The 55,944-nt window shown below is 72.9% G+C and carries 51 protein-coding genes and 1 pseudogene (2 of these 52 running past the window's edge); 28 read left to right on the forward strand and 24 right to left on the reverse strand.

What is annotated here, in order from left to right:
- Window positions 1–1,712, reverse strand: the 5' portion of a protein-coding gene (locus ACFWBN_RS23395) for a hypothetical protein (RefSeq protein WP_385178843.1). Its footprint begins 214 nt before the window's first position; only the first 1,712 of its 1,926 coding nucleotides appear in the window; it begins with the start codon at window positions 1,710–1,712; the stop codon falls past the left edge of the window.
- A 102-nt stretch (window positions 1,713–1,814) separates the two neighbouring features.
- Window positions 1,815–5,591 (reverse strand): S8 family serine peptidase, encoded by a 3,777-nt coding sequence (locus ACFWBN_RS23400; RefSeq protein ID WP_385178844.1) that lies wholly within the window; start codon window positions 5,589–5,591, stop codon window positions 1,815–1,817.
- Window positions 5,592–5,789: 198 nt separating this feature from the next.
- Here ACFWBN_RS23400 and ACFWBN_RS23405 point away from each other — a divergent pair, with 198 nt between their 5' ends.
- Window positions 5,790–6,767, forward strand: a complete 978-nt coding sequence (locus ACFWBN_RS23405; protein WP_385178892.1) for a helix-turn-helix domain-containing protein — start codon at window positions 5,790–5,792, stop codon at window positions 6,765–6,767.
- Between the two features lie 24 nt (window positions 6,768–6,791).
- Window positions 6,792–7,277, forward strand: coding sequence for a DUF456 domain-containing protein (locus ACFWBN_RS23410; protein WP_385178845.1), 486 nt, complete (start codon window positions 6,792–6,794; stop codon window positions 7,275–7,277).
- Between the two features lie 43 nt (window positions 7,278–7,320).
- On the opposite strand, the gene ACFWBN_RS23415 is transcribed toward ACFWBN_RS23410, so the two are convergent.
- The 5 genes from ACFWBN_RS23415 to ACFWBN_RS23435 all read right to left on the reverse strand — a co-directional run bounded on the left by ACFWBN_RS23415 (window position 7,321) and on the right by ACFWBN_RS23435 (window position 11,271).
- Complete coding sequence (locus ACFWBN_RS23415; protein WP_385178846.1) at window positions 7,321–7,983, reverse strand: methionine ABC transporter permease; 663 nt, start codon at window positions 7,981–7,983, stop codon at window positions 7,321–7,323.
- Window positions 7,980–9,041: a methionine ABC transporter ATP-binding protein gene (locus ACFWBN_RS23420; RefSeq protein WP_385178847.1), complete on the reverse strand. Its 1,062-nt coding sequence runs from the start codon at window positions 9,039–9,041 to the stop codon at window positions 7,980–7,982. Before ACFWBN_RS23420 ends, ACFWBN_RS23415 begins: the two co-directional genes overlap by 4 nt.
- Window positions 9,038–9,907 carry a MetQ/NlpA family ABC transporter substrate-binding protein gene (locus ACFWBN_RS23425; RefSeq protein WP_385178848.1) on the reverse strand — a complete coding sequence of 290 codons (870 nt, stop codon included), beginning with the start codon at window positions 9,905–9,907 and terminating at the stop codon, window positions 9,038–9,040. The genes ACFWBN_RS23420 and ACFWBN_RS23425 overlap by 4 nt, the downstream gene beginning before the upstream one ends.
- A 249-nt stretch (window positions 9,908–10,156) precedes the next feature.
- Window positions 10,157–10,627: a hypothetical protein gene (locus tag ACFWBN_RS23430; RefSeq protein WP_385178849.1), complete on the reverse strand. Its 471-nt coding sequence runs from the start codon at window positions 10,625–10,627 to the stop codon at window positions 10,157–10,159.
- A gap of 68 nt (window positions 10,628–10,695) precedes the next feature.
- Window positions 10,696–11,271, reverse strand: coding sequence for a TetR/AcrR family transcriptional regulator (locus tag ACFWBN_RS23435; protein ID WP_385178850.1), 576 nt, complete (start codon window positions 11,269–11,271; stop codon window positions 10,696–10,698).
- Window positions 11,272–11,401: 130 nt separating this feature from the next.
- Here ACFWBN_RS23435 and ACFWBN_RS23440 point away from each other — a divergent pair, with 130 nt between their 5' ends.
- The gene (locus ACFWBN_RS23440; protein WP_385178851.1) at window positions 11,402–11,851 is read left to right on the forward strand and encodes a nuclear transport factor 2 family protein; all 450 of its coding nucleotides are present in this window, start codon (window positions 11,402–11,404) and stop codon (window positions 11,849–11,851) included.
- A 236-nt stretch (window positions 11,852–12,087) separates the two neighbouring features.
- Here the strand turns inward: ACFWBN_RS23440 and rsgA are convergent, their stop codons facing one another.
- Window positions 12,088–13,197 carry a ribosome small subunit-dependent GTPase A gene (rsgA, locus tag ACFWBN_RS23445; protein WP_385178852.1) on the reverse strand — a complete coding sequence of 370 codons (1,110 nt, stop codon included), beginning with the start codon at window positions 13,195–13,197 and terminating at the stop codon, window positions 12,088–12,090.
- Window positions 13,198–13,548: 351 nt separating this feature from the next.
- Between rsgA and ACFWBN_RS23450 the strand changes: the two genes are divergently transcribed.
- Window positions 13,549–13,980 (forward strand): VOC family protein, encoded by a 432-nt coding sequence (locus ACFWBN_RS23450; RefSeq protein ID WP_385178853.1) that lies wholly within the window; start codon window positions 13,549–13,551, stop codon window positions 13,978–13,980.
- A gap of 89 nt (window positions 13,981–14,069) precedes the next feature.
- Complete coding sequence (locus ACFWBN_RS23455) at window positions 14,070–15,080, forward strand: hypothetical protein (protein ID WP_385178854.1); 1,011 nt, start codon at window positions 14,070–14,072, stop codon at window positions 15,078–15,080.
- 6 nt (window positions 15,081–15,086) lie between these two features.
- Here the strand turns inward: ACFWBN_RS23455 and ACFWBN_RS23460 are convergent, their stop codons facing one another.
- The 3 genes from ACFWBN_RS23460 to ACFWBN_RS23470 are packed head-to-tail and all read right to left on the reverse strand — an operon-like array spanning window position 15,087 to window position 17,841.
- A complete protein-coding gene (locus tag ACFWBN_RS23460; protein ID WP_385178855.1) occupies window positions 15,087–15,941 on the reverse strand; it encodes a hypothetical protein in 855 nt (284 codons plus the stop codon).
- Window positions 15,938–16,594 carry a response regulator gene (locus ACFWBN_RS23465; RefSeq protein ID WP_385178856.1) on the reverse strand — a complete coding sequence of 219 codons (657 nt, stop codon included), beginning with the start codon at window positions 16,592–16,594 and terminating at the stop codon, window positions 15,938–15,940. The genes ACFWBN_RS23460 and ACFWBN_RS23465 overlap by 4 nt, the downstream gene beginning before the upstream one ends.
- Window positions 16,582–17,841 carry a histidine kinase gene (locus tag ACFWBN_RS23470; RefSeq protein WP_385178857.1) on the reverse strand — a complete coding sequence of 420 codons (1,260 nt, stop codon included), beginning with the start codon at window positions 17,839–17,841 and terminating at the stop codon, window positions 16,582–16,584. The genes ACFWBN_RS23465 and ACFWBN_RS23470 overlap by 13 nt, the downstream gene beginning before the upstream one ends.
- Before the next feature lie 176 nt (window positions 17,842–18,017).
- Between ACFWBN_RS23470 and ACFWBN_RS23475 the strand changes: the two genes are divergently transcribed.
- Window positions 18,018–18,413, forward strand: a complete 396-nt coding sequence (locus ACFWBN_RS23475) for an LPXTG cell wall anchor domain-containing protein (RefSeq protein WP_385178858.1) — start codon at window positions 18,018–18,020, stop codon at window positions 18,411–18,413.
- A 21-nt stretch (window positions 18,414–18,434) separates the two neighbouring features.
- Here the strand turns inward: ACFWBN_RS23475 and ACFWBN_RS23480 are convergent, their stop codons facing one another.
- Window positions 18,435–19,682: a cytochrome P450 gene (locus tag ACFWBN_RS23480; protein ID WP_385178859.1), complete on the reverse strand. Its 1,248-nt coding sequence runs from the start codon at window positions 19,680–19,682 to the stop codon at window positions 18,435–18,437.
- Window positions 19,679–20,401, reverse strand: coding sequence for a TetR/AcrR family transcriptional regulator (locus ACFWBN_RS23485; protein WP_385178860.1), 723 nt, complete (start codon window positions 20,399–20,401; stop codon window positions 19,679–19,681). The genes ACFWBN_RS23480 and ACFWBN_RS23485 overlap by 4 nt, the downstream gene beginning before the upstream one ends.
- 180 nt (window positions 20,402–20,581) lie before the next feature.
- Here ACFWBN_RS23485 and ACFWBN_RS23490 point away from each other — a divergent pair, with 180 nt between their 5' ends.
- A complete protein-coding gene (locus tag ACFWBN_RS23490) occupies window positions 20,582–21,424 on the forward strand; it encodes a hypothetical protein (RefSeq protein ID WP_385178861.1) in 843 nt (280 codons plus the stop codon).
- A 33-nt stretch (window positions 21,425–21,457) separates the two neighbouring features.
- On the opposite strand, the gene ACFWBN_RS23495 is transcribed toward ACFWBN_RS23490, so the two are convergent.
- Window positions 21,458–22,582, reverse strand: coding sequence for a YihY/virulence factor BrkB family protein (locus tag ACFWBN_RS23495; RefSeq protein WP_385178862.1), 1,125 nt, complete (start codon window positions 22,580–22,582; stop codon window positions 21,458–21,460).
- Window positions 22,583–22,599: 17 nt separating this feature from the next.
- Here ACFWBN_RS23495 and ACFWBN_RS23500 point away from each other — a divergent pair, with 17 nt between their 5' ends.
- From ACFWBN_RS23500 to ACFWBN_RS23565, 14 genes are all read left to right on the forward strand, one after another.
- Window positions 22,600–24,243 (forward strand): acyl-CoA dehydrogenase family protein, encoded by a 1,644-nt coding sequence (locus tag ACFWBN_RS23500; RefSeq protein WP_385178863.1) that lies wholly within the window; start codon window positions 22,600–22,602, stop codon window positions 24,241–24,243.
- 375 nt (window positions 24,244–24,618) lie between these two features.
- Window positions 24,619–25,881 carry a GAF domain-containing protein gene (locus ACFWBN_RS23505; protein ID WP_385178893.1) on the forward strand — a complete coding sequence of 421 codons (1,263 nt, stop codon included), beginning with the start codon at window positions 24,619–24,621 and terminating at the stop codon, window positions 25,879–25,881.
- A gap of 5 nt (window positions 25,882–25,886) precedes the next feature.
- The gene (locus ACFWBN_RS23510; RefSeq protein ID WP_385178864.1) at window positions 25,887–26,450 is read left to right on the forward strand and encodes a GNAT family N-acetyltransferase; all 564 of its coding nucleotides are present in this window, start codon (window positions 25,887–25,889) and stop codon (window positions 26,448–26,450) included.
- A 156-nt stretch (window positions 26,451–26,606) separates the two neighbouring features.
- Window positions 26,607–26,690 carry a putative leader peptide gene (locus ACFWBN_RS23515; protein ID WP_312847410.1) on the forward strand — a complete coding sequence of 28 codons (84 nt, stop codon included), beginning with the start codon at window positions 26,607–26,609 and terminating at the stop codon, window positions 26,688–26,690.
- 215 nt (window positions 26,691–26,905) lie between these two features.
- Entirely contained in the window at window positions 26,906–28,612 is a 1,707-nt protein-coding gene (locus ACFWBN_RS23520) for a nitrite/sulfite reductase (RefSeq protein WP_385178865.1), read from the forward strand.
- Window positions 28,609–28,788 carry a hypothetical protein gene (locus ACFWBN_RS23525; RefSeq protein ID WP_053785636.1) on the forward strand — a complete coding sequence of 60 codons (180 nt, stop codon included), beginning with the start codon at window positions 28,609–28,611 and terminating at the stop codon, window positions 28,786–28,788. The genes ACFWBN_RS23520 and ACFWBN_RS23525 overlap by 4 nt, the downstream gene beginning before the upstream one ends.
- Complete coding sequence (locus tag ACFWBN_RS23530; RefSeq protein WP_385178866.1) at window positions 28,785–29,483, forward strand: phosphoadenylyl-sulfate reductase; 699 nt, start codon at window positions 28,785–28,787, stop codon at window positions 29,481–29,483. The genes ACFWBN_RS23525 and ACFWBN_RS23530 overlap by 4 nt, the downstream gene beginning before the upstream one ends.
- A gap of 35 nt (window positions 29,484–29,518) precedes the next feature.
- On the forward strand, window positions 29,519–30,064 hold the full coding sequence (gene cysC, locus ACFWBN_RS23535; protein ID WP_385178867.1) for an adenylyl-sulfate kinase: 546 nt from the start codon (window positions 29,519–29,521) through the stop codon (window positions 30,062–30,064).
- Window positions 30,061–30,999 carry a sulfate adenylyltransferase subunit CysD gene (gene cysD, locus ACFWBN_RS23540; RefSeq protein WP_385178868.1) on the forward strand — a complete coding sequence of 313 codons (939 nt, stop codon included), beginning with the start codon at window positions 30,061–30,063 and terminating at the stop codon, window positions 30,997–30,999. The genes cysC and cysD overlap by 4 nt, the downstream gene beginning before the upstream one ends.
- A 2-nt stretch (window positions 31,000–31,001) precedes the next feature.
- Complete coding sequence (locus ACFWBN_RS23545) at window positions 31,002–32,342, forward strand: sulfate adenylyltransferase subunit 1 (RefSeq protein WP_385178869.1); 1,341 nt, start codon at window positions 31,002–31,004, stop codon at window positions 32,340–32,342.
- 230 nt (window positions 32,343–32,572) lie between these two features.
- On the forward strand, window positions 32,573–33,691 hold the full coding sequence (locus ACFWBN_RS23550; protein ID WP_385178894.1) for an aliphatic sulfonate ABC transporter substrate-binding protein: 1,119 nt from the start codon (window positions 32,573–32,575) through the stop codon (window positions 33,689–33,691).
- A 34-nt stretch (window positions 33,692–33,725) separates the two neighbouring features.
- Window positions 33,726–34,523: an ABC transporter ATP-binding protein gene (locus ACFWBN_RS23555; protein WP_385178870.1), complete on the forward strand. Its 798-nt coding sequence runs from the start codon at window positions 33,726–33,728 to the stop codon at window positions 34,521–34,523.
- Window positions 34,510–35,412, forward strand: a complete 903-nt coding sequence (locus tag ACFWBN_RS23560) for an ABC transporter permease (RefSeq protein WP_385178871.1) — start codon at window positions 34,510–34,512, stop codon at window positions 35,410–35,412. The genes ACFWBN_RS23555 and ACFWBN_RS23560 overlap by 14 nt, the downstream gene beginning before the upstream one ends.
- Before the next feature lie 5 nt (window positions 35,413–35,417).
- Entirely contained in the window at window positions 35,418–36,179 is a 762-nt protein-coding gene (locus tag ACFWBN_RS23565) for a sirohydrochlorin chelatase (protein WP_385178872.1), read from the forward strand.
- A gap of 199 nt (window positions 36,180–36,378) precedes the next feature.
- On the opposite strand, the gene ACFWBN_RS23570 is transcribed toward ACFWBN_RS23565, so the two are convergent.
- Window positions 36,379–37,392 (reverse strand): ketopantoate reductase family protein, encoded by a 1,014-nt coding sequence (locus ACFWBN_RS23570; RefSeq protein WP_385178873.1) that lies wholly within the window; start codon window positions 37,390–37,392, stop codon window positions 36,379–36,381.
- Window positions 37,393–37,436: 44 nt separating this feature from the next.
- Between ACFWBN_RS23570 and ACFWBN_RS23575 the strand changes: the two genes are divergently transcribed.
- On the forward strand, window positions 37,437–38,279 hold the full coding sequence (locus tag ACFWBN_RS23575; protein ID WP_385178874.1) for an aldo/keto reductase: 843 nt from the start codon (window positions 37,437–37,439) through the stop codon (window positions 38,277–38,279).
- 225 nt (window positions 38,280–38,504) lie between these two features.
- Here ACFWBN_RS23575 and ACFWBN_RS23580 read toward each other — a convergent pair whose 3' ends face one another.
- The 5 genes and pseudogenes from ACFWBN_RS23580 to ACFWBN_RS23600 form a co-directional block, all read right to left on the reverse strand.
- Window positions 38,505–39,089 carry a DUF1697 domain-containing protein gene (locus ACFWBN_RS23580; protein ID WP_385178875.1) on the reverse strand — a complete coding sequence of 195 codons (585 nt, stop codon included), beginning with the start codon at window positions 39,087–39,089 and terminating at the stop codon, window positions 38,505–38,507.
- A gap of 20 nt (window positions 39,090–39,109) precedes the next feature.
- Window positions 39,110–40,347: pseudogene (gene mgt, locus ACFWBN_RS23585) on the reverse strand (macrolide-inactivating glycosyltransferase).
- Between the two features lie 21 nt (window positions 40,348–40,368).
- On the reverse strand, window positions 40,369–41,673 hold the full coding sequence (locus ACFWBN_RS23590; protein WP_385178876.1) for an ABC transporter substrate-binding protein: 1,305 nt from the start codon (window positions 41,671–41,673) through the stop codon (window positions 40,369–40,371).
- A complete protein-coding gene (locus tag ACFWBN_RS23595) occupies window positions 41,673–42,518 on the reverse strand; it encodes a carbohydrate ABC transporter permease (protein ID WP_385178877.1) in 846 nt (281 codons plus the stop codon). The genes ACFWBN_RS23590 and ACFWBN_RS23595 overlap by 1 nt, the downstream gene beginning before the upstream one ends.
- On the reverse strand, window positions 42,515–43,480 hold the full coding sequence (locus ACFWBN_RS23600; RefSeq protein ID WP_385178878.1) for a carbohydrate ABC transporter permease: 966 nt from the start codon (window positions 43,478–43,480) through the stop codon (window positions 42,515–42,517). Before ACFWBN_RS23600 ends, ACFWBN_RS23595 begins: the two co-directional genes overlap by 4 nt.
- 89 nt (window positions 43,481–43,569) lie before the next feature.
- Between ACFWBN_RS23600 and ACFWBN_RS23605 the strand changes: the two genes are divergently transcribed.
- A complete protein-coding gene (locus ACFWBN_RS23605; protein WP_385178879.1) occupies window positions 43,570–44,421 on the forward strand; it encodes a phosphotransferase enzyme family protein in 852 nt (283 codons plus the stop codon).
- Between the two features lie 12 nt (window positions 44,422–44,433).
- Here the strand turns inward: ACFWBN_RS23605 and ACFWBN_RS23610 are convergent, their stop codons facing one another.
- Complete coding sequence (locus tag ACFWBN_RS23610; protein ID WP_385178880.1) at window positions 44,434–45,339, reverse strand: LysR family transcriptional regulator; 906 nt, start codon at window positions 45,337–45,339, stop codon at window positions 44,434–44,436.
- Between the two features lie 88 nt (window positions 45,340–45,427).
- On the opposite strand from ACFWBN_RS23610, the gene ACFWBN_RS23615 reads away from it, so the two are divergent.
- Both ACFWBN_RS23615 and ACFWBN_RS23620 read left to right on the forward strand, forming a co-directional pair.
- Window positions 45,428–46,633 carry an MFS transporter gene (locus ACFWBN_RS23615; RefSeq protein WP_385178881.1) on the forward strand — a complete coding sequence of 402 codons (1,206 nt, stop codon included), beginning with the start codon at window positions 45,428–45,430 and terminating at the stop codon, window positions 46,631–46,633.
- Between the two features lie 168 nt (window positions 46,634–46,801).
- The gene (locus ACFWBN_RS23620; protein ID WP_385178882.1) at window positions 46,802–47,611 is read left to right on the forward strand and encodes a hypothetical protein; all 810 of its coding nucleotides are present in this window, start codon (window positions 46,802–46,804) and stop codon (window positions 47,609–47,611) included.
- 90 nt (window positions 47,612–47,701) lie between these two features.
- Here the strand turns inward: ACFWBN_RS23620 and ACFWBN_RS23625 are convergent, their stop codons facing one another.
- Together ACFWBN_RS23625 and ACFWBN_RS23630 are read right to left on the reverse strand one after the other, a co-directional pair.
- Complete coding sequence (locus ACFWBN_RS23625; protein ID WP_385178883.1) at window positions 47,702–48,421, reverse strand: 3'-5' exonuclease; 720 nt, start codon at window positions 48,419–48,421, stop codon at window positions 47,702–47,704.
- Between the two features lie 91 nt (window positions 48,422–48,512).
- Window positions 48,513–49,775, reverse strand: coding sequence for an SAV2148 family HEPN domain-containing protein (locus ACFWBN_RS23630; RefSeq protein WP_385178884.1), 1,263 nt, complete (start codon window positions 49,773–49,775; stop codon window positions 48,513–48,515).
- 283 nt (window positions 49,776–50,058) lie between these two features.
- Between ACFWBN_RS23630 and glgX the strand changes: the two genes are divergently transcribed.
- Complete coding sequence (glgX, locus tag ACFWBN_RS23635) at window positions 50,059–52,173, forward strand: glycogen debranching protein GlgX (RefSeq protein WP_385178885.1); 2,115 nt, start codon at window positions 50,059–50,061, stop codon at window positions 52,171–52,173.
- On the opposite strand, the gene ACFWBN_RS23640 is transcribed toward glgX, so the two are convergent.
- The gene (locus ACFWBN_RS23640) at window positions 52,158–53,510 is read right to left on the reverse strand and encodes an MFS transporter (protein ID WP_385178886.1); all 1,353 of its coding nucleotides are present in this window, start codon (window positions 53,508–53,510) and stop codon (window positions 52,158–52,160) included. The two genes, glgX and ACFWBN_RS23640, sit on opposite strands and share 16 nt — an antisense overlap.
- A gap of 82 nt (window positions 53,511–53,592) precedes the next feature.
- Between ACFWBN_RS23640 and treY the strand changes: the two genes are divergently transcribed.
- Both treY and ACFWBN_RS23650 read left to right on the forward strand, forming a co-directional pair.
- Complete coding sequence (gene treY / locus ACFWBN_RS23645; protein ID WP_385178887.1) at window positions 53,593–55,872, forward strand: malto-oligosyltrehalose synthase; 2,280 nt, start codon at window positions 53,593–53,595, stop codon at window positions 55,870–55,872.
- A gap of 27 nt (window positions 55,873–55,899) precedes the next feature.
- Window positions 55,900–55,944, forward strand: the 5' end (the start) of a protein-coding gene (locus tag ACFWBN_RS23650) for a class I SAM-dependent methyltransferase (protein ID WP_385178888.1). It continues 768 nt past the right edge of the window; 45 of the gene's 813 nt are visible here — the first part of the coding sequence; its start codon is at window positions 55,900–55,902; its stop codon lies off the right edge, out of view.

A 55,944-nucleotide genomic window follows, 5' to 3' on the forward strand; every position in this document is an offset into this window, starting at 1 on the left:
AACCGGAAGCCGGTTCCCTCCGGGGGGTCGGCGGGGTGGGGCGGGCCCGGCCGGCCCGCATACCCCGGCTGCCCCGGATGGCCTGCGTGCCCCGGGAGCCCCGGGTGCCCCGACTGCCCCGGTTGGCCTGGCTGCCCCGGTTGGCCTGGCTGCCCTGGGTCTCCCGGTCGGCCCGGCCGGCCTGCGGGCTCCAGGTCCTCCCAGTGCCCGCCGCGCAGCCGGAACAGGCCGCCCGCGCCCGCGCCGAAGCTGACCCGGGTCCGGCAGCTCGGGTCCACCGGCAGCAGCAGCCCGCGCAGTCCGGCGGTGTACGCCTCCTCGGCGAGGCCGAGCTCGGCGGCGCGGGCCCGCAGCCGCCCGTAGCCGCGGTCGGTGAGGCGCTGGAGGCCGGAGCGCAGGGCGTCGCGGCGCCCGGCGAGGATGTCGTCGGCCAGCCGCTCCTGGCTGCGCCCGACGGCCGCCGCGACGGTGTGGCAGAGCTCGGCGGCCGCCGCGGCGGCCCCGGGGGCGGCCCGGTCGCCGCCGGCGAGGGCCACCAGGACCAGGGCACCGTCGCCGCTGCCGAAGCGGGCGGTGAGCAGGAAGTCCCGGCGGGCCTCGCCGCGGAAGCGGGCGGAGTCCCCGCGCAGGGAGGCGGCGCGCAGGGTGTAGGTGCCGTAGCGGGCGCCCTCCAGGACGGTGTCGGGGGTGAGCGCGTCGAGGGCGGCCGGGTCGGCTGCGGGCAGCGCGCCGGGCTCGGGGGCGTAGGTGGGTGCCCGGTCGCCGAGGTGGCTCACCTCGGGCCGCCGCTCCGGCGCCGCCGGCTCCGGTACGGGGGCGGGGGCCGGCTGCGGCAGCTCCTCGGTCAGGTCCTCGTTGCGCGGCGCCTCCCACCGCCAGTCCGGCAGCCCGGCCGGCTCCGCCGGCGGCACGTCCACGTCCCCGAGCGCGTACCCGGTGACGCCCCCGGCGGCCCGCGGATCCCGCGGGAGCGGTGGTGGCGGTGGTGGCTGTAGTGGCAGCGGCACGGCGGAGATCCCCGGATCCGGAGCCGTCCGCGGCCCCGGCACCAGCCCCTGCGCCGGCCCGGGCGGAACGTCTCCCCACGGCGGAGCCGACGGCGGCGCCGGCACCGACTGCCCCGGCCCGCCCTGCCGGAACGGTCCCGGCGGCGGATCGGCGGGCGGGGCGGGCACCGGCGGGGCGGGCGGGGGCCCGGGCGGAGCAGGCGCCGGATGCCCGGCATCCGCCGCCGGCGGCCGGCCAGGGCCCGCATCCGGGGCGGGGGGCGGAACCGGCCCGGGCTCCGGCCGGCCCGCGCCCTCTGCGGGCGACTGCCCGGGCAGGCCGGAATCCCGCATCGGCGCCGGATCGGCGGGCCGGGCGGGAACCGGCGGGGCAGGGGGCGGCTGGGGTGGCTGGGGTGGCTCCGGACGGGCCGGGTCCGGCAGCGGAGGGCCGGCGGGCGGGCCGAAGTCCCGCGGCGGCAGGGGTTCCGCGCGGGGGGTCGGGAGGGCGGCCTGCGGCGGCTCCGGGGGCCGGGCCGGCCCGCGCGCAGGGGCGGCCGGTGGCACGGCGGGTTCCGGCGGCCCGGCGGCCGGGTCCGTGGTCAGGACCGACGCCGAGCGGAACCGGTTGTCCAGGGTGTCCCCCGGGTCGGGTTCCGGTCCCGCGTCCGGGTCCTCGTAGAGCTTCTGCCACCAGTCGTCCGCGCCCGCGCCCTGCTGACTCATGCCCTCATTCTGGGCCTGCCGCGCGGCCGGAAAACGTCGAATGCACGAAAAGGGTCCACCGGGCCGCCGCCCGGTGGACCCCTTCCGCTCTACCCGTACGGATCAGCGGACGTCGTACGCCCGCGCGACCGTCTGGGTGACCATGGCGCCGTTCGCGTCGGTCAGTTCGACCTTCAGCGACACCGGCTTGCCGGCGGCTCCGGCGTGGTCCACGACCGCGGTCCACTTGCCGCCGCGCTCGCCGACCTTCGCCTCCGTCCAGTTCTCACCGTCGTAGGAGTACGAGAGCTTCGCCGACTTCAGCGCGCCCGGCGCGTACCCCGCGTGCCCGGTGATGCCCAGTCCGATGCTCTGGCCGTTGGCCGCGGCGAGGGTCTTCCTGCCGTCCTCCGGGAGGGAGAGCGACGGGAAGAGGATCGGGAGGGCCTGGGAGTACTGCGACGCGTCCAGCTTCGAACGGAAGGTCCAGCTGGTCTGCACCGCCTGCGAGCGCTGCCAGACCCGCGCCGGGGCGCCGAACTTCTCGATCAGCTGGGTGAGTTCGTACGTCGACTCCTCGGCCGGGACCTCGAAGACCCCGGACGGGTACCAGCTGTCGCCGATCTGCTCGCCGTTGCGCTTGAGCACCAGGTTGCCGACGTCGCCGAAGCTGCCCGGCTGCGCGTAGTGCCCGCTGTCGCCCCACATCGCACTCGCGAAGCCGATCAGGTTGCCCTGCCGCTCGGCGGCCAGCACCGGCCGCCCCGCCGAGTCCCGCGGCGCGACCGGGCCGACGACCCCGTCGTACCACCTCTCGGTGCGCTGGGCGCCCTTGGTGTAGGTGCGGTGCTGGTCGACCATGAACTCGCCCCACGGGAAGCTGCTGGAGATCAGGTGGTCCCAGGCGGTGTCACCGGCCGAGTAGTACTCGGTGCGCGCGGCGGGCACCGCGACGGTCTCCAGGCTGCCGAAGAACACCGCGTGGCCCAGCGGCCGGTAGGCCCCGACGAGGTCGGGGTACTGGGCGGCCACGCCCATGGAGCCGTAGGTCGACTCGACGGTGCCGAGGTCGCGGTCGCGCACCCGGTAGGTGCGGTCCCCGTGGACCGAACCCTTCTCGATCTGCGCCAGGTTGTAGATGTACGGGCTCTTCGCGCTGCCCTTCCAGTTCAGCGTGACCTTGCCCGCGCCGAGCTTGGCCAGCAGTGCCTTCGCCTCGCCGGATTCGATGGTCAGGGCGGGGAGGGCGCCGCCGCCGTAACCGGTGAAGCCGACCCAGCGGCCGGGGGCGTCGCGGTAGGCGAGCACGGCCTTGGCGCCTGCCGCCTTCGCGTGGCCCGCGGTCTCGTTCAGGGATGCGTCGGCCGCCTTCACCAGCACGATGGCGTCCTTGGCGCCGGCCGCGGCCAGCTCCTCGGGGGTGCCGCCGCCCGCGTTGACGAGGGGTGCGCTGCCGGTCCCGTCGAGGTTGTCGCTGCCGGTGGAGGCGGTGATCGGGTGCAGCACCGGGCCGCCGGTGGCCTTCAGCTCGGAGATCAGCGGCGCGCCGGCGCGCCAGTAGCTGCCGAACTCGAACCCGCCCTCGTCGGCCTTGCCTTCGACCGAGGCGTAGAAGCCGCGGATGGTGCGGCCGCCCATGGCCGTGCCCGCGTGCAGCCAGGCGTCGTCCCAACTGCGGGCGAAGGAGAGGGTGGTGCTGCGGGCCTCGGTGGGCTTGTCCGCGGCGATGGAGAGCCGGGCCGCCTTGCGGGCGTCCAGCACGATCGTGGTGTCCTTCTTCAGCTCCACCTGGGGCCGGCCGAGGTAGGTGAGCGAGTCGATCAGCGTGGATCCCTCGCCCGCGTCGGGGGTGCCGACGAAGGCGGAGAGGAAGTAGGAGCCGGGGCGGACCCGGTAGACCTGGTCGACGGAGCCCTCGTTGAAGCGGCGCTCGCCGGTGGCGTCGTCGGTGCCGATCACGTCCAGGGAGGACGGTCCGGCGGCCGGCTTGCCCGCGCGGTCGACGAGCTTGACGCGCAGGGTCACCGTCTCGGGCTCTACGTAGAGCGAGAAGGGGGTGGAGACGCGCACGCCGTTCGCCGTGGCGACGACGCGGCCGGTGACGTCCCCGTACTGGGAGCGCTCCAGCTTCGCGGCCGGGTCGAGGGCGAGCGGCACCTTGACGGTGGCGCCGGCCGGGACGGTCACCGTGCGCTTGTCGAGGCGGGCGACCTGGCTGCGGACGGCGGAGCCGTCGTTGCCGGTGACCTTCTCGACGGCGAGGTTCAAGGTGACGGGCCTGGTACCGGTGTTGGTGTACGGGATCTCGACGCCGGTGCGGTCGCTGCGGTCCTGCGGCCAGTTGTACGCGCCGCCCTGTACGGCGGGGGCGCCGGTGACGGTGGTGTCGATGGCGGCCTTCACGTCGAGGCGGCCGCCGCCGGTCTCCCGTACGTCGCCGGGGACGCCGGTGTTGGCGGATCCGACAAGGGCGGCCTTGATCTGCTGCGAAGTCCAGTCGGGGTGGCGCTGCTTGACGATGGCGGCGGCGCCCGCGACGTGCGGGGTGGCCATCGAAGTGCCGGACATGGACTGGTAGGCGTACACCCCGCGGCCGCCCGCGGCGGCGGCGGAGATGCCGACGCCGGGAGCCGCGATCTCGGGCTTCAGGGTGTGCTGGAGTCCGGCGGGACCGCGGCTGGAGAAGGAGGCGGTGGTGTCGTCGCGGTCGACGGCGCCGACGGTGAGCACGCTCGCCGCGCAACCGGGCGAGGAGACGGTGTTGTTGCCGGGGCCGGAGTTGCCGGCGGCGATCACGAACAGCGGGCCCTGCTGGGAGAGCCGCTCGGCTGCCGCGGCGAGCGGGTCGTCGCAGGCCGTCTGGGAGGGGTCGCCCAGGCTCATGGAGACCACGTCGGCCTTGGACTCGACGGCCCATTCCATGCCGGCGATGATCCACGAGTCGAGGCCGTAGCCCGCGTCGTTGAGGACCTTGCCGCTGAGCAGCTCGGCGCCGGGGGCCACGCCCTTCTTGGCGCCGCCGCTCTCGGTTCCGGAGCCGCCGACGGTGGAGATGGTGTGGGTGCCGTGGCCCTGCCGGTCGGTGTCGGTGTCGGAGTCGGTGAAGTTCTTCGACTGGGCGACGCGGCCCTTGAGGTCGGGGTGTTCCAGGTCGGTGCCGGTGTCGAGGACGGCGACCTTGGTGCCCTTGCCGTCGTAGCCGGCGGCCCAGGCGGCGGGGGCGTTGACCTGCTTGGTTGAGCGCTCCAGGTTCGCCTGGACCTTGCCGTCCAGCCACAGCTTCTTCAGCCCGCCGGACGCGGAGCGGGCCCGGGCGTCCGCGCCGGAGACGTCGGCGGTGACATCGGCCCAGAAGGCGGCGGCCTGCTCCTTGTCGGCGGCGAGCGCGACGCCGCCGATGGAGCCGAGGACGAGGGAGCGGTCGGCGCCGCGGGGCGCGGGCGGGGCGCTGCGCGCCACGTTCACGGTGCCGTCGTAGACCGCGATCAGGGGGAGCTTCTTGGTGTGGGCGTCGTCGTAGCCCTGCCGGATGAGGCCGGTGACGTTGAAGAGTTCGTGGTCGGTCCTGCCCGCGGCGAGCGCCTTGATCGCGCTCTCGGGGTAGACGTACAGGTCCTTGCCGTTCTGGCGGGTCTGCACGATGGGCTGCGAGCCGTCCGGGCGCGGCATGGCGGTCGCCGCGGTGCGGCCGGCGGCGTCGGTGGAGACCAGGATCCGGTCTCCGGTGACCAGGGTCACGGTGACGGGCGCGGTGGGCTGCTTTCCGGCCGCCTCGCTCCCGACGACGGGTCTTGTGTCCGGCGCTCCGCCGCTCGGCTGTGCCGTGGACGGGCCCACGGCGGTGACGGCCAGGACGGCAGCGGTGGCCGTTCCCAGTGCCGTACGCGATATCGGGCGCATCGCTCTCCCCAGGTGAATTCCGGCCAACTACGGCATTGCACGGCAAAGCTGCCGCGTAAATGGCTTCTGGCCGGCGGATGTTGGTGCTGCGGTGGCTCGACCTTTACAGAGAGGCGGGGGGTGCGGCGATGATGTCCACGGCGGGTTTGCGCCGTGGCCGCTTCCCGCCAGGCGCTGTTGAAAGGGCGGGTGGACGCGTTGCTGGGTGCGATAGGCCTGGACGAGGGCCAGGAGTCGGCGTACCGGGCTCTGGTGGCGCTGGGGGCGGCGGAGGTGCCCGACCTCGCGCACCGGCTGGCGCTGGCGGTTCCGCAGACGGAGCGGGCGCTGCGGCACCTGGAGCGGCAGGGGCTGGCCGCGCAGTCCTCGGCCCGGCCGGGGCGCTGGGTGGCGGCGCCTCCGGGGGTCGCCCTGGGGGCCCTCCTCACCCAGCAGCGGCACGAGCTGGAGCAGGCGGAGCTGGCGGCGGCGCTGCTGGCCGAGGAGTACCGGGCGGAGGCCGCCGAGCCGGCCGTGCACGACCTGGTGGAGGTGGTGACGGGCGCGAGCGCGGTGGCGCACCGCTTCCACCAGCTCCAGCTGGGCGCGGTGGAGGAGGTGTGCGCGCTGGTCAGCGGCCGCCCGCAGGTGGTGCGGGGCATCGACAACGAGGCGGAGGAGCGGGCTGCCGTACGGGGCGTCGACTACCGGGTGGTGATCGAGCGGGAGGTGCTGACCGGGCCGAGCGGCATCCGCGAGGCGTCGACGGCGCTGGCCCGGGGGGAACGGGTCCGGGTGACGGGCGAGGTCCCCACGAAGTTGGTGATCGCGGACCGGACCCTCGCCATGGTCCCGCTGACGAAGCGCGGCGCGGAGCCGGCGGCGCTGGTGGTGCACGCGTCGGGGCTGCTGGAATCCCTGATGGGCCTGTTCGAGGCGGTGTGGCGGGAGTCGCTGCCGCTGCGGCTGGGCGCGACCGGCGCGCCGGAGGAGTCGGACGGCGGCCCGGACGCCACGGACCTGGAGATCCTGACGCTGCTGCTGGCGGGGATGACGGACGCGAGCGTGGCGAAGCACCTGGAGCTGGGGTTGCGGACGGTCCAGCGCCGGGTGAAGGGGCTGATGGAGCTGTCCGGGGTCACGACGCGGCTCCAGCTGGGCTGGCACGCGTACGAGCGGGGCTGGGTGGCCCGATAGGCCCTGGTCGGTCAGGCTGGGCAGATGGATCTGCCTCAGCTGCTCCTGGTGGGGCTGGTGCTGCTGCTCGGGGTGGTCGGGGTGCTGGTCCCGGGTGTGCCGGGCACCTGGCTGGTGTGGGCGGGGCTGATGTGGTGGGCGCTGCACGAGCGGTCGGCGGCGGCGTGGGCCCTGCTGGTCGCGGCGACGGCCCTGCTGCTGGTGGTGCAGGTGGTGAAGTGGCAGCTCCCGCCCCGGCGGCTGCGGGGGGTGGGGGTCACCCGCCGGATGGCGGTGTTCGCGGGTGCCGGGGCGGTGCTGGGCTTCGTACTGGTCCCGGTGCTGGGGGCGGTCCCGGGCTTCATGGGCGGCATCTACCTGTGCGAGCGGCTCCGCCTGGGGACGCACGGGGAGGCGTGGGCTTCGGTGCGGGCGGTGATGCGGGCGGTGGGGACGAGCGTGCTGGTGGAGCTGTTCGCGTGCCTGCTGGTGGTGGGGGCGTGGCTGGGGTCGGTGGTGGCGGGGGTCTGACGGCCGCCGGCGGGCGGGCCCCACCGGCGGCCGTCGGGGCCGGTCAGCGCCGGAGCACCTTGCGGGACACCAGGTTGCCCAGCAGTTGCGCCGACTGAACGAGCCCGATCAGCACGAGTACGGTCACCACCATCACCGAGGTGTCGAAGCGCAGGTAGCCGTAGGTCATCGCCAGGTTGCCGACGCCCCCGCCGCCGACCATCCCGGCGACCGCCGAGAAGTCGATCAGCGCGACGAGCATGAAGGTCAGGCCGAGGACGAGCGGCCCCAGGGCCTCGGGCACGAGGACGGTGAGCAGGATCCTCAGCGGGCTCGCCCCCATCGACCGGGCCGCCTCGATCACACCAGGTTCGACGGAGAGCAGGTTGGACTCGACGATCCGTGCGACCCCGAAGGTCGCGACGACGGTCATCGGGAAGATCGCCGCGTCCGTGCCGATCATCGTCCCGACCACGCCGCGGGTGACGGGCGCGAGCGCGACGATCGCGATGACGAACGGGACGGGCCTGACGATGTTGATGACGGCACCGAGGACCGCGTGGACGAGCCGGTTCGGCAGGACGCCGCCCTTGCGCGTCGCGTAGAGGGTGAGGCCGGCCGCCAGTCCGCTCACCGTGGACAGCGCCAGGGTGATGAGGACCATGTAGACCGTTTCGCCGGTCGCGTCGAGGACTTTGGGCCAGAAGGTGGTCCAGTCCGCCTTCACCGGACACCCGCTTCCGTGCGCGAGGGGCCGGCGGGCCTGGTCTGACCGGCCTGCCCGCTCGCTTCGGTCAGTCCGGTCAGTCCGGTGACGACGGCTTCCACCGCCGCGCTCTCGCCGCGCAGTTCGAGGGTCACGCTGCCCAGGGGGCGGCCGCGTACGTCGGCGACACCTCCGTTCACGAGGGTGAAGTCGACGCCGTGGCGGCGCAGGAGCCCGGACAGCCCGTCCAGGACCGGGCTGCCGTCGACGACCGGCACCGTGACCAGGCGTCCCGGGTGGCGGGTCCGCAGCCGCTCCAGCAGCTCGGCGTCCGGCTCGCTGTGCCGGGCGGCGCGCACGAAGGCGGCCGTGGTCGGGTGGCGCGGCCGCGCGAAGACCTCGTAGACCTCGCCGCTCTCGACGACCTTGCCGTCCTCCATGACCGCGACCCGGTCGCACAGCCCGCGTACGACCTCCATCTCGTGGGTGATGAGGAGGATCGTGACGCCCAGCTCCCGGTTGACCCGGCGCAGCAGGGTCAGTACCTCGGCGGTGGTCTGCGGGTCGAGGGCGGAGGTCGCCTCGTCGCAGAGGAGCACCTTGGGGCGGGTGGCGAGCGCGCGGGCGATGCCGACGCGCTGGCGCTGGCCGCCCGAGAGCTGTTCGGGGTAGCGCGTGCCGTGGTCGGCGAGGCCGACGAAGTCGAGCGTCTCCTCGGCGCGCGCCCTGGCCGCCCGGCGGTCCATCCCGGCGAGGCGCAGCGGATAGAGGACGTTGCCGAGGACGGTGCGCGAGCGGAAGAGGTTGAACTGCTGGAAGATCATGCCGATTTCGCGGCGGATGGGGCGCAGCCGGCGCTCGCCGAGGGCGGAGAGGTCGTGGCCGTCCAGGAGGACGCTGCCGGAGGTCGGCTCCTCCAGGCCGTTGACCAGGCGCAGCAGGGTGGACTTCCCGGCGCCGCTGTGGCCGACGACCCCGAAGACGGTGCCCGCCTCGACGGACAGGCTGACGCCGTCGACCGCGCGCGCTCCGCCGGGGAACTCCTTGCGGACGTCCCGCAGTTCCACGGCGGCCGTCATCGCTTCAGCTGCTTCTGGATGCGCGCGACCTCGGCCTGGAGGTCGGCGGCGGGCAGGTCGACGTAATGGGCGGTGCCCTTGCTGGTGCGGCGGACCTCGTCCTGTACGGCCTGCGAGGTGTAGAGCTTGACGATCTTCTGGTAGGTCGGGTCGTCCTTCTGGTCCGCGCGGGCGGCGATGACGTTGACGTACGGGAGGGACTGCGGGCTCGCGGGGTCGTCCTTGAAGAGCGCCTTCTCGGAGCCGACGCCCGCGAGCTCGGCGACGCCGCTGTTGATGATCGCGGCGTCCGCGTCCTGGAGGGTACGGGGGGTCTGCTGGGCGTTCACCGGGGTGAGCTTGACGTGCTTGGGGTTGGCGGTGATGTCGTCCGGGGTGGCGAAGAGACCGGCGTCCTTCCGGAGTTCGATGATTTTCGCCTGCTCCAGGACGCGCAGTCCGCGGCCCTGGTTGGAGGGGTCGTTGGGCAGCGTGATCTCGGCCGCGTCGGGCAGGTCGGCGAGCTGCTTGTGCTTGCTGGAGTAGAGGCCGAGGGGCACCACCGAGGTCGGGGCGATGGGGGCGATGTCGGTCTTGTTCTCGGTGTTCGACTGCGCGAGGAAGACGAGGTGTTGGAAGGCGTTGAGCTCGATGTCCCCGGCGCTGAGGGCCTTGTTGGGCAAGGAGTAGTCGTCGAAGACGACGGTCTCGACGGTGAGGCCCTCCTTCGCGGCCTCCTTGGCGAGGACGTCCCACTCCGAGGCGTCGCCGGAGACTCCCACCCGGATGCGGTTGCGGTCGGTGTCGCCGAGGCCGCAGCCGGAAGCGAGGAGGACGAGGACGGTGGCGGCGAACAGGGTACGTCGGCGCGTCGGTGCAGAAATCATTGTGTGATCCATATGCAGAGAAGAAGCCAAAGCGAAGGGATCCATGGATCGTAGATCGAATCCCGCACTTGCCCTTCACATCGAAAGAATCGTTAACGTCACTGCAATGATTCAAAGGTCGAGGAGGTCAGGACCCCCTCGCGCGTCCACGCCTGGGGCCTCGACGCCCAGGCCGCCACCGTCTCTCTCGCCGGACTCCACTTCGCCGCCAACTTCATCCGGTCAGCGGGATGACCCGAAAGAAGAATCCTAGGCCTCAGGGTCGGCAGAAGTGCGTTTGTAGTGGCATGGGTAGGGATATGGGTCCCCCCCGCCCGCATAGACAGTCCCGTCCATCTGCAGCTCTCCATTCTCCAAAAAGAATTGCAGAAACTGGACGTCGTTGTGATTGTTGAAATTAAGTACCAGATAGGGCGACAGGCCGGGATCTTTGTTGACCCCATGCCATTCCCCGTCGGATGAACGGCGTGTCACCTGCGAGTCCGGCCCGGGGCCGTCCCACTCGACCGGAAAGTCTTTGCTGGAAAAAGTGTAATCGTCGCGTAGCCGGACCACCGGCGATCCGCATTTCCGCTCGCCATCCCATCGGCCGACCAATTCGGAATGAGTGACGGCCTCTGGAGTGACGACGGGTTTGCCTGCCCCGCAAGAGGACGGGGCGAGTGCCGTCACGCTGACAGCCGCAAGGCTTGCGCTGATGCGAAATATGTCGGATTTCACGCTATCTACTTCCGGCCGTGTCCTGGGATGGCGCCCAGTATGCCGGTCGATGATCCGAAAGAAACGGCCTAGCGCTGCGGCCGCAGCCCGTCGAAGACCACCGCGAAAATCCGCTCCCGGGGCTCCGGGTCCGCTCCGAGCTGCTCCAGCGCCCTGCCGGTACCGGCCAGGAGGGCGATGAACTCCGGCAGACCCAGCTCCGGGCGGACCGCCCCGGCCCGCTGCGCCCCGGCCAGCAGTTCGGCCAGCCGGGCCTGGATCTCCCTGGTCGGCCCCTGCAGGGACGCATGCACGTCGACCCCGGCCGCGGCGAGGGCCTGCGCGAACTCGCTCTTCCCCTCGGACTGTTCCACCACCAGGCGGAAGCAGCCGAAGAAGGCTTCGGCGGGCCCGGCCTCGGCGGCCAGCCGCGCGGTCTGGGCCGCCATTTCCTCCAGCCTGCGCACCATCACCGCCTCCAGCAGCGCCTCCTTGGTCGGGAAGTGCCTGAAGAGCGTGCCGACTCCGACCCCGGCGGTCCGGGCGATCTCCTCGGTCGGCACGCCGACGCCGCGGGTGGTGAACACCTCCGTGGCGACATCCAGCAGCCTGGCCCGGTTGCGGGCGGCGTCGGCCCGCAGCGGGCGCTCCTGAGCGCCACCCATCCCACTCCCACCTTTCGCCGTCGACGGCAGACCCACCGCTCTGGACAACCGGACTACCCAGTCCGTATCGTGAAAACGGAGTCGCTAGTCCTATTCTATCCGGGGATCGGTTTCCCACTGGAGGTTGGTCATGCCTGAAACGCTGTCACCGCGCGAAGTCTTCCAGAGGCTGATCGACGGCATCGGCGCGGGACGCTTCACGGAGCTGGCCGAGCTCTACGCCGAGGACGCCGTGGTGGAGACCGTCTTCGAACCGGTCGGCCCGCGCCGGGTCGAGGGGCGGGCCGCACTCAGGGAGCGGTTCGCCCAGGTCTCGGCGAGTTCGCCCGTGGAACTGACCCCGGCGAACGTGGTCGTCCGGGAAACCGACGACCCCGAGGTGGTCGTCGCGGAGTTCGACTACCGGGTGCACCACCGGCTGACCGGACGGACCTTCGAGTCCGCCAACATCCAGGTACTGCGGGTCCGCGACGGCCTGATCGTCAACAGCCGGGACTACCACGACCACCTCGCCCTCATCGTGGCCGGCGACAACCTGCCCCAACTGGTGGCGGCACTCTCGCCCAATGCGCGTGCGTAGGACTGGCATTGCGCTGACGCGCACTTCCAGGCCTACGCCCGCCACATCCAGCCCCTCCGGCGCTTGAGGAGCGGGGTACGGGGCGGAGCCCCGAGATCCAGCCCCTCCGGCGTTTGAGGAGCGGGGGCTCGGGGGCAGCGCCCCCGCAACGGCGGCCGGCCCAGGACACAGGCCGAAGCCCCCGCGACGGGACCGCAGCCGCGGGGGCAGGGGGAAGCGGGGGACCCCGCTCGGGATCAGGCCCGGCCGCCCCGCTTGGCGGCGTAATTGGCCCGGCCCTCCGCCGACTTGAGGCGCCAGTCGCGGCGGATCTCCGACCGGACCCTGGCATCCGTCTTCGCCACGATCCGCTGGTTCTCCCGCAACAGCTTGCGGTAGCTCTCCAGCCTCCGCTCCGGCAGCTCACCGCCGGCCACGGCGCCCAGCACCGCGCACCCCGGCTCCGCCTCGTGCGCGCAGTCGTGGAAGCGGCACCGCTGCGCGTACTCCTCGATCTCCGAGAAGACCTGGCCGACGCCCGCCTCGGCGTCCCAGAGCCCCACCCCCCGCAGCCCGGGGGTGTCGATCAGCACGCCGCCGCCCGGCAGGGCGAGCAGGTTGCGGGTCGTCGTGGTGTGCCGGCCCTTGCCGTCGACCTCGCGGGCCTCCTGGACCTCCATCACATCGGCCCCGAGCAGCGCGTTGGCCAGCGTGGACTTTCCGGCGCCCGAGATGCCGAGCAGCACGCTCGTACCGCCCCCGAGGACGGCGGACAGGATGTCCGTGCCCTCCCCTGTGACGGCGGAGACGGTGAGGACCTGAACCCCCGGGGCGGTGGTCTCCACGTCCTGGACCAGGTGGCCCAGCGTCGCCGGGTCCGGGACCAGGTCCGTCTTGGTGAGTACGACCAGCGGCTGCGCCCCCGACTCCCACGCCAGGGCCAGGAAGCGCTCGATGCGCCCCAGGTCCAGCTCGACGGCGAGGGAGACGGCGATGATCGCGTGGTCGACGTTCGCGGCGAGGATCTGCCCCTCGGACCGCTGCGAGGAGGTGGAGCGTACGAAGGCGGTCCGGCGCGGCAGGTACGCCTTCACGTACCGCGGGTTGCCGGAGGCCTCCACGGCTGCCCAGTCGCCGGTGCAGATGACCCGGAGCGGGTCGTGCGGGGTGACGAAGGCGGTGTCGGCGCGGACGATGCCGTCCGCGGTCATGACGTCGCACTGGCCGCGGTCGACGCGTACGACCCGGCCGGGCACGAGGCCCTGCTCGGCGTACGGGGTGAACTCGGCCGCCCACGCGTCGTCCCAGCCGAAGGGGGTGAGGGCGTGCGAGAGCGAGGCCTGCGGGAAAGAAGAGGTGTAAGACAAGGGGAACCCTTCACAGGGTGGCCCCGGCAGCACGCGCGCTCGCTCGGCGGCGCGCGGAAAGGTGTGAGGTCAGCCGGAGACCACGGAAGTGACATTGATGGTCTTCTGAGTGCGGGCAGCGCCCTGCGCGACGACAGTCATCAACGAACTCACCTCCGGGTCATGCACGTGCCGATGTGCTCCGGCCGATCGGCGGGAACGGATCCACCGTAACAAGCTCCCTCGCGACGGGGCCAATTGTTTTTTCGGCGAGTCCCGGCCGGACGGGCGTTTCGACGTGCGCGGCGGGCCCTCCTGGGCGACGGTGGACCCTCCGCCCTTGGCGTTGTCGCGCTTCCGAGGAGACCTGCCGTGAACTGGACGCTCGAAGTCGTTCTGGTCCCTGTCACCGACTTGGACCGGTCGAAGGAGTTCTACGCCGACAAGGTCGGCTTCAGGGTCGACCTCGACGACGAGGTCGCCCCCGGCGTCCGCATCATCCAGCTGACCCCGCCCGGCTCGCGGTGTTCGATCGCGCTGGAGCACGGCCTGCCGCCGGCGCCCGGCGCGAAGGCGATGGCCCCGGGCACCCTGCAGGGCCTCCAGCTCTGCGTCACGGACATCGAGGCGGCCCGCGACGAGCTGGTCTCCCGGGGCGTGGACGCCTCCCCGATCCGCCACGTCGGCGCGGCGGGCTGGGAGGAGGGCAAGGGCGACACTTGGAACTCCTTCCTCTCCTTCGAGGACCCGGACGGCAACGGCTGGGTGCTCCAGGAGGCCCCGTCGGAACTGTCGGAACGCTGACGGGCTGACGGGCTGACGGGCCGGCGGGCTGGCGGGCGACTGGCTGACCTGCGTCTTCACCGGATCGGACCGTGCTGCAGTATGTGCGCATGATATTTGGCAGGAGGGCGTTCCCGGGGGCCGTGGCCGACTTCGAGAAGGCCGTGCGCGCCCAGGACACCAAGGGGGCGGAGCGGGCGTTCTCAAGGCTCCACCGGCTGGCCGGGAAGGCCCGCGCCGACGCGTGCCGGGAGGCGGGTCCGCGGTTGGCGGCGCTGCTGCCGGAGGTGCCGCCGGGGCCGCGGGCCGCGGTCGCGGTGGTGGTCGGGGCCTGTGTCGAGCGGGGCGCGGACGCGTTGGCGTGTGCGCCGGGGATCTTCGCCGGGGCGCGGGAGGCCTTCTCGGCCGCCGCTGAATTCTGCGAGCGCTGGGCGAGGACGGGGGACGACGAGCTGCCCGACCTGGACGACCCGCTCACCGACGAGATCGTCGAGCGGACGGGGTACGAGCTCGCCGTCGGCTGGCTCACCCTGCCGCAGTGGGAGATGGCGGGCGTCGCCGTGCTCAATGCCCGGGCCACACGCCGGATGGTCGAGGGCAAGGCGGAGTTGTCGGCGCTCGTGGAGCGGGCCGCCGAGGCGTCCGGCCACGACTTCAAGTGCCTGACGTACGCGCTGCGCGTGCTGGACGACGAGCCGCTCCTCGTCCTGCACCGCCCCTCCGGGACCGGCTACGCCCTGCGCATGCACGGGATCGGCGACAACTTCCAGCTGCACACGCTGCTCGCGGGTGTGCTCATCGGCGGGGAGCACCTGCCCGGCGAGGCGCCGTCGGCGCGGGAGATCGCGGTGTGCCGGGACGCCCCGGGGCAGGTCCCGACCAGCGGGGCGTTCAACCTGGTCGGCGCGGACGGAGGCTGGATCTTCAACGAGGGCAGCCCGTCCGACATCCGCGTGGTCGACGGCGCCCGGCTGCTCGTCCTCGATCCGCCGCCCTACCGGCGCGGGTGGCCCGCCGGGCGGTTCTTCCCCGGTATGCACGGCGACCTGGTGCTGGAGCGGGTGCTCGGCGCGGACGAGGCGGCCACTTGGCTCGGCAAGGTGGCGCCCTCCGAGCGGTGATGCCGCTCAGCGCTCCGGGTAGGTGGCCGCGGCGCGGCCAACGGCCGTCCGCAGGTCCAGGGTGCGGGGGGAGGACGGGTCGTGGAGTGCGGGCGGGACCTGGCAGCGGCCGCCGGTCGCTTCGCAGGTGACGCGGAAGCGGGTGGCCGCGGGGACGGTCACCGCCACGCGGCCCGAGCCGGCGCGGGCGGTCACGTGGTCCGGCGGGGTGAGGAAGACCGCGGCGGCCCGGCCGGAATCGACCCGGATGTCGGCCTCGGTGGAGGTGAGGCCGGTGGCCACCAGGCTGCCGGAGCCGACCTTGGCGCGCAGGGCGCCGCGGAGCGCCGTGAGGTTGATCCGGCCGGAGCCGACGTCCGCGTCGACGGTGCCGCCGAGGCCGCTGATGTCGACCTGGCCCGATCCGGCCGTCACCTTCACCGGGATGCCGACGGGCACGGTGACGCCCAGCTGGACCGAGCAGCCGACCCCCGAGGTCAGCCAACTTCCCACGCCGGGGCAGCGCGGGGTCAGCCTCAGGGTGTCGCCGAGCCAGCTCTCCTCGATGGTGGGCGCCCTCAGAGACCAGCTCAACTCGGCGCGGTAGCCGACCTCCTGGTCCGCGCGCGGGGTGACGGTCACGTTCGCGCCGCCGCCCACGATCTCCAGCGCGGTCACCGGGCGGCCGTCGCTGCCGCCCACCGCGACGCCGCTCCGGGAGGTCGAGTACGACCACGCCTGCCAGGTGGCCGGCGCCACGATCAGGAGAGCGCTCAGGACGGCCGCGGCGATCCACGCCGTCCGCTGCCACGGGCGGGCCTGGGCCGTCGCGCGAGTCGGGCCGGACGGGCCGGGCGGGCCGGGCGGGCCGGGAGACGTCACGGGGTGCCGTCCAGGAAGCGCAGGACCGCGAGGACCCGGCGGTGGTCCCCGTCCGCCGGGGGCAGGTCGAGCTTGGCGAAGATGCTGTTGATGTGCTTGGCCACCGCGCTCTCGCTCACCACCAGTTCGGCGGCGATCCCGGCGTTCGAGCGGCCCTCGGCCATCAGGGCCAGCACCTCGCGCTCGCGCGGGGTGAGGCGTTCGAGGGGGTCCGGGCCGCCGCCGCGGCGCAGCAGGAGCTGGGCGACGACCTGCGGGTCGAGCGCGGTGCCGCCTGCCGCGACGCGCCGCAGGGCGTCGATGAAGTCCTCGACGTCGGCGACCCGCTGCTTGAGCAGGTAGCCGATGCCCGAGCCGCTCTGCGCGGCCAGGAGATCGGCGGCGTACCGCTCCTCCACGTACTGCGAGAGCAGCAAGACCGCCGTGTCCGGGCTCTGTTGGCGGATCATCAGGGCCGCCCTCACGCCTTCGTCGGTGAATCCGGGTGGCATCCTGACGTCCACGAGGGCGAGTTCGGGGCGGTGTTCGTCCACCGCGGCGAGCAGCGCCTCGGCGTCCCCCGTCTCGGCGGCCACCTCGAATCCGGCCATTTCGAGGACTTTGACGAGTCCTATGCGCAGCAGGACGGAGTCCTCGGCGATCACAGCCCGCACGGCAGCTCCACAGTGATGACGGTCGGGCCCCCGAGGGGGCTGTTGATCATGATGGTTCCGTCCACCGACCCTACGCGTTTGCGCAGGCCCACCAGGCCGGTGCCGCGAGCCGGGTCGGCTCCGCCCACCCCGTCGTCGGTGACGGTGACGGCCAGTACGTCGCCCCGGCGGCCCGCCGTTCGTACGAGCCGTACCGAACAGTGGTCCGCCCTGGCGTGCTTGGCCACATTGGCCAGGGCCTCGGAGACCACGAAGTAGGCGACGGCCTCCACGGTGGGGCCCGGCCGGGAGGCGAGGTCGACGGTCAGCTCGACGGGGAAGGGGGCGCGGGCGGCGACCCCGGAGAGCGCGGCGTCCAGGCCCCGGTCCTCCAACACGGCCGGATGCAGGCCCCGTACGAGGTTGCTGAGCTCCTCGATGGCCTCCTTGGCCTCCCGGTGGGCCTCGTCGATGACGGCCCTGGCCTCGGGCGGCAGGTCGGGGAGGGTGGCGCGGGCGATGCCGAGGTTCATGGCGAGGGCGACGAGCCGCTGCTGGGCTCCGTCGTGCAAGTCCCGCTCGATCCGGCGGCGTTCGAGGTCGGCGGCGTCGAGCACCCCGGCCCGGCTCTCCGCCAGGTCCTCGACGCGCCGTTCCAGCTCGCGGGCCCGGTTCGGGCCGAGGAGGGCGGCCGCGGCGACGGCGTCCAGGCGCGTGAAGAGCGCGGCGAGCCAGGGCGCGGCCAGGAGCAGCAGGGCGCCGCCTGCGGTGATGAGGTCGGACTCGTTGGTCCAGCCCGTGGTGCCGGTGTCCGCGGGCAGGATCCAGGACCAGCCGTAGAGGCTCGCGGCGGCCGCGCCGAGGGCCCACGCCAGGACCACCACGGCGCCGCCGGCGGCGGCGAGCGGGCTGACCAGGAGGTGGTAGCCGTACTGCCGCCACGTCGCCTCGGAGCGCACCCGCTCGGCCAGCCCGCGCGGGCTCGACCACCGGTTCTCCCGCACGACCGCCGGCACGTCGAGGCCGAGCAGCGCCCAGAAGCGGCTGCGCTGGAGCAGGGTGAGCGGCGGGGACAGCGCCAGGATCAGGAGCAGCGGGACCACGCCCTGCCCGGGTCGCAGGGCCGCGTACGTGAGGCCGAGGACGGCGGGGAGGGCCGGCGGGATCGCGGCCACCGTGAAGGCCGTGTTGCGCCAGGCCCACGCCGACCACGGCGCGTGGCCCGCGATCCAGGTGTGCGCGCGCCGCAGCGGGCCGGGAGTTGCCATGCCCGTACGGTAATCGCACTGATCAGGGGCCTGCCATCACGCTGGTGCCCGCACGGGGGTGTATCTGGCACCACCCCCGGTTCGGACAGAGGGGTTACTGATCTCGGCGGCCCGGCGGATGAGGCTGGTGGTGTGCCCGGGGGACGGACCGCCGGGCCGGAAGGAGACCCGCAGCCATGGCACTCGTCGCCCCGCAGGCCCGCACCTGGCGCACCCCCCGGGCGGCCACCGTCCTGACCGGAGCCGGTGTGGCGCTGGTGCCCTGGATGCTCGTACTGGCCAAGACGGTGCCGCAGACCGCCGAGGTCTCGAACTGGGCCACCGCCTGGATCGGCCTGGACCTGATGCTGGCCGCCGGACTGGCCGGGACCGGGACGCTCCTGCGCAAGCGGGACCCGCGGGTGTCGCCGGTGGCGGCGGCGACCGCCGCGCTGCTGGTGATGGACGCCTGGTTCGACGTCACGACCTCGGCCGGGACCGGCGGCCAGGGCATGGCCCTCCTGCTGGCGGCGGGCGCGGAGCTGCCGCTGGCGGCGGTGTGCGCGGTGGTGGCCGCACGCCGCCAGGACTGAAGCGGCGCCCCTGCGCCGGCGCTAACCGAACCGTACGGGCAGGTACTTGATGCCGTTGATGAAGTCGGAGCGGAGCCGGCGGACCTGGCCCGTGAGGGCGAAGTCGGGGTGGTGGGCGAGCAGTTCGCCGATCAGGGCCTTGATCTGCGTACGGGCCAGGCCGGCGCCCAGGCAGAAGTGCGGGCCCCCGCCGCCGAAGGCGAGGTGGTCGTTGGGGGTGCGGCGGATGTCGAAGGTGAAGGGGTCGGCGAAGACCTCCTCATCGCGGTTGGCGGAGGTGTAGTAGGTGACCACCTTCTGGCCCGCGGAGATCGGACGCCCGCGCAGGACGGTGTCGCGGGTCGCGGTGCGGCGGAAGTTGTGGATCGAGCCGCCCCAGCGCAGGAACTCCTCCGTCGCCGAGGCCCACAGCGCCTCGTCCCGCGGGGAGGCGGCCAGTTCGGCGCGGGCGGCGGGGTGTTCGGCCAGGGCCAGCAGGGTGGCGGAGAGCAGGTTGCGGGTGGTCTCGTTGCCCGCGACGCACAGCAGCACGAAGAACATGTTGATCTCGTGTTGCGTGAGCCGGTCCCCGTCGACCTCGGCGTGCACCAGGGTGGAGAGGATGTCCTCCCGGGGGTGCGCGCGCCGATCGGCGGCCAGCGCGTCGCAGTAGGCGTAGATCTCGGCGGCCGCCGCGTCGCTGTCGTGGCGGCCCGCGGAGAGCTCCGGGTCCTGGCCGCCGGCCATCCGGTTGCTCCAGTCGAAGATCAGCCGCTCGTCGCCCGGCGGTACGCCGACCATCTCGCAGATCGTCTGGATCGGCAGCCAGGCGGCCACCGCGGAGACGAAGTCCATGTCCCGGCCTGGGACGACCGCCGTGTCCACCAGGGCGGCCGCGCGCTCGCCGATCCGGGCCGCCAGCCGGCGTACCACCCGGGGGGTGAAGCCGGCGCTGACCAGGGCGCGGTAGCGGGAGTGGCGCGGGGCGTCCATGCCGAGCAGCACCAGGCGCAGGGTCTCCAGGGACTCGGGGCTCTGGTCGCGGACCATGAAGGAGCCGAGCTCGGTGGACCAGAGCTCGGGGTCGCGGCTGATCGCCTTGACGTCGGCGTGGCGGGTGATCGCGTAGAAGCCGTCCTGGCGGCCCGGGCCCGGTACTTCGTGCCAGTGGACGGGGTCCTCGCGGCGCAGCCGGGTGAACTGCGCGTGCGGGACCTCGCGGGCCCAGGTGTCTTCCAGCAGGTCGATGTCGCCGATGGGGATGCCGGTGGGGATACCGGTGGGGTTCACGAGTCCACTTCCCTTCGGGGTGCCTTCAGGAGGGCGCCCAGCGCTTCGAGGACGACGGAGTCGGGGATGCCGTGCGGGTCCAGGCGGTGCTGCATGGCGAGGCCGAGCAGGACGCCGAGGACGAGGGCGCCGGTCTCCTCGGGCGGGCGGCCGAGCGGGGTGCCGGCGGCCTCGGCCCAGTCGGCGAGGCCCTCGCCGAGCTGGGCGCGGATCTCGGCGTAGCGGTGGGCGAGTTGCGTGCCGATGAGGGGGCCTCGGGCACCGTGCAGCCAGAGCTCGGTCTCCAGGAGCAGCCAGGAGTCGCCGTGTTCGGGGTGCGGGCGGGTGAGGCTGCGCCACATCGCGGAGAAGTGCACGGCCGGGTCCGCCGGGTCCGCGCTGTCGGCGATCTCGGCGGCGAGCTCTTCCGCGGTCCGCTCCTTCCAGACCTCCAGGAGGGCCAGCAGCAGCCCCTCCTTGCCGCCGAAGTGGCTGTAGAGCGCCCCGGTGGTCCGCCCGGCCGCCTCGGCGACGGCCTCCGCCGAGACGGCGTGGTAGCCCTTGCGGGCGAACAGCTCGGCGGCGGCGTCGATGAGCCGGGACCGGGTCTCGGACTTCCGTACGGCCTGTCGCCCTTTCGCCCGCGGCGGTCCCGGCGGCTCGGGTGCGGGCGGCTGGGCGGGTGCGGGCGGCTGGGCAGGTGCGGATGACCGGGCGGGTGCGGACTCGTGGGGCTGCATGGGGGCTCCCGGGTTATATCGGGGTTCCGATATAACGTGCGCCTCGATCTGACGGAACGTCAATCCCCGCGTCGGAACCCGTTGCCGCTTCGCGTCCGGCACAGGACGAAGATCGATGGCTTCGCCTGCCGTCGCGCCGGTAAGGTCACCGCATCCGTTGTCACCAGGGGGAGTTGAGACGTGACCGAGAGAGTCGGGCAGCAGGATCCGGGGAGGATCCCGCCGATGCCGGGGCAGCCGCCTCAGATGGGCCCCGTGCCGCCGGTGGCGCCGTCCGGCCACCCGCCGCGCTGGGCCTGGTGGGTGATCGGGATCGTGGTTCCCGTCGTGGGGACCGTGGCCACGGTGTTCGCCACGTCGGAAAGGAACGACCCGCCGCCGCACGCCGCCGGCGCCTCGGCACCGGCCGCCTCGGCGTCGACCCCGCAGACCACGCCGTCCCCGTCGAAGTCGGCGACGCCCTCGGTCGCCCCGCTGGCCCCCTCGCCCGGCACGTCCTCGACGTCCCCGTCACCGGCGGCCGGCCCGGACCTGTCGGCTCCGGCCGGGTACCGGCCCCAGCAGGGCCGGTGGGGCATCGCGCCCCCGCCGTGCGGCGAGACACTGCTGGTCGACCTCGACGCCGGGGTGTCCACGTCCGTCAAGGTGCGGCGCGACGGGGACACCGCGCCGGCGGAGCAGACCACCGCCACCGAGCTGGAGTACCGGCCGGAGGACTTGGGGTGCGGCAATGCGGGTGACGCGGCGACGTACGTGCAGCTGCGGTCCGCCACCGGCCGGCAGGTCGGGGTGCTGCGCGCGGGGCAGCCCCAGACCTTCGAGAACTGCCGGGCCGCCGCGGGTACCGGCTTCGGACCCGTGCAGCTGGGAGGCGGCGCGGCGCAGGGGCGCGGCCTGGTGAAGGGCGCTGCCCTGTGCTCGGTCACCGACAAGGGCTCCGTGGCCCTGGCCCTCATCGAGGACGTCAGCAAGGAGTACAGCCCGACGATGAGCGGCCGGCTCATCGTCTGGGCCAAGGAGTGAACGGCTGAGGCTGACCGGGCCCGGGCCGCGGGGTCAGTGCTTGCGCAGCCGGGACGAGTAGTCCTCCGGCGGCAGGAACTTCGACCAGCGCTCCGGGAACTCCGACGGCATGCCCTCGTCCTCGTCGTCCTCCGATTCGCCCTCCGCCATCGCCCGCCAGGCGGCGGCCCGCGCGATCAGCTGCGCGGCCTCCGCCTCGCGCGCCCGCTCGTTCGCCTCGCGCGCCGCCGCCGTGGCCACGGACGGCCAGACCCGGTCGATGGCCGCGTTCACGGCGGCGCCCACGAGCACCGCGAAGGCCGAGATGCCGATCCACAGGAGGACGGCCACCGGGGCGGCCAGGGAGCCGTAGATCGTGGGCCCCTCGACGGTGTTGGTCAGGTAGATCCGCAGCAGGAAGGAGCCCAGCACCCACATGGCGAGGGCCACCAGCGCGCCCGGCACGTCCTCGATCCACGGGGAGCGCACGGGCACCGACACGTGGTAGAGCGTCGTCAGGAAGGCGATGGACAGCAAGGTCACGGTCGGCCAGTACAGGACCGCGATGACCTCGGTGCCCCAGGGCACGAGCCGGACCACCGCGTCCGGCCCCACCACCATCAGCGGCAGCACGATCGCGCCGATCAGCAGCGCGATGATGTACAGCAGGAAGGCCAGCAGGCGGGTCTTGACGATGCCGCGCTGCCCGTCGAGCCCGTACATGACGGTGATGGTGTCGATGAAGACGTTCACCGCGCGCGAGCCCGACCACAGGGCGAAGGCGAAACCGAGGGAGATCAGGTCCGGGCGGCCGCGGCCGGTGACGTCGTCGAGGAGGGGTCTGGCGATGTCGTTGACGCCCCGGTCGGACAGGACCGTGCCGACCGCGCCCAGGATGTTCTCCTCGATGCTCTCGACGGTCCGGGTGTCCGTCCAGCCGTCCACGTAGCCGAGCAGGCCCAGCAGGCCGAGGAAGAGCGGGGGCAGCGAGAGCAGGGTGAAGAACGCCGCTTCGGCCGCGAGCCCGAGGATCCGGTACTCGATGCAGGAGTTGACGGTGTCCTTCAGCAGCAGCCAGCCCATCTTCCGTTTGGAGACGTTCCGGTAGAGGGCGCGGGCCCGGTGGAGCCGTCCATGGCGTCCTGGGATCCCCTCGGGTGTTTCTTTTGCTGGCTGCACGTCCTTACGGTATCGGCATGGCAGCCACCACCCACACAGTCACCAATCAGGCCCCGCCCCTGGTGGGCTACGACGTCTACGGGGGCGACCGCGCCCTCACCGAGGGCGTGGAGCGTCATCTCGCCTCCGCGGACCCCGAACTCCTCGGCGGGGTACGCGAGGAGCTCACCGCCCTCGGGCGCGCCGCGGGTTCCGCTCAGGCCCAGGAATGGGGGACGCAGGCGAACGAAAATCCGCCGAAACTGCGGACGCACGACCGGTACGGGAACCGGATCGACGAGGTCGACTTCCATCCTGCCTGGCACCGCCTGCTCGGGCACGCCGTGTCCTCCGGGCTGACCGACGCCTGGGGGCGGCCGGCCGGGCACCTGCGCCGCGCCGCCGGATTCTTCGTGTGGTCCCAGGCCGAGGCCGGCCACGGCTGCCCGATCTCGATGACGCATGCCGCCGTACCGGCGCTGCGGGCCGATCCGGAGCTGGCGGCCGAGTGGGAGCCCCGGCTGACCTCGCACGTGTACGAGGAGGGGCTGCGGCCGGCCGCGCAGAAGGCCGGTGTCCTCTTCGGCATGGGGATGACGGAGAAGCAGGGCGGGAGCGACGTACGGGCGAACACGACGGCGGCGGTGCCGCTGGACGCGTCCGGCGAGTACCTGCTGACCGGGCACAAGTGGTTCTGCTCGGCTCCGATGTGCGACGGCTTCCTGGTGCTGGCGCAGGCTCCGGGCGGGCTGACCTGCTTCCTGGTTCCGCGGGTGCTGCCGGACGGGACGCGCAACGTGTTCGCGATCCAGCGGCTGAAGGACAAGCTGGGCAACAAGTCGAACGCGTCGAGCGAGGTGGAGTTCGACGGGACCTGGGCGCGGCGGGTCGGCGAGGAGGGCCGGGGGGTGCGGACCATCATCGAGATGGTCGCGGCGACCCGGCTGGACTGTGTGATCGGCTCGGCGTCGCTGATGCGGCAGGCGCTGACGCAGGCCGTTCACCATGCGGAGCACCGCTCTGCTTTCGGAGCACCGCTCATCGACCAGCCGCTGATGCGCAACGTCCTCGCCGACCTCGCCCTGGAGTCGGAGGCGGCCACCACCCTGACCCTGCGCCTCGCGGCCGCCTACGACGCCGGCACCGAGCAGGAGAAGGCCTTCCTGCGCCTCGCCGTGCCCGCCGCGAAGTACTGGGTGACCAAGCGCTGTACGCCGATGGTGGCGGAGGCCCTGGAGTGTCTGGGGGGCAACGGCTACGTCGAGGAGTCCGGCCTGCCGAGACTGCTGCGCGAATCCCCGCTGAACTCCATCTGGGAGGGGTCGGGCAACGTCCAGGCCCTCGACGTGCTCCGCGCCCTCCAACGTGAGCCGCAGGCGCTGGGGGCCTTCCTCCAGGAGGTCGGGCTCGCCCGGGGCGCCGACCACCGGCTGGATTCGGCCATCAAGGACCTGCTGACGGAGCTCGCCGACCTGGAGGGCATCGAGGCGCGGGCCCGCCGCGTGGTGGAGCGCATGGCGCTGGTGCTCCAGGGATCGCTGCTGGTGCGGTGGGCTCCGCCGGAGGTGGCGGACGCGTTCTGCGCCTCGCGGCTGGGCGGCGACTGGGGCACGGCCTTCGGCACGCTGCCGCACAGCCTCGATCTGCGAGGAGTCGTGGAACGGGCGCGGATCGCAGGCTAGGGAGGGGCGCCGGGGACCCCCCAAGGTCCCCACGACCGCTCCGAGCCCGGATCCGGGCCCGTCGACCGGGAACAGGGGTGGCGCCGCGCCGACTCGGCACCACCCCTGATCCGAGAAGCCCCGAGGAGGAGCTGTCACGCCGCCGAGCGGCGTCCGGACAGTTTCGGTCGGGTGACCGGGACTTGGCGAGAGTTGCATACCGTTGCAACCTTTGAGTCGGCAGCCGCCCGCCGGGGGTGCCGGGGGAATCGGTCTTCGCGGACCGCCCGGGCGGCTTCCTTCGCACGTCCGCACGTCCGCACGTCCAGTTCGCACGGGGAGGTTCTGGTGGCCAAATCCGCAGGCAGCGCGGTAGACGTGGCGCGCATCTCGGCCATGGACGCGCGGGAGGCTGCGCGTCTGCTCAAGGGAGTACGGGCGGCCGCGCTGGCCGGGGACCGGCCGCCGGCCGCGCCGCGCCCGGAGATCGCCGAGTCCTGGCGCCGGATGATGGCGGGCGGGGTCCATCCGGACCGGGACGCGCGCTCACGGATGCTGTCGGCCGCCGAGACCGAGGAGCGGCGGCACGTCTCGGCACTGCGGGAGATCCTTCCGGTGCTGCGGGAGGGGCTGCTTCCGGCGCTGGACGAGGCCCTGCACATCATGGTCGTCGCCGACGCCGACGGGCGGCTGCTGTGGCGGGAGGGCCACTCCTCGATCCTGCGCAAGGCGGACCGGCTCGGCTTCGCGGTGGGGGCCGACTGGGACGAGGCCGTGGTCGGCACGAACGGGGTGGGCACCGCGCTGGTGACCCGGCGGCCCGTCCAGGTGTTCTCGGCGGAGCACTTCGTCTCCAGCCACCACGACTGGACCTGCGCGGGGGCGCCCGTACGGGACCCGCGGGACGGGCAGCTGCTGGGCGTGGTCGACGTCAGCGGGCCGCTGGCCACCATGCACCCGGCGACCCTGGCCTGGGTGAGCTCGGTGGCCCGGCTCGCGGAGCGGGAGCTGCGCATCCGGCACCTGGAGTCGCTGGAGCGGCTGCGGACGGTGGCGGCCCCGCTGCTGGCGCGGCTGCCGGGGCGGGCCGTCGCGGTGGACCCCAACGGCTGGATCGCGGCCGTCACGGGCCTGGCCCCCGTGGACCGCGTCCCGCTGCCGAAGTCCTTCGGGCCGGGCCGGGTGTGGGTGCCGCAGCTCGGGGAGTGCGCGGTGGAGCCGCTGCCGGGCGGCTGGCTGCTGCGGATCGCGCAGGACCGCACGAGTACGGGGGTGACGCGGGTCGTCCTCGACCTCAGCCGGGCCGGATCCTGGACGGTGACGGTGTACGGGGCCGCCGGGAGCTGGTCCCAGGAGCTGAGCCCGCGCCACGCGGAGCTGCTGTTCCTGCTGGCGGAGAGCCCGCGGGGGCGCTCGGCGGCGGAGCTGGCCGCCGAGCTGTTCGGGGATCCGACGCGCACGGTGACGATCCGGGCGGAGCTGTCGCGCGTACGCCGCCACCTTGCGGGCGTCCTGACCCACCGGCCGTACCGCTTCGCGGAGGACGTGGAGGTGGAGCTGATCCGTCCGCAGGACCCGGCGGGGCTGCTCCCCCACTCCACCGCCCCCGCGGTGATCAGGGCCCGCCTGGGCCGTTCGGGGTCCGGCGTGATTCCCTGACGTGCATGAGCACCATCACACTCACCACCTGGTCCCTGGAAATGACCTCTCCGACGGACCTCATACCGGCGACTCCCCCGGGCCCCGAGATCACCATCGCCCGGGCGGAGGTCCCCTCCCCCGAATTCAGCCGCTTCCTCTACGCCTCGGTCGGCGGTGACATCCACTGGACGGACCGGCTGTCCCTGACCCGCGCGCAGTGGGTGGAGCAGCTGGGGCGGCCGGGCGTGGAGACGTGGGTGGCGTACGACCGGGGCACGCCGGCGGGGTACGTGGAGTTCGACCCGCAGGACGACGGTGTGGTGGAGATCATCTACTTCGGCCTGCTGCCGGACTTCCGGGGCCGGCGGATCGGCGGGCACCTGCTGTCGGTGGGCATCGCCCGGGCATGGGACCTCGCGTCGCGCTGGCCGGGGCGTGAGGCGACGCGGCGCGTGTGGCTCCACACGTGCAGCCAGGACGGTCCGACGGCGATGGACAACTACCTGCGGCGGGGCTTCAAGGTCTTCAAGACGGAAACGGAGCCGAAGGAGTCCGCCCCGACCCCCGGCCCCTGGCCGGGCGCGTAACCCTCCGGGCGGGCCGCCGGCTCCCGGGGCTCCGCCCCGGACCCGGCGGGGGCTCCGGAGGTGACCCCGATCACGCCATCCCACGATCCGGGACGAGTTCGTCCGCATTGTGGACAGTAGTGGACTCCTCCAATCGGCACATGACACGCTTCCGCCATGAATGGAGCTGGAATTGCCTTGGTGAGTCGGCGGCACGTCGACCTCGGCCGCATGTCCAGCGCCATCTGTCCGGCTCGCTGACGGAACCAGCAACCGCCGCACATCGCCACAATCCCGGCATCGTCGCCGTGGAAGTGTCGATCATCGCAGTCCCCTGAAGGCCGAATACCGCCCTGTCCGCCGGCCACCCCGGCAAAGGCGCGGCGATCAGCCACACCCGCTCAGTCGCCCAGGGGTCACGCCGCCGCACCCCTCCCTTGCCCCTGCCCTGAGCCGCCGAAGAAGGACGTACCGCCATGGCCGCCACCCCCGAAACGCCCGCAGCCGCCCCCGCAGCCGCCGCGCGCCGCAAGACCGGCCGTCACCGCGGTGAGGGTCAGTGGGCCGTCGGACACCACACGCCCCTCAACGGCAACGAGCAGTTCAAAAAGGACGACGACGGTCTCAATGTGCGGACACGCATCGAGAACATCTACTCCAAGACGGGCTTCGACTCGATCGACCCGAACGACCTCCGCGGCCGTATGCGCTGGTGGGGTCTCTACACCCAGCGCAAGCCCGGGATCGACGGCGGCAAGACCGCGATCCTGGAGCCGGAGGAGCTGGACGACAAGTACTTCATGCTGCGCGTCCGCATCGACGGCGGCCGGCTGACCACCGAGCAGCTCCGCGTCATCGGCGAGATCTCCGAGGAGTTCGCGCGCGGCACGGCCGACCTCACCGACCGGCAGAACGTGCAGTACCACTGGATCCGGATCGAGGACGTCCCCGAGATCTGGCGCCGGCTCGAAGCCGTCGGGCTGTCGACCACCGAGGCCTGCGGTGACACGCCCCGCGTCATCCTCGGTTCGCCCGTGGCCGGCATCGCCCAGGACGAGATCATCGACGGCACGCCCGCCATCGACGAGATCTACCGCCGCATCGTCGGCAACCCGGACTTCTCGAACCTGCCCCGCAAGTTCAAGTCCGCGATCTCCGGCTCGCCGCTGCTCGACGTGGCGCACGAGATCAACGACATCGCCTTCGTGGGCGTGAACCACCCCGAGCACGGGCCCGGCTTCGACGTCTGGGTCGGCGGCGGTCTGTCCACCAACCCCAAGCTCGGTGTCCGCCTCGGCACCTGGGTCTCGCTCGACGAGGTCCCGGACGTGTACGAGGGCGTCATCTCGATCTTCCGCGACTACGGCTACCGCCGGCTGCGCACCCGCGCCCGCCTGAAGTTCCTCGTCGCCGACTGGGGCCCGGCCAAGTTCCGCCAGGTCCTGGAGGACGAGTACCTGAAGCGGAAGCTGACCGACGGCCCCGCGCCCGAGCAGCCCAGCGGCCAGTGGCGCGACCACGTCGGCGTCCACCAGCAGCAGGACGGCAAGTTCTACGTCGGCTTCGCGCCCCGCGTGGGCCGCGTGGACGGCGCCACCCTCACCAAGATCGCGGACGTGGCCTCGCAGCACGGCTCCGGCCGCCTGCGCACCACCGCCGAGCAGAAGATGATCGTCCTCGACATCGAGGCCGACCAGGTGGACTCCGTCGTGGCCGCCCTGGAGGCGCTGGACCTGCGGGTCAAGCCGTCCCCGTTCCGCCGCGGCACGATGGCCTGCACCGGCATCGAGTTCTGCAAGCTGGCCATCGTCGAGACCAAGGCGCGCGGCGCCTCGCTGATCGACGAGCTGGAGCGCCGCCTGCCGGAGTTCGCCGAGCCGCTGACCATCAACATCAACGGCTGCCCGAACGCCTGCGCCCGTATCCAGGTGGCGGACATCGGTCTCAAGGGCCAGCTGGTCCTGGACGACGACGGCAACCAGGTGGAGGGCTACCAGGTCCACCTGGGCGGCGCCCTCGGCCTGGAGGCCGGTTTCGGCCGCAAGGTCCGCGGCCTCAAGGTCACCTCGGCCGGTCTGCCCGACTACGTCGAGCGGGTCGTCACGCGCTTCGAGGAGCAGCGTGAGGACGGGGAGCGCTTCGCCGCCTGGGTCGGGCGCGCCAAGGACGAGGATCTGTCGTGAGCGAGCGCGCCGCACCGTTCTACTGCCCGTACTGCGGCGACGAGGACCTGTTTCCGAATGAAACAGGCCACGGCGCCTGGGAATGCAGGGCCTGCAACCGAGCCTTCCAGCTGAAGTACCTCGGGCTGCTGGCCCGGGGCGTTCAGTCGAACACCGCTGGAGGGGACGAGATATGACCACCACTCAAGACGTGAGTCTCAAAGCCGTGGCCGAGCAGGCGGGCCGGGACCTCGAGGACGCCTCCGCGCTGGAGATCCTCACCTGGGCGGCCGAGACCTTCGGCGAGAAGTTCTGTGTCACCTCGTCCATGGAGGACGCGGTCGTCGCCCACCTGGCGTCCCGCGCCTTCCCCGGCGTGGACGTGGTCTTCCTCGACACCGGCTACCACTTCGAGGAGACCATCGGCACCCGCGACGCGGTCGAGGCCGTGATGGACGTCAACGTCATCACGCTCACCCCGCGCCAGACGGTGGCCGAGCAGGACGCGGAGTACGGCCCCAAGCTGCACGACCGCGACCCCGACCTGTGCTGCGCGCTGCGCAAGGTCAAGCCCCTCGAAGAGGGCCTGACCTCGTACGACGCGTGGGCGACGGGCCTGCGCCGCGACGAGTCCCCGACCCGGGCGAACACCCCGGTGGTCGGCTGGGACGAGAAGCGGCAGAAGGTCAAGATCTCGCCGATCGCCCGCTGGACGCAGGACGACGTGGACGCCTACGTCGCCGAGCACGGCGTGCTCACCAACCCGCTGCTGATGGACGGCTACGCCTCCGTCGGATGTGCCCCGTGCACGCGCCGTGTGGCGGAGGGCGAGGACGCCCGCGCCGGCCGGTGGGCCGGGCGGGGCAAGACCGAGTGCGGACTGCACGGCTGATGACGGACAGCAAAGAACCTACGGAGACTGAGCAGATGAGCGTGAGCGACCAGGGCGCCACCGTGTGGCTGACCGGGCTGCCGAGCGCGGGCAAGACCACCATCGCCTACGCGCTGGCCGACCGGCTGCGCGCCGAGGGCCACCGCGTGGAGGTCCTCGACGGCGACGAGATCCGCGAGTTCCTCTCCGCCGGCCTCGGTTTCAGCCGCGAGGACCGGCACACGAACGTGCAGCGGATCGGCTTCGTCGCCGAACTCCTCGCGAGCAACGGCGTCAAGGCGCTGGTGCCGGTGATCGCGCCGTTCGGGGACAGCCGTGAGGCCGTCCGCAAGCGGCACGCGGCCGCCGAGACGAACTACCTCGAAGTGCACGTGGCCACCCCGGTCGAGGTGTGCTCCGAGCGTGACGTGAAGGGCCTGTACGCCAAGCAGGCGGCGGGCGAGATCTCCGGTCTGACCGGGGTCGACGACCCGTACGAGGCGCCGGAGTCCCCGGACCTCCGTATCGAGTCGCACACGCAGACCGTGCAGGAGTCGGCTTCGGCCCTGCACGCGCTGCTCACCGAGAGGGGTCTGGCATGACGACGACCGTCGCACACGTCCACGACGAGACGGACGCTCCCTACGCGCTGTCGCACCTCGACGCCCTCGAGTCCGAGGCCGTGCACATCTTCCGCGAGGTGGCGGGCGAGTTCGAGAAGCCGGTGATCCTCTTCTCCGGCGGCAAGGACTCCATCGTCATGCTGCACCTGGCGCTGAAGGCGTTCGCGCCGGCGCCGGTGCCCTTCACGCTGCTGCACGTCGACACGGGCCACAACTTCCCCGAGGTGCTGGAGTACCGCGACCGCACCGTCGAGAAGCACGGACTGCGCCTGCACGTGGCGTCCGTCCAGGACTACATCGACGCGGGCAAGCTGCGCGAACGCCCGGACGGCACCCGCAACCCGCTGCAGACCGTCCCGCTGACCGAGGCGATCCAGCAGCTCAAGTTCGACGCCGTCTTCGGCGGCGGCCGCCGCGACGAGGAGAAGGCCCGCGCCAAGGAGCGGGTGTTCAGCCTCCGCGACGAGTTCTCCCAGTGGGACCCGCGCCGCCAGCGCCCCGAGCTGTGGCAGCTCTACAACGGCCGCCACGCGCCCGGCGAGCACGTGCGCGTCTTCCCGCTCTCGAACTGGACCGAGCTGGACGTCTGGCAGTACATCGCCCGCGAGGGCATCGAGCTGCCGGAGATCTACTTCGCCCACGAGCGCGAGGTCTTCCAGCGCAACGGCATGTGGCTGACGGCCGGCGAGTGGGGCGGCGCCAAGGAGGGCGAGGTCCCCGAGACCCGCCTGATCCGCTACCGCACCGTCGGTGACATGTCCTGCACCGGCGCCGTCGACTCCGACGCCGCCACGCTGGACGCCGTGATCGCCGAGATCGCCGTCTCCCGCCTCACCGAGCGGGGTGCCACCCGCGCCGACGACAAGATGTCCGAGGCCGCGATGGAAGACCGCAAGCGCGAAGGGTACTTCTAGACATGACCAGCACCACCGAGCAGTTCGCCGATCTGTCGGCGACCACCCTGCTGCGCTTCGCGACCGCCGGTTCCGTCGACGACGGCAAGTCCACCCTGGTGGGCCGGCTGCTGCACGACTCCAAGTCGGTCCTGACCGACCAGATGGAGGCCGTCGAGGCCGTCTCGGCCCAGCGCGGCCAGGAGGCCCCCGACCTCGCGCTGCTCACCGACGGCCTGCGGGCCGAGCGGGAGCAGGGCATCACCATCGACGTCGCGTACCGCTACTTCGCCACCGCGCGCCGCCGGTTCATCCTCGCGGACACCCCGGGGCACGTGCAGTACACGCGGAACATGGTCACCGGCGCCTCCACCGCCGACCTGGCCGTGGTCCTGGTCGACGCCCGCAACGGCGTGATCGAGCAGACCCGCCGGCACGCGGCCGTCGCCGCGCTGCTGCGCGTCCCGCACGTGGTGCTGGCCGTCAACAAGATGGACCTGGTGGGCTACGAGGAGAAGGTCTTCGCGGCCATCGCCGAGGAGTTCACCGCGTACGCCTCCGACCTGGGCGTCCCGGAGATCACCGCGATCCCGATCTCGGCCCTGGCCGGGGACAACGTGGTCGAGCCCTCCGCCAACATGGACTGGTACGGCGGCCCGACGGTGCTGGAGCACCTGGAGACCGTCCCGGTCAGCCACGACCTCACCGCCTGCCCGGCGCGCTTCCCGGTGCAGTACGTGATCCGTCCGCAGTCCGCGGAGCACCCCGACTACCGCGGCTACGCGGGCCAGATCGCCTCCGGCGTGCTGCGCGTCGGCGAGGCCGTGACCGTGCTGCCCTCGGGCCGTACGAGCACCATCGTGGGCATCGACGCGCTCGGCGAGAGCGTCGACATCGCCTGGGCCCCGCAGTCGGTGACCCTGCGCCTGGCGGACGACATCGACATCTCGCGCGGCGACCTGATCGCGCCGTCCGCGAGCGCGCCGGCCACCACGCAGGACGTCGAGGCGACGGTCTGCCACGTGGCGGACCAGCCCCTGGCCGTCGGCGCCCGGGTGCTGATCAAGCACACGACGCGCACGGTCAAGGCGATCGTCAAGGAGATCCCCTCGCGGCTGACCCTCGACGACCTATCCCAGCACCCGAACCCCGGGCAGCTCGTGGCCAACGACATCGGCCGCGTGGTCGTCCGTACCGCCGAGCCGCTCGCGCTCGACGCGTACGCCGACTCCCGCCGCACCGGGTCCTTCCTGCTGATCGACCCGGCCGACGGAACCACCCTCGCGGCGGGCATGGCCGGAGAGTCCTTCGCCTCCAAGGCGGAGACCACCGTCCAGGCGGATGAAGAAGGGTGGGACTTCTAGATCATGCTTGCCGACATCTACTCCACCTTCGCGAAGGAGGGCGGCCGCGTAGGCAGCGGCGCCCTCGGCAGCGGCCAGGGAGGGGTGGGGCGATGTGCGCGATGACGTACGCGCACTGCCTGCGCGCCCACACCCCCCACGAGCCGTATCCGCCCTTGCTCCACAGACGAAGACGTGCGTCATGAGATGACCGCGTCACGAGAGGAAGTCCTCCCGTGCCTGCCACCGGTATCGCCACCACCCGTAAGACCCTGCGCCGCGGCGTTGTCGCCGCCGCCGCCCTGCCGCTCCTGATCGGTGCGCTCGCCTCCTGCGGCTACGGCTCCGAGGCCGACAAGCCCGAGGACAAGAAGGCCAACGCCGCCTCGACCGACGGCGCGAAGCTCTCCGCCTCCGAGGTCCGCATCGGGTACTTCCCGAACCTGACGCACGCCACCGCCCTGGTCGGCCTCCAGGAGGGCCTGATCCAGAAGGAACTGGGCGCCACCGCGATCAAGCCGCAGTCCTTCAACGCCGGCCCGTCCGAGATCGAAGCCCTCAACGGCGGCTCTCTCGACATCGGCTTCATCGGCCCCTCGCCGTCGATCAACGGCTACGTGAAGTCCAAGGGCTCCAACCTGAAGATCATCTCCGGCTCCGCCTCCGGCGGCGTCAAGCTCGTCGTGAACCCGGACAAGATCAAGACCCTGGACGACCTCAAGGGCAAGAAGATCGCCACCCCCCAGAAGGGGAACACGCAGGACGTCGCGTTCCTCAACTGGATCTCCGAGAAGGGCTGGACGGTCGACCCCGAGTCCGGCAAGGGCGACGTCTCCGTCGTCCGCACCGACAACAAGGTCACCCCCGACGCCTTCAAGCAGGGCTCCATCGACGGCGCCTGGGTTCCGGAGCCCACGGCCTCCAAGCTCGTCTCCGACGGCGGCTCCGTCCTCCTCGACGAGACTGCCCTGTGGCCCGACAAGAAGTTCGTGATCACGAACATCATCGTGTCGCAGAAGTTCCTCAAGGAGCACCCGGACGTGGTCGAGGCCGTGCTCAAGGGCACGGTGAAGACCAACGAGTGGATCAACGCCAACCCGGACAAGGCCAAGGCCTCCGCCAACGCCAAGCTGGAGGCCGAGGGCGGCAAGCCGCTCGACGCGAAGATCATCGACCCGGCGTGGACGAGCATCCTCGTCACCGACGACCCGCTGGCCGACACGCTGAAGAAGCAGGCCGACTACGCCGTCAAGGCCAAGCTCATCGAGCAGCCCGACCTGACCGGCATCTACGACCTGACGCTCCTGAACAAGGTCCTGAAGGCCGCCGGCAAGCCCGAGGTCTCCGACGCCGGCCTCGGCACCAAGTAATCCCGCAACCCAGCAATCCCAGGAGGTGACGACCATGGCCACCACGCTTGCCAAGGCTGCCGAGGGCACCGTAGCGGAGCAGCACGCGCACGCCGCGCGCATCGAGCACGTATCGAAGTCCTTCTCCGGCCCGGCCGGATCGCAGCTCGTCCTGGACGACATCAGTCTCGATGTCGCTCCCGGAGAGTTCGTCACCATCCTGGGTGCGTCGGGGTGTGGAAAGTCCACCCTGCTGAACCTGGTCGCGGGCCTGGACAAGCCGTCCGCGGGGTCCATCGAGACCCCCGGCGGCCGTCCGGCGCTCATGTTCCAGGAGCACGCCCTCTTCCCGTGGCTGACCGCGGGCAAGAACATCGAACTCGCCCTGCGCCTGCGCGGGGTGGCCAAGGCCGACCGCAGGCCGGAGGCCGAGCGGCTGCTGGAGCTGGTCCGGCTCGGCGGCGCGTACGGCAAGCGCGTGCACGAGCTGTCGGGCGGCATGCGCCAGCGCGTGGCGCTGGCCCGGGCGCTCGCCCAGGACAGCCGGCTGCTGCTGATGGACGAGCCGTTCGCGGCGCTCGACGCCATCACGCGTGACGTGCTGCACGGCGAACTCACGCGCATCTGGGCCGAGACGGGGCTCTCCGTCCTCTTCGTCACGCACAACGTCCGCGAGGCCGTGCGGCTCGCCGAGCGCGTGGTCCTGCTCTCCTCGCGGCCCGGCCGGGTCGCGAAGGAATGGACCGTGGACATCCCGCAGCCGCGCCGCATCGAGGACGCGGACGTCGCGGAGCTGTCCCTTGAGATCACTGAACACCTGCGTGGGGAGATCCGCCGCCATGGCCAGCACTGACACCACCCCGAAGGTCACGGCCAAGGGCAAGACCGACGACCTTGCGGGCCTGGAGGCCGGCCTGGACGCCCTCGACGCCGTCGAGACCCACCGCACCCCGGTCCGCGAGGTCCTCGTCAAGAAGGTCCTGCCGCCGTTCCTGGCCGTGGGCCTCGTGCTCCTGGTCTGGCAGATCCTCGTCGCGGCGAAGGTCACCGAGGAGACCAAGCTGCCGGCGCTGTCCGCCGTGTGGGACAGCCTGTCCGACATGTGGCTCAAGGGCACCCTGCTGGAGGTCGTCTGGACCAGCGTCTCGCGCGGTCTGCTCGGCTTCCTGCTGGCCCTGGCCATCGGCACCCCGCTGGGCCTGCTGGTCGCCCGGGTGAAGTTCGTCCGCGCCGCGATCGGCCCGATCCTCCAGGGCCTCCAGTCGCTGCCGTCGGTGGCCTGGGTGCCCCCGGCCGTGCTCTGGTTCGGCCTCAACGACGCGATGATGTACACGGTGATCCTGCTGGGCGCCGTCCCGTCCATCGCCAACGGCCTCGTCTCCGGCATCGACCAGATCCCGCCGCTCTACCTGCGGGCGGGCCGCACCCTGGGCGCCACCGGCCTGAGCGGGGCCCGGCACATCGTCATGCCGGCCGCCCTGCCGGGCTACCTGGCCGGTCTGAAGCAGGGCTGGGCCTTCTCCTGGCGCTCGCTGATGGCCGCCGAGATCATCGCCAGCTCCCCCGATCTGGGCCTCGGCCTGGGCCAGCTGCTGGAGAACGGCCGCAACAACATCGACCTGCCGGGCGTGTTCCTCGCGATCATCCTGATCCTGGTCGTCGGCATCGCGATCGACCTGCTGGTCTTCAGCCCGGTCGAGCGGTGGGTGCTGCGCAGCCGCGGCCTGCTGGTCAAGAGCTGATCGCCATGTCCTCCGCACCCGCACTCCTGGTCATCGCCCACGGCAGCCGCGACCCGCGGCACGCCGCGACCGTGCACGCCCTCACCCGGCGGGTGCGGGCGCTGCGGCCCGGGGTGCGGGTGGAGACGGCCTTCCTGGACTTCAACACCCCGTCGGTGGGCAAGGTCCTGTCCTCGCTCTACCTGTCGGGCGTGCGCGAGGTCGTGGCCCTCCCGCTCCTGCTCACCCGGGCCTTCCACGCGAAGTCCGACATCCCGGCGGCGCTGGCCGAGTCGACGGCCCGGCTGCCGGGGCTCTCGGTGCGGGTGGCCGATGTCCTCGGGCCGTCCCCGCTCCTGCTCTCGGCCCTCGAACTCCGGCTGGCCGAGGCCGGAATCACCCCGGCGGACCGTGCCACCACCGCGGTGGTGCTCACGTCCGCCGGATCCACAGACCCGGAGGCGATCGCAGCGATCGCTGAAACCGCGCGGGAGTGGCGGCACACCGGTTGGTGCGCCGTGCGGCCTGCGTTCGCCTCCGCTGCCCTTCCCCGTACGGAGGACGCCGTACGGGCCCTGCGCGCCGAGGGCTTCGCCCGGGTGGCGGTGGCCCCCTACGTCATAGCCCCCGGCCGGCTGCCGGACCGCATCGCGGCGGGCGCCGAGGCGGCGGGCGCGGATGTCGTCGCCGATGTCCTGGGCGCGGCCCCGGAGCTGGCCCGCCTCCTGCTGCGCCGCTACGACTCCGCCGCCCAGGCCCGGGCCCTGCTCCCGGCCCTGACGGCCTGACCGACCACCTCCGGCCGCGGCGTCGCGCCCTGGGGCTCCGCCCCAGACCCCGCGCCTCAAACGCCGGCGGGGCTGGCTGTGGCCGATGCCGCCTGTTCGGCAGGCGTTCTCGCCGGGCAATTCCAGCCTCGCCTGGGAGCCCCTCCCAGCGGTAGCTGGGGGAGTTTGAGGCGCGGGGCACGGGGCGGAGCCCCGGTCTTCAAGCCGCGCGGGCCGCGGCCTCGTCGGCCAGGGCCGTGAGGTCCTCGATGGACATGGCGCCCGGAGGCAGGCCTTCGCGGGCGAAGATGTTCGCGGCGTGCCGCAGGACGTCGTTGACCGGGGTCGGGACCCCGTGCAGACGGCCCAGCAGGCAGATCTCCCCGTTGAGGTAGTCCGCCTCCACCGAGCCCGTGCCGCGCGCAAGGCTCTGCCAGGAGGAGCCGCCACGGATGCCCGGCGGCTGGTTCACCTTGCCGTCCCGCGCAGCGGACTGCTCGGCCTCCGAGGCGTACGCGATGCCCGCCGCAGCGAAGGCCGCCTTCGCCTCGGCTACGGCCCGCCCCATCAGCGCCGCCTTCGCGGCATCCGGCTCCGGACCCGTCGTCGCCTGGATCGCGTTGCCCAGGTTCCCCAGCAGCTTCGCGTACTTCCACCGCATCACGTCGCCGACCACCGGCGCCTCGAAGCCGGCCTTCCCGAGGTCCGCCGCGACGGCCCGGGCCAGTGCGTCCGTGCCGCCCGCGGCCGGGCCCAGGTGCAGGATGCCGGTGCGCGGCGCGCACAGCGCGGAGACCACTCCCGGCTCCAGGAAGGTGGCGGGCAGCCATACGCACACCCCGTACACGCGCGCGAAGCGCCGTAGCGCCAGCCGCTCGCTCTCCACGCCGTTCTGCGCGCACAGCACCGGCAGCCGCTGCGCCGCCGTCCCGCCGCCCGCGACCTCCGCGTCGCCCCACGCGTCGAGCGCGGCGATCGCGTCCTGGGTCTTCACGGCCAGCAGCAGGACGTCGTCCGGCCTCAGTTCGCCCAGTTCGGCCAGTTCGGCCGGTCCGGTGACCACGGGCAGCCGGTGTACGCGCTCCCCGTCCGCCGTCGTGAGCCGCAGCCCGCCGGCCCGCAGGGCCTCCGCGTGCGCGCCGCGCGCGACGAGGACGACCTCGCCGCCCGCCTCCGCGAGCCGTCCGCCGATGGTGGCGCCGACCGCGCCCGCGCCGATGATGATGTACCGCATGCCATGAGCCTGGCACATCCGGCGCCTTGCGTTACGGTCGGGGCATGGTGGAACGGATATTCAACCTGGGTGGGGACCTGCCGGTGCGGCGGCTCGGATTCGGTACGGGCGGGCTCGTCGGTCCGGGCTACTGGGGTCCGCGCGGCGGGCGGGCGGAGGCCCGGGAGCTGTTGCGCACGGCGGTGGAGCTCGGGGTCACCCTCATCGACACGGCCGACAACTACGGCCCCGACGTGGCCGAGGAGCTGATCGCCGACGCCCTGCACCCGTACGGGGAGCAGTTGGTCGTCGCCACCAAGGGCGGGGTGGTGCGCACCGGCCCCGACCTGTGGCACGTGGCGGGCCGTCCGGAGCAGCTGCGGGAGATGTGCGAGGCGAGCCTGCGGCGGCTGCGGGTGGAGCGCATCGACCTGTACCAGCTGCACCGCTTCGATCCGTCGGTGCCGATGGCCGAACAGCTCGGCGCGCTCGCGGAGTTGCGGGCGGAGGGCAAGATCCGGCACATCGGGCTGGACACCGTCACCGCGGAGCAGCTGCGGCTCGCGCTGGAGTCGGTCCCGATCGCCTCGGTCCAGAACGCGTACAACCTGCTGGAGCGCGGCTCGGCGGAGGTGCTCGCGCTGTGCGAGGAGCACGGGATCGCCTTCCTCCCGTACTACCCGCTGGGCAGCGGGTCCCTGACCCGGGAGAGCGCGGCCGCCGTCACCGCGGTCGCCGCGGCGCACGGTGCGGGGACGGGCCAGATCGCGCTGGCGTGGCTGCTGCACCACTCCCCGGTCCTGTGCCCCACGCCGGGCACCGGTTCCGCCGTCCATCTGGCGGAGAACCTGGAGGCGGCGAAGATCCACCTGTCGCCGACCGAGCTGGCGGTGCTGGACGCCCTTTAGGGGGTGTCCCGGGTTGATCCGATCGGTCGGATCGCCGGTGGGTCGTGCCGGGACGTCCCGGGCGGCGGCAGAGGCGGGGCTATCGGTGAAATCGCATGACGGTGCAGGGCATGTACTTCGGCATCCTCAACCCGGGCCCTCCCCCTCGTTCGACAACGCGATCACGGGCGGCACCGGGAAGTGCTCGATGACCGGCTGGGCGCGGGCGGTCTCGAAGCGTTCGGGTCAGATCGCCCCCGTCCCCCCGCCCGTCAGCTCGACGAGCCTGGCGACGGTGTTCCAGTTGCGGGTGGTCGCGTCGATGCCCTTGGTCACGGCGGGCTTCGCCAGGGCTTCGCCCAGTTTGGAGCGGCCCAGGCCGTCGGGCGCGTAGAGGTAGAGGACGCGGTCGCCGAGCCGGTACTCCTCCGGGAGGTACGCGGCCCGGTCGATCGCGACGAAGCGCTCCGCGCCGGGCTGTTCGGAGAAGAAGGTGGCGTGGAGCTGCTTGCCCTCCAGCTCGGCGGCCGGGAAGGGGCAGGCCTCGGCGACGGCGCGCAGGTAGGGGCCGTCGACGACCAGGCACGGCACCCGGAAGCCGAAGTGGGCCTCGATGGCCGCCTCCAGCTCCCGGGCGAGTGCCACGGGGTCCTGCTTCGCGCTGCTGAAGACGGCGTTGCCGCTCTGCAGGTACGTCTGTACGTCGCCGTGCCCGAGCCCCTCCAGCACGGAGCGCAGCTCCGCCATGGGGACCTTCTTGCTCCCGCCGACATTGATGCCGCGCAGCAGCGCCGCGTACGTCGTCGCCTTGGTCTCCGCCTTCTTCGTCATGGGGGAAGCCTAAGGACCGGCTATGACAGTTCGGCCTCGATGAGGTCGGCGGCCTGCCGTGTGCCGCCCTCGGTGGCCATGTCCGCGCGGGCGGCCGCGCAGCGGGCCGCGACCTCGGGGTCGGACACGAGGGCGAGGACCGCCTCCCGGAGGGTCGCGGCGTCGGCGTCCGCCATCGGGACGTGCCGGGCCACGCCGAGGGAGACCAGCATGTCGGCGTTGCCGAACTGGTCGACGGCCTGCGGGACCGCGACCATGGGCGTGCCGGTGGCGAGGCCCTCCTGGCTGCCGCCTGCGCCCGCGTGGGTGATGAAGGCGTCGGCCTGGCGCAGGATGTCCAGCTGGGGAACCCAGCGGCGGACCTCGACATTGGCGGGGACGGCGCCCAGCTCGGCCTCGTCGGTGAACTTGCCGATCTGCAGGACCACGTACCAGTCGGGCAGGTCCCCGAAGGCCTCCACGCAGGCGCGGTAGAAGGCGGGCTGCTTGGTGAAGGCGGAGCCCAGGGAGACCAGCAGCACCTTCTTGCCCTCGGCGGAGGCGGGCCGCTCCCAGGTGCCCTGGGTGGCGCTGCGGTCGCCCTGGCAGGCTCCGACGAAGGTGTGCACGGACCGGTCGACGCGGTCGGCGTGCGGCTGGAGCGCCTCGGGGATCAGGACGAGGCTGCGGCGCGGGAGGCTCTGGAGGCGTTCGATCCGGCCGTCGAGGCCGTTCTCGATGAGCCAGTCGGTGAACCGGGCGTAGTAGGCACGCCCGCGCTCGGAGGACTTCAGCCCGGCGAACATCGGCTCGGCCACCTCCTCCTCATAGCCCTCCCAGGCGACCAGGTTCGGGGAGAGGGAGACGGCGGGGACGCCCCAGCGGTGGGCGAGGACGGGCGCCGGGTAGGAGGTGATGTCGTGGATGACGAGATCGGGCTCGTCGCCCTCGAAGGCGGCCGCGAGCTGCGGGAGGACCTGGACGGCGTCGTTCAGGAAGGGCTCCAGGTTGTCGATGAGCTCGGTGCCCCAGGCCTCCGGGTCGTCGTCGGTGGGGAGGATGGAGCGGTAGATCACCGGTGTGGCACCGGTCTCCGCGACCTTTTCGGCAAAGGAGGCGGGGATGGCGTAGCTGACGCGGTGGCCCCGGGCGACGAGTTCCCGGATCACTTCGATGCTCGGGTTCACGTGCCCGTGGGCGGCGATGGAGAACATGGCGATGTGTGCGGGCTTGGCTGAGGTCATGCACCGACCCTAACGAGACGATACGTCTCGTGCAACGTTCTTTTCTGCCCTTCCCCTTACCTCTGGTACCGGGCCAGCACCCGGTTCCCGTCCCCCACCAGGCGTTTCTCCACCTCCGCGAGGTCGATGGCGCCGCTGTAGAACTCCTGCAGGGCCGGGGTCGCGACCTTGTCCTTCCACTCCGGATAGCCGCGCACGGACTGGGCCGGCGCTGGGCGCAGCGCGCCCGCCAGCGCCACGCCCGTGGCCCAGCCGAGCTCGGGGGTGCGCAGGGCGGGATCGGCGAGCGCCTGCGTACCGGTGGGCAGCATCCAGTCGCCGCGGGCGAGGCGGACCATGTTGGCCGGGCGCAGCAGGAAGTCGACGAAGGCCGCCGCCTCCTTCTTGTACGGGCTGTCCTGCGCGATGGAGAGGGTCTGCGGGCTGACCCCCTGCGCCGGGCCGTCCGCCCCGGCCGGGGGCGGCAGCACCTGCCAGGCGAAGCCGGGCGGGGCCTGGCGGACGATCTGCTGGCGGTAGGAGAAGCCGAGCGGCACCATCGCGTACCGGCCGCCGAAGAAGCCGGGCAGGGTGTCGGAGCCGCCCATTCCGAGGGTGGTCCGGGAGGCGCTGTGGTCGGTGTCGATCTGGGCCCGGATGGTGGCGGGGACGACGGCGTCGCCCTCGGCCCAGCGCAGGACGGCCTTCCCGTCGGCCTCACGGTGGAAGAGCCGGCCGCCCGCGGAGAGGCCGAGGTTGAGGGTGGCCGAGACGGGGTCCTTGAGCGGCCAGGCCACTCCGTACCGGCCCTCCGCGGTGAGCCGCCGGGCGGCTTCGCGGAACTCCTCCCAGCTCCAGGGGGCTTCGGGGGTGGGGATGCGGACCCCGGAGTCGCGCAGCAGCGCGGTGTTGGCCATCAGGACCCGGGGTTCCTGGAGGAAGGGGACCCCGTAGATCCCGTCGCCGAAGGTGGTGGTCTCCCAACTGCGGGCCGGGATGTCGGCCTTGAGGCGGTCGGAGAGCAGCGGGCGCAGATCGGCGAGGTAGCCGCCGTAGGCGAAGTCGGCGAGGTCGTCGGAGGCGTCGTGGATGACGTCCGGGGCTTCGCCGCCCTCGAAGGAGGTCAGGAGCTGGTCGTGGACGCTGTTCCAGCTGCCCTGGACGTACTGGACCTGGACGTCGGGGTGGGTGGCGTTCCATTCCGCAACCAGGGCCTTGTTGGCGTCGACGGACTCCTTCTGCCAGGCCAGCGACTGGAAGCGGATCCGCACCGTCCCGCCGGCGCCGGCTTCGGCGCCGCCGTCGCCGTCGCCGGAGCAGCCCGCGAGCAGCAGCGCGGCGGCCGTGACGGCGGCGGCCAGGGCCCTGCGGACGGCGGCCATCAGCTCTTCACCGCGCCCGCCAGCATGCCTCCGGCGATCCGCTTCTGGATGACCGAGAAGACCACCAGGGAGGGAAGGGTCGCCAGGAACGCGGCGGCGGCGAGCGGGCCGAGATCGGCGGCCCCCTCCGCGCCCAGGAAGTGGGTCAGGACGACTGGCAAGGTCTGCTGCTCCGGGGTCTTGAGCAGGACGAGGGCGAAGAAGAACTCGTTCCAGGCGGTGATGAAGGCGAAGAGCGCGGTGGCCGTGATCCCCGGCGCCAGCAGGGGCGCGATCACCGAGACGAGGGTGCGCAGCCGCCCGGCCCCGTCCATCGCCGCCGCCTCCTCCAGCTCCGGCGGGACCGCCCGGACGTAGCCGACCAGCATCCACAGCGCGAACGGCAGCGACCAGACCACGTAGACCAGGATCAGGCCCGGCACCGAGTTGACGAGGTGGAGGTTCTTCAGCACCAGGAACAGCGGGATGATCACCAGCACGAAGGGGAAGGCCTGGCTGACGACGACCCAGCCGGTGGCGGCGGTGGACAGGCGGCCCCGCTTGCGGGCGAGGACGAAAGCGGTCGGGGTGGCGAGGAGGACCGCGATCACGGCGGCGCACAGCGCGGCGATCAGGCTGTTGAACGCGGCCTGCAGCAGCGGCTGTTCGGCGAAGGCCTGGCGGAAGTTGGAGAGGGTCGGTTCCTTCGGGATCCAGGTGGGGTGCAGGCTGCCGAGCTCGCGCGCGGGCTTGAAGGCGGTGGAGACCAGCCACAGGAACGGGAACGCCAGGAAGACCAGATAGGCGGCGAGCGCTGTGTACTGGGCGGCCCGGCCGGCCCGGGCCGCGCGGCGGGGTGTGGTCATCGGGCATCGCCTCCCCTGAGCCGGCCGGCCAGGTACACGGCGAGGAGGACCGAGATCACGGCGACCATCACGCAGCCCATGGCGGCCGCGTAACCGAACTGGCCGTAGCGGAAGGCCTCCTCGTACGCGAAGAGCATGGGCAGCCGCGTGCGGCCGCCGGGCCCGCCGTTGGTCAGTACGTAGACCAGGGCGAAGGAGTTGAAGTTCCAAATGAAATTCAGGGCGCTGATGGACAGGGCCACCGGCCGGATCGCGGGCCAGGTCACCGTCAGGAAGCGGCGCCAGGCGCCGGCGCCGTCGAGGGCGGCGGCCTCGTGCAGTTCGTGCGGGGTGTTCTGGAGGCCGGCCAGCAGGGCGACCGTGGTCTGCGGCATGCCCGCCCAGATGCCCACCACGACGACGGCGGGCAGGGCGGTGGCGAGCCCGCTGAGCCAGTCGGTGTCCCCGGCGAGGCCGAGGCCGGACAGGGTCTCGTTGAGCACCCCCGCGTCGGGGTGGTAGACGAGCCTCCACATGATGCCGACGACCACCTCGGGCATGGCCCACGGGATGATCGCGAGCGACCGGGCCAGCCAGCGGAAGCGGAGGTTCTGGTTGAGCAGCAGGGCGAGGCCGAGGGCCAGCAGGAACTGCGGGACGGTGACCCCGACCGCCCACAGCAGGCCGATCCGGAAGGACTCCCAGAAGAGCCGGTCGTGCAGCAGGTCCTGGAAGTTGAGGAGCCCGACCCACTGGGTGGGGGCGGTGCGGCCGGACTGCGCGTCGGTGAAGGCGAGGGCGATCCCGTAGAGCAGCGGTCCGACGCTGAGCAGCAGGATGGGGATGAGCGCGGGCAGGACCAGGAACCAGGCTCCGTGATCGGCCCGGCGGTCGGAGGCGGCCCGGCGATCGGGAGCGGATCGGCGGACGGGGGTGGCGGCAGCGGTCGCCTTCACCACGTTCACCCCCTTCCCTGCGGTCATCGTGCGCAGGGCCTGATGGCGCGTCAAGGTGGTCCGCACCCGGATGGGAGACTTGGCGCATTCACGACGATCCGGATCCGGAGAACGACATGGACGAGGCGCGGGCCAGGGACGTACTGGCGGCCGTCGGCGTGGGCGGCGGCGCGGAGCTGCTGGCCCTGGGCGAGAACGCGGTCTTCGCGGTCGGCGGGCTGGTGGTGAAGGTGGGCCGGGAGGCGGCGCTGCTGGAGCGGGCCGAGCGGGAGCTCGCGGTGGCGAGCTGGTTCGCCGAGTCCGGGGTCCCGGCCGTCCGCGCGGCCGAGCCGGAGCCGCGGCTGGTGGCCGGGCACCCGGTGACCCTGTGGCACCGGCTCCCGGACGCGGTGCGCCCGGCGGGGCCCGCGGACCTCGCGGTGCTGCTGCGCCGGATCCACGCCCTGCCCGCGCCTCCCTTCCCGCTGGCCGCGCGGGACCTGCTGGGCGGTGTCGAACGCTGGCTCCGGCTGGCCGGCGACGCCGTCGACCCGGCGGACGCGGCGTACCTGCGGGCCCGCCGCGACGCCTACGCCGGCGAGGTGGCCGGGCTCGTTCCGCACCTGCCTCCGGGCCCGATCCACGGTGACGCCCTGCCCCGCAACGTGCACGTCGGCCCGGAGGGTCCGGTCCTGGTCGACCTGGAGACCGTCTCCGCCGACCTGCGCGAGCACGACCTGGTGGTGATGGCCCTGTCCCGCGACCGGTACGGGCTGCCCGCCGATTCCTACGAGGCGTTCACGGCCGCCTACGGGTGGGACGTGCGCGACTGGGAGGGCTGCGCGGTCCTGCGCGGCGCCCGCGAGACGGCCAGCTGCGCCTGGGTCGCCCAGCACGCGCCCACCAACCCGAAGGCGCTGGCCGAATTCCGCCGCCGCGTGGACTCCTTGCGGGAGAACGCGCCGGAGGTCCGCTGGCACCCCTTCTGAGGCGCGCCGCGGTCAGGCCTCCGTCCCTGCCGTCTCGCGGCTCATGGCCAGGGCGAAGGCCTCCGCCTGCGCGGAGGGCCGCAGGCGGGGGCGGACGAGGCCGAGCTCGGAGTCGGGCAGGCCGTGCACCGGGACGAAGGCGAGGGAGTCGCGGCGCCCGTGGTCGTCGGCCGTGGACCGGCACAGCAGCATGGCCCCGCGGTCGGCCGCCGCCAGGCTCAGCCCCTCCTGGAGCGTGTTGACGCCGGGCCCGGCCGGCACGGGGAGCCCGCCCGGTGTCAGCTCGGGGGCCTGCGCCCGCCGCCAGTACCCGGGTGCGCCGCCGTCGATCCCGATGAGCCGGCAGTCCGCGAGCTCCTCGGCGGAGAGGGAGTCCCGGGCGGCGAAGGGGTGATGGACCGACACGGCGAGGGTCTGCGGCTGCCGGGAGAAGACCGGTCCGAGGACCAGGTCCTCCTCGGCCACCGGCAGCAGGACCACCGCGCAGTCCACCTCCCGGCGGCGCAGCGGCCCGAAGGGGTCGGAGAGCGGGATCTCGACGATGTCGACCGCGCAGTCGGGGTACCGGTCCCCGAACCGGGCGATCGCCCGCGCGAGTTGGCCGTCGACCGTGCCCTGGAAACCGATGCGCAGTTCCCCGCCCGCGCCCCGCGCGGCGGCCCGGGCCTCGTCGACCGTGGCGCGCAGCGCGTCGTACGCGGGGCGCAGGCCGGCGAGGAAGCTCTCGCCGAGCGGGGTCAGGCTCACCCGGCGGCTGGTGCGTTCGACGAGCGGGGCGCCGATGCGGCTCTCCAGCGACCGCAGCAGCTGGCTGACCCGGCTCTGGGTGACGTACAGCCGCTCGCCCGCGCGTCCGAAGTGCAACTCCTGGGCGAGGGCGAGGAATGCCTCCAGCTCGCGTATCTCCACACCGCTCATGGCGTTCCTTCTGATCGAGTAGTCCCGCTTGTCGAAGGATGAGAGATCGGCCGTTGTTCCCGCAGGTGGGGACGGGTTGGCTGACGGCATGGCACAGACTGAGGAAATTGCGGACACCACCGGGGGGCCGAGGCGCTCGGCGGCCCGCGGCCTGCCGGCCGTCGCGGCGGTCGCGAGCGCGACGTTCACGGTGGTGACGTCCGAGATGCTGCCCGTGGGCCTGCTGACGCCCATCGGGGACGCGCTGGAGGTCACCGGGGGCACCGCGGGACTGACCCTGACCATCACGGGCCTGGTCGGCGCGGTGTCCGCGCCGCTGCTGACCCCGCTGCTGGGGCGGTTCGACCGGCGGGCGGTGCTGTGCGCGCTGATGGCGGTCCTGGCGGTGGGCAACCTGCTCGCCGCCTGGTCGCCGGACTTCGCGGTCATGGTGGGCGCGCGGGTGCTGGTCGGCATCGGCATGGGCGGTGTCTGGGCGATCGCGGCGGGCCTGGCGGTACGGCTCGTGCCGCCGCGGTCGGCCGGCTCCGCGACCTCCCTGATCTTCAGCGGTATCGCCGTGGCTTCGGTACTCGGCGTCCCGGCGGGCACGTACATCGGGGAACTGGCCGACTGGCGCACGGCGTTCGCGACCGTCGGCGCGCTGGCGCTGGTGGTGCTGGGCGCCCTGGCGGTCCTGCTCCCGCCTCTTCCCGCCGAGCAGGAGGTACGGCTGGGCGGTGTGCTGCGGCTGTTCGGCGACGCGCGGGTGCGGACCGGGCTGGCCGTGGTGGCCCTGCTCGTCACCGGGCACTTCGCGGCTTACACGTACGTGCGCCCGGTACTGGAGGAGGTCTCGGGGGCGAGCGCCGGGGTGATCGGCACGCTGCTGCTCGTGTACGGAGTCGCCGGTGTGGCGGGCAACTTCGCGGCCGGCGCCGGGGCCGGGCGTTCGCCGCGCTCCACCCTCCTGGTGATCAGCGCGGTGCTGGCGGCCACGGTCGCCCTGATACCGCTGCTCGGCGGCTCGGTCCTGACCGCCGGCGTCCTGCTCACGGTGTGGGGCCTGTCCTACGGCGGCGTGTCGGTCGGCACCCAGACCTGGCTGCTGGCTTCGGCGCCCGCGGCGCGGGAGGCCGCCTCCTCGCTGTTCGTCGGCGTGTTCAACGGGGCGATCGCCCTGGGGGCTCTGGTCGGCGGTCTGGCGGCGGACGGTGCGGGGGCCGGCGCGGTGATGTGGCTGGGCGGCGGACTCGCGGTGGCTGCCCTGGTGGCGGCGGCCCTGGGCCGAGCCCCCGCGACGGGCCGCCTCTGAACCCGGGCGCCCCCGTGCCCGGCTGCGATCCGGAACCGGGTGGGCGCGGCAGGTCCGGGACGCGCCGCAGGGCCGGGCTGAGGTCGTCCGCGGGCTTGGTTCGGCATAGTAATGAGGCTGTGACCTGGGGCGGTTCTGATCGACCGCGGTGATCACTAGGGTTCGTTCGTGCCGAACAACAACGAGATACCCACGGGTCCGCGCAATCCGTACGACGACAAGTGGAACGCCGCCCTGGACGAGGATTTCGTCCAGCGCGCCACGATGCGCGAGGGGGAGCCGCCCGCTGCCCGGCCCAGGCGGGCGTGGCCCCTGAACACGGCACTGGTCCTGGTGGCGGTGGGTGCGGCCGTCGTCGTGCTGAAGCTCACGGGCTCCTCGCCCGAGGAAGCGGCCCCCGCCCCCGCACCGGCCAAGGCGGCCTCCGCGGCGCCGTCGCCCGTCCCGTCGAAGGCCACCGCCGACACCCGGCCGATGATCCCGCTCGCGGACGTCTTCCCGGCCGAGGTCAAGGGCGACTCCGGAGTCACCTTCACCCGGCTGGGCTCGGTCGTGATGGAGTCCTGCACCGAGCCGGACGGGGTCGGACCCCGCCTGGCCGCCCTCATCGACGACGGCGCGGGCTGTGTCGGCGAGCAGGTCGCGCTCTACAAGGACGCGCAGAACAACCAGTTCAACCTGGCCGTCTTCACGATGAAGGACCCGAAGGACACCGTGAAGGTGGTCACCGAACTGACGATGGCCTTCAACGACTACCAGGTGGCCGTGCAGGGCCCGCCGCCCGGATCCGGCCTGAAGACCCTGCCCGCGGACAGCGGGCTGGTGCAGGCCTTCACGGGGCACGGCCGGGTCATGGTGGTCGCGATGGGCCAGTGGTCCGACGGCCGGACCGCCGACTTCCAGCAGCTCGTCGACCGCATGCAACCGCTCCAGACGGCGGTCTCGAAGAAGGTCGGCGACTACGAGGGCACGCGCTGACCCGACATCAGGCCGGCGCCCGGCACACTGCCGGGATCGCGCACCCTGCCGGGACCCCGCACCCTGCCCGGCCCTGACCTCAGGCCGGGATCAGGCCGGGATCAGGCCCCGCAGCGGCCAGGCCGTGTCGATCACCGCGTCCGGGGTGCCCTGGCGGCGCAGGTAGGCCTGGAAGTCCCGGGCCCAGCGCGCGTGCCAGGTGCCCTGCCGGGCGTGCAGGTCGCCGGGGGTGAGCGCGGCCACCTCCGGATGCCGCTCGGCTATCGCCCGGGCCACCTGGACCGCGGCCAGCGCGTCGGCCCCGGCGTCGTGCGCGGCGTCGAGGGTGACCCCGTACACCCCGCAGACCGCCTCCAGGGTCCGCTTGCCGCGCCGGTAGCGGTCCACGGCCCGGTCGATGGTCAGCGGGTCGACCACCGGCCCGGTCTCCGCCCCGCCCAGCCGGTCCGCCAGCGAGGGCAGCCCGTGCCGGGCCAGCTCCGCCGTGAGCAGGGTCAGGTCGAAGGCCGCGTTGTACGCGACGACCACCGCGCCCCGCCGCCAGTGCGCGACCAGCGCCTGCGCGATCTCGTCCGCGACCTCCCGCACGGGCCGCCCCTCGGCGACCGCCCGCTCGGTGCTGATCCCGTGGATCGCCGAGGCCTGTTCGGGGATCGGTATCCCCGGGTCCGCGAGCCAGCCGCGCCGCTCGCGCACCTCGCCGTCCCGCACCTCGACCAGCGCCGCCGTCACGATCCGCGACTCCTGCGGCTCCGTGCCGGTCGTCTCCAGATCGAACCCGATCAGCACACCGCCGTGCCAGTCCCCCATGCCGCGCCCCTCCCCCGTACACCTTCGGTCAACGGCTTTCAGCCTGCCACGGGGCACTGACAGGCCGGCCGACACCCCCCGCCGACGGGCGTCACGACACCGGGCGGGAGTCCTCCCACACCGATTCGAACTCCTCCCGGTACGTCGTGAACAGCCCGTGGTCGGCGTCCTTCGGGACGCCGCGGCCGCCGCCGCGCAGCACCAGGACCGGGGATTCCATGCCGCGCGCCCGGCGCAGGTAGGACTGGACCACCGCGATGCCCGAGGACTGGCCCTCCACCAGGTAGGCGGTGAAGCGGGGGGTCTCGTCGAAGACGTGGATCTCGAAGCGCGAGGGGTCGCGCAGGCCCGCCCGGACCCGGCGGACGTGGAGGATGTTCATCTCCACCGACCGGCTCAGCTCGCCCTTGCGCAGCCCGAGCTCCCGCTCGCGCCGCTTGACCGCGCTGCTCGCCGGGTTCAGGAACAGCAGCCGCACCCGGCAGCCGGCCTCCGTGAGCCGGACGAGTCTTCGGCCCGAGAAGTTCTGGACCAGCAGGTTGAGCCCTATGCCGATGGCGTCGAGCCGCCGCGCGCCCCCGAAGAGGTCCTCGGCGGGCAGCTGCCGCTGGAGCCGCACCCGGTCCGGGTGGACGGAGATGACGTCCGCGTACCGGTCGCCCACCAGGTCCTCGACGGCGTCGATCGGCAGCCGGTCCGCCGACGGGCTGCCGGCGCCCCCGCCCAGGACCTCCAGGAGCCGCGCCGAGGCCCGCTCCGCCTGCTCCAGCACGGCCCGTGACAGGGCCCGGTTGCGGGAGACGACGTTCCGGGTGACCTCCAGCTCGTCCAGCGCGAGCTCGATCTCCCGCCGGTCGTCGAAGTACGGCTCGAAGCACGGCCAGTGCTGGACCATCAGCTCGCGCAGCTGCGGGAGGGTCAGGAAGCTCAGCACGTTGTCGTCGGCCGGGTCGAGCAGGTAGCCCTTGCGCCGGCTGACCTCGCGCACGGCCACGGCCCGCTGCACCCACTCCTGCCCGGCGGGCCCGGCAGCCGCGACCACCCAGTCGTCGCCGCCGTGCACCGGCTCGTAGATCGGCCGCAGGACCGCGCCGACCACCGACCGCAGCCGCTGTTCGATCAGGTTCAGCCAGATGTACGCACGTCCCGCGCGTTGCGCCCGCGTACGGACCTCGCTCCAGGCCTCCGCGCCCCAGTCCAGCTCGGCCCCGGCCCGCGCGCTCCCCGTCGCCGGCTGCGGGGCCAGCGACACCGCCCCGGCCGGTACCCCGCCGGGGGTTCCGCCGGCGGCGTCCGCCGGGCCACCCTCGTGACCGCTGTCACCAGGGGGCAGCTCCAGACCTCCCGAGCTCACCCGTGCACCGCCTTCTGCGTCTGGACGCCCGTCTCCAGTGATCACGGAAGGGTACTCCGCGCGCGCGTCCCGGTGCAGCCCGATGGCCCGTACACCGGCTGTCCGTTGACCCATTATCCGATGCCCGGACAGTCCGCTGACCCGCATATCAGCTCTGCGGGTCACCCGGCAGCACCAACCCAAGTCCGCGCGTGCGGACCCTCTTTCGGGGAAGATCTGGCAGTGACGTGGTCCAGCCGGATCAGCCGCATCAGCCGGAGCAGGATGGGAAGAGTCGTTATCTATGCAGGTCTGGCCGGGACAGGCTTATCCGCTCGGCGCCACTTACGACGGCGCGGGCACCAATTTCGCGGTCTACTCCGAGGCCGCCCGACGCATCGAGCTGTGCCTGCTCCACGACGACGGTTCGGAGACCGCCGTGGAGCTGCGCGAGACGGACGCCTTCGTGCGGCACGCGTACCTGCCGGGCGTCATGCCCGGCCAGCGCTACGGGTTCCGCGTCCACGGCCCGTACGAGCCCGAGCGCGGCCGGCGCTGCAACGCGGCGAAGCTGCTGCTGGACCCGTACGCGCGGGCGATCAGCGGCCACGTGGCGTGGGGCGAGGCGGTGTACGGCTACCACTTCGGCCGGCCGGACTCCCGCAACGACCTGGACTCCGCCCCGCACACCATGAGCTCGGTCGTGGTGAACCCGTACTTCGACTGGGCCAACGACCGGCCGCCGCGCCACGAGTACCACCACACCGTGCTGTACGAGGCCCACGTCAAGGGCCTGACCATGAACCATCCGGACCTCCCCGAGGAGCTGCGCGGCACCTACGGGGCCCTGGCGCACCCGGCGGTGATCGGGCACCTCGCCAAGCTCGGGGTGACGGCGCTGGAGCTGATGCCGGTGCACCAGTTCGTCAACGACCACCGGCTGGTCAACGACGGGCTGAGCAACTACTGGGGCTACAACACCATCGGCTTCTTCGCCCCGCACAACGGCTACGCCTCGGGTGACCGCGGCCAGCAGGTGCTGGAGTTCAAGTCGGCGGTGCGGGCGCTGCACGAGGCCGGGATCGAGGTGATCCTGGACGTGGTCTACAACCACACGGCGGAGGGGAACCACCTGGGCCCGACGCTGTCCTTCCGGGGGCTGGACAACGCCTCGTACTACCGGCTGGCGGAGGACCCGCGGCACTACACGGACACCACCGGCACCGGGAACTCGCTGCTGATGCGGTCCCCGCACGTGCTCCAGCTGATCATGGACTCGCTGCGGTACTGGGTGACCGAGATGCACGTGGACGGCTTCCGCTTCGACCTGGCGGCGACGCTGGCCCGCCAGTTCCACGAGGTGGACCGGCTGTCCTCGTTCTTCGACCTGGTCCAGCAGGATCCGGTGGTCAGCCAGGTGAAGCTGATCGCGGAGCCCTGGGACCTGGGCGAGGGCGGCTACCAGGTGGGCAACTTCCCGCCGCTGTGGACCGAGTGGAACGGCAAGTACCGGGACACCGTACGGGACTTGTGGCGCGGGCAGCCGCGCACGCTGGCGGAGTTCGCGGGGCGGCTGACCGGCTCATCGGACCTCTACCAGGACGACGGGCGGCGGCCGCTGGCGTCCATCAACTTCACCACCTGCCACGACGGTTTCACCCTGCACGATCTGGTCTCCTACAACGAGAAGCACAACGAGGCGAACCGCGAGGGCAATCGGGACGGGGAGACCCACAACCGGTCGTGGAACTGCGGGGTGGAGGGGCCCACCGAGGACCCGGAGATCGTGGAGCTGCGCGAGCGGCAGATGCGCAACTTCACGGCCACGCTGATGCTGTCGCAGGGCGTGCCGATGCTCAGCCACGGGGACGAGTTCGGCCGCACCCAGGGCGGCAACAACAACGCCTACTGCCAGGACAACGAGTTGTCGTGGGTGCGCTGGCCGGAGCCGGGCAAACCGGCGCCCGCGCTGCTGGAGTTCACCCGGCGGATGGTGTGGCTGCGCCGGGACCACCCGGTGTTCCGGCGGCGCCGGTTCTTCCACGGGCGGCCGGTGGAGGGGACGCACGACGAGCTCTCGGACATCGCCTGGTTCACCCCGCACGGCGAGGAGATGCGGGCCCGCGACTGGCAGGCGCAGCACGCGCGGGCGCTGACGGTGTTCCTCAACGGGGAGGCGATCTCGGAGCCGGGCACCCGCGGGGAGCGGATCACCGACGACTCGTTCCTGCTGATGTTCAACGCGGCGGCCGAGCCGCAGGACTTCACCATTCCGGCGGGGCACGGGGCGCAGTGGCGCCTGGTGGTGGACACGGCGCGGCCGGAGGTGCTGCCACCCGGCACCGGGCCGCAGTATGCGGCCGGGGACCGGGTGGCGCTGACGGGACGGTGTCTGGTGGTGCTTCAGCGCCCGGCGTAGGCGGTTCCGGCGCCGGTGTCGGTCTCCGTCCCGGCCCCGGCGCTGCTCCCGGGGCCGGTGCCCGTGCCGGTGCCGGTGCTGTCGCCGGCCACCGGAGAAGCGGTCTGCTGCGCCGGGATGAAGGCCTTGGCGTGGGGACGGGCGGACGGCACCCGGGTGACGAGTGCGAGGGTCAGGCAGAGCGCGGCCGCCCCCACGGCCACGGCGAAGGCCCCGGCGGGCCCGTACCCCTCGGCGAGCCGCCCGGAGACGGCGAGCGCGATGGCCTGCCCGGCGACCAGCGAGCTGGCGGCGAAGGCCATCGACTCGGCGAGCCGGGCCGGTTCGACGACGCGCTCGGTCAGCGCGAAGGCGGTGATGAGGTGCGGGGCGTAGGCCGCGCCGAGCACGGTGACGACCGCGTACAGCGGCCACAGGGTGTCGGTGAACAGCAGCGGCACCGAGAGGACCAGCGCGGCGCCGGTGGCCACCCGCCAGCGCAGCCGCAGTCCGAAGCGGGCTGGCAGCGCGCCGAGCCCGAGTCCCACGCCGGCGCTGACCACGCCCATGGCGGCGTAGACGACCCCGGCCTGGCCGGGGACGCCCAACTGTGCGGTGAGCGCGGCGATTCCGGCCTGGCAGCCGCCGAACATGGCGCCCTGGAGGGCGAGCGAGCCGCGGACGGAGTGGACCACGCGGGGATGCCGGACCCGGGGGCCCTTGCCGCGTGCCTTCGCCGACTGCCCGGCCGTGACGGCGGCGGTCGGGTGCAGCGCGTAGGCGGTGCCGAAGACGGCGACGAGCCCGGCGGCGCCGCCGAGGGCGACGGCCGGGTGGGCGACGAGGGCGGCGAGTCCGACGAGGGCGGGTCCGAAGACGAACGAGATCTCGTCCAGGGTGCCTTCGAGCGAGTGGACGGCGCCCACCACGCTCTCGTCGGCCTTGGCGCGGTGGGCCAGGGCGACGGAGCGGGTCCGGGCGAGGGGCCCGATCAGCGGTACGGAGGCGCCGGTGACGGCGCCGATCGCGGCGAGCGGGACGGTGGCGAGGCCGCCCAGGGCCCCGGCGACGAGGGCCGCGGTGGCCACGGCGTTGACCGCCGCGGCCATGAGGACGACGGGCCGCTGCCCGTGGCGGTCGGCGAGCCGGCCCAGGACGGGTCCGAAGACCACCTGGCCGGCCGAGAGGGTGCCGCCGACGATGCCGGCGGTGGCGAGGGAGCCACTCGTCTCGGCGACCAGGAGGACGCTCCCGAACTGGGACATCGCAACGGGCAGGCGGGCGAAGAAGGAGACGAACGGGAGTAGGGGCCCGGTCAGGGCGATGACTCTTCGATAGGTGTTGACGGTTCCAACCACTTGAGCAACGTTAACCCGGCGCAGTCACCCGGATGCATTGGGTAATGGCACGGAATCCGGCAGGCTGGGTACGTACGTTCTCATGAGCCAGCCGCAGTCAAGCATTCAATCGGAATCTGATGTTCCGGAACCTGTCACTCCGGCGTCGACCTACCGTCTCCAACTGCGCCCGGAATTCCCGTTCGCGGCGGCCGAGGCAGCCGTACCGTACCTCGCCTCGCTCGGCGTGTCACACCTGCACCTGTCTCCGGTCCTGGAGGCGGTCCCCGGCTCGGCGCACGGCTACGACGTCACCGATCACACCGCCGTACGAGCGGCGCTCGGCGGCGAGCCGGGCCTGCGGGCACTGGGTGCGACCGCCCGGGCGCACGGGCTGGGCCTGGTGCTGGACATCGTGCCGAACCACATGGCCGTGCCCACGCCGCTGCGGCTGAACCGACCCCTGTGGGAGGTCCTGCGGGAGGGGCCGGACTCGCCCTTCGCACGCTGGTTCGACATCGACTGGGAGGCGGGCGGCGGGCAGGTCCTGCTGCCGGTGCTCGCCGGCCCGCAGGAGTCCTGCGCGCTGGAGGCCGACGGTGAGGTACTGCGCTACGGGGAGCAGGAGTTCCCGCTGCGGGAGGGCACGGCGGGGCTGGAGCTGCCCGCGCTGCTGGCCGCGCAGTGGTACCGGCCGGCGTGGTGGCGGGAGGCCCGCACCGCGCTCAACTACCGCCGCTTCTTCACCATTTCGGAGCTGATCGGGGTCCGCGTGGAGGATCCGGCGGTCTTCACGGCCACCCACGCGAAGGTGCTGGAGCTGGTCCGGGACGGGGTCGTCGAGGGCCTGCGGATCGACCACGTGGACGGGCTGGCGGATCCCGGGGAGTACCTCCGGCGGCTGCGGGCCGCGGCGGGACCGCACTGCTGGGTGGTGGTGGAGAAGATCCTGGCCCGCCGGGAGCGGCTGCCGGCCGCCTGGCCGGTGGCGGGGACCACCGGCTACGACGCGCTGCACCGGGTGGACGGGGTGTTCACCGATCCGGCCGGCCTCGCCGAACTGACCCGGCGCTACGTGGAGTTCACCGGAATCCCGGAGTGGGAGCGGACGGCGGCGGCGTGCGCGCGGGAGGTGCTGACCGGCGACCTGGCCGCCGAGCTGGCCGCGCTGGAACGGCAGGCCGGCCCGGAACTTGCCGAAGCCGTACGGGAGTTGCTGATCGCCTATCCCGTCTACCGGCCGTATCCCGGCGAGCCGGAGCCGGTGCCGCGGGCCCTGGAGCAGGCCGTCGCGCAGGCCGGTCCGGCCGCGGTGGCCGGCGTACGGGAACTGCTGCTGCGGGATCCGGCCTTCGCCGCCCGCTTCGCCCAGACCTCGGCCGCGCTGCGCGCCAAGTCCCTGGAGGACCGGGCCTTCTACCGGTACGGGCCGCTGCTGTCGGCCACCGAGGTCGGCGGGGACCCGGGGCAGCCGGCGGTGTCGGCCGCCGAGTTCCACGCGTACTGCGCCGCGCTGGCCCGGGAGTGGCCCCGGTCCGGGACGGTGCTGTCCACGCACGACACCAAGCGCAGCGCGGACGTCCGGGCCCGGATCGCGGTGCTGTCCCAGGTTCCGGAGCTGATGGACGGGCTCGGCGGCCCGGACCCCCAGCTGGCGTGGACGGCCCGGCAGACCGCGCTCGGCCTCGGCGAGGTCCCGCAGGCCGTGCCCCGGCTGGCCGAGGCGCTGCTCAAGGCGGTCCGCGAGGCCGCCCTGCACACCACCTGGACCGACCGGGACGAGGCGTACGAGGCGACCGTCCCCGGATACGCCCCGCGCGCCCTGGAGCTGCCGCCGCGGGCCGCGGAGGCGGCCCGCGCGAACCTGCTCGGCATGGCGCTGCTGCACCTGGCGATGCCCGGGGTCCCCGAGGTCTACCAGGGCGCCGAGACGGAGTACCGGGCCCTGGTCGACCCCGACAACCGGCGGCCGGCCCGCTTCCCGGTGGAGGCGCTGGCCCGGCTGGACGCGGGGGACGCGCCGCACGGGCCGGCGCAGGAGAAGCTGGCGCTCACCGCCGCCGTACTGCGGCTGCGCAGGAGCCGGCCCGAGCTGTTCGACGGCCACACCCCTCTGGCCGCCCGGGGCCCGGCGGCGGAGCACTGCCTGGCCTTCGCCCGCTCGCCGGGGCTGCTGGTGGTGGTGACCCGGCTCTCGCACCGGCTGGCCGCGGCGGGCGGCTGGCGCGGCACCGCGCTGCCGCTGCCGCCGGGGCGGTGGGCTCCGCTCCCGGGGATGCCGGGGGCGCCGGGGGCGCCGGGGAGCTCGTACGAGAGCGGCACGGAGCTGGCGGACCTGCTGGCCGACGCGCCCGTGAGCCTCCTGCTGCGCGACACCCCCTGACGGGGTTTGCCGTGGAAGGGTGACGGCATGGAGGAGCAGCGGTTCGACGTGTGGGCGGCGGGGGACGCCTAC

It is taken from the genome of Streptomyces sp. NPDC059989 (genome assembly GCF_042736975.1).
Lineage (GTDB): Bacteria > Actinomycetota > Actinomycetes > Streptomycetales > Streptomycetaceae > Streptomyces.

Coding starts and splice junctions, on each gene's coding strand:
- ACFWBN_RS23400 (WP_385178844.1), bottom strand. CDS start 5,591: ATGCGCCCGATATCGCGTACGGCACTGGGAACGGCCACCGCTGCCGTC.
- ACFWBN_RS23410 (WP_385178845.1), top strand. CDS start 6,792: ATGGATCTGCCTCAGCTGCTCCTGGTGGGGCTGGTGCTGCTGCTCGGG.
- ACFWBN_RS23420 (WP_385178847.1), bottom strand. CDS start 9,041: ATGACGGCCGCCGTGGAACTGCGGGACGTCCGCAAGGAGTTCCCCGGC.
- ACFWBN_RS23425 (WP_385178848.1), bottom strand. CDS start 9,907: ATGATTTCTGCACCGACGCGCCGACGTACCCTGTTCGCCGCCACCGTC.
- ACFWBN_RS23435 (WP_385178850.1), bottom strand. CDS start 11,271: ATGGGTGGCGCTCAGGAGCGCCCGCTGCGGGCCGACGCCGCCCGCAAC.
- ACFWBN_RS23440 (WP_385178851.1), top strand. CDS start 11,402: ATGCCTGAAACGCTGTCACCGCGCGAAGTCTTCCAGAGGCTGATCGAC.
- ACFWBN_RS23455 (WP_385178854.1), top strand. CDS start 14,070: ATGATATTTGGCAGGAGGGCGTTCCCGGGGGCCGTGGCCGACTTCGAG.
- ACFWBN_RS23470 (WP_385178857.1), bottom strand. CDS start 17,841: ATGGCAACTCCCGGCCCGCTGCGGCGCGCGCACACCTGGATCGCGGGC.
- ACFWBN_RS23475 (WP_385178858.1), top strand. CDS start 18,018: ATGGCACTCGTCGCCCCGCAGGCCCGCACCTGGCGCACCCCCCGGGCG.
- ACFWBN_RS23485 (WP_385178860.1), bottom strand. CDS start 20,401: ATGCAGCCCCACGAGTCCGCACCCGCCCGGTCATCCGCACCTGCCCAG.
- ACFWBN_RS23500 (WP_385178863.1), top strand. CDS start 22,600: ATGGCAGCCACCACCCACACAGTCACCAATCAGGCCCCGCCCCTGGTG.
- ACFWBN_RS23505 (WP_385178893.1), top strand. CDS start 24,619: ATGGACGCGCGGGAGGCTGCGCGTCTGCTCAAGGGAGTACGGGCGGCC.
- ACFWBN_RS23510 (WP_385178864.1), top strand. CDS start 25,887: ATGAGCACCATCACACTCACCACCTGGTCCCTGGAAATGACCTCTCCG.
- ACFWBN_RS23515 (WP_312847410.1), top strand. CDS start 26,607: ATGAATGGAGCTGGAATTGCCTTGGTGAGTCGGCGGCACGTCGACCTC.
- ACFWBN_RS23520 (WP_385178865.1), top strand. CDS start 26,906: ATGGCCGCCACCCCCGAAACGCCCGCAGCCGCCCCCGCAGCCGCCGCG.
- ACFWBN_RS23530 (WP_385178866.1), top strand. CDS start 28,785: ATGACCACCACTCAAGACGTGAGTCTCAAAGCCGTGGCCGAGCAGGCG.
- cysC (WP_385178867.1), top strand. CDS start 29,519: ATGAGCGTGAGCGACCAGGGCGCCACCGTGTGGCTGACCGGGCTGCCG.
- cysD (WP_385178868.1), top strand. CDS start 30,061: ATGACGACGACCGTCGCACACGTCCACGACGAGACGGACGCTCCCTAC.
- ACFWBN_RS23545 (WP_385178869.1), top strand. CDS start 31,002: ATGACCAGCACCACCGAGCAGTTCGCCGATCTGTCGGCGACCACCCTG.
- ACFWBN_RS23555 (WP_385178870.1), top strand. CDS start 33,726: ATGGCCACCACGCTTGCCAAGGCTGCCGAGGGCACCGTAGCGGAGCAG.
- ACFWBN_RS23560 (WP_385178871.1), top strand. CDS start 34,510: ATGGCCAGCACTGACACCACCCCGAAGGTCACGGCCAAGGGCAAGACC.
- ACFWBN_RS23565 (WP_385178872.1), top strand. CDS start 35,418: ATGTCCTCCGCACCCGCACTCCTGGTCATCGCCCACGGCAGCCGCGAC.
- ACFWBN_RS23570 (WP_385178873.1), bottom strand. CDS start 37,392: ATGCGGTACATCATCATCGGCGCGGGCGCGGTCGGCGCCACCATCGGC.
- ACFWBN_RS23575 (WP_385178874.1), top strand. CDS start 37,437: ATGGTGGAACGGATATTCAACCTGGGTGGGGACCTGCCGGTGCGGCGG.
- ACFWBN_RS23580 (WP_385178875.1), bottom strand. CDS start 39,089: ATGACGAAGAAGGCGGAGACCAAGGCGACGACGTACGCGGCGCTGCTG.
- ACFWBN_RS23590 (WP_385178876.1), bottom strand. CDS start 41,673: ATGGCCGCCGTCCGCAGGGCCCTGGCCGCCGCCGTCACGGCCGCCGCG.
- ACFWBN_RS23595 (WP_385178877.1), bottom strand. CDS start 42,518: ATGACCACACCCCGCCGCGCGGCCCGGGCCGGCCGGGCCGCCCAGTAC.
- ACFWBN_RS23600 (WP_385178878.1), bottom strand. CDS start 43,480: ATGACCGCAGGGAAGGGGGTGAACGTGGTGAAGGCGACCGCTGCCGCC.
- ACFWBN_RS23605 (WP_385178879.1), top strand. CDS start 43,570: ATGGACGAGGCGCGGGCCAGGGACGTACTGGCGGCCGTCGGCGTGGGC.
- ACFWBN_RS23610 (WP_385178880.1), bottom strand. CDS start 45,339: ATGAGCGGTGTGGAGATACGCGAGCTGGAGGCATTCCTCGCCCTCGCC.
- ACFWBN_RS23615 (WP_385178881.1), top strand. CDS start 45,428: ATGGCACAGACTGAGGAAATTGCGGACACCACCGGGGGGCCGAGGCGC.
- ACFWBN_RS23625 (WP_385178883.1), bottom strand. CDS start 48,421: ATGGGGGACTGGCACGGCGGTGTGCTGATCGGGTTCGATCTGGAGACG.
- glgX (WP_385178885.1), top strand. CDS start 50,059: ATGCAGGTCTGGCCGGGACAGGCTTATCCGCTCGGCGCCACTTACGAC.
- treY (WP_385178887.1), top strand. CDS start 53,593: ATGAGCCAGCCGCAGTCAAGCATTCAATCGGAATCTGATGTTCCGGAA.